The organism is Synechococcus sp. CB0205 (assembly GCF_000179255.1).
In the GTDB taxonomy this organism is placed as follows: Bacteria; Cyanobacteriota; Cyanobacteriia; order PCC-6307; family Cyanobiaceae; genus Vulcanococcus.
The window spans coordinates 55,937-97,590 of sequence record NZ_ADXM01000050.1; the positions used below are offsets into that span (position 1 = coordinate 55,937).

Annotated in this window: 44 protein-coding genes and 1 tRNA gene (1 of these 45 cut by a window edge); 13 read left to right on the forward strand and 32 right to left on the reverse strand. The window is 62.3% G+C overall.

All coding sequences use genetic code 11. The features are described 5' to 3' along the window. Window positions 1-179, forward strand: partial view of a cobalamin biosynthesis protein CobW gene (gene cobW, locus CB0205_RS0109935; protein WP_043705898.1) — the final stretch only. The gene continues 904 nt to the left of window position 1, outside the view; 179 of the gene's 1,083 nt are visible here — the last part of the coding sequence; its start codon lies off the left edge, out of view; the stop codon is at window positions 177-179. Here cobW and CB0205_RS0109940 read toward each other — a convergent pair. Then, complete coding sequence (locus CB0205_RS0109940; RefSeq protein ID WP_010316951.1) at window positions 176-508, reverse strand: hypothetical protein; 333 nt, start codon at window positions 506-508, stop codon at window positions 176-178. The two genes, cobW and CB0205_RS0109940, sit on opposite strands and share 4 nt — an antisense overlap. A 92-nt stretch (window positions 509-600) precedes the next feature. Between CB0205_RS0109940 and purS the strand changes: the two genes are divergently transcribed. The 3 genes from purS to CB0205_RS0109955 are packed head-to-tail and all read left to right on the forward strand — an operon-like array spanning window position 601 to window position 2,489. Continuing rightward, complete coding sequence (gene purS / locus CB0205_RS0109945; RefSeq protein ID WP_010316952.1) at window positions 601-870, forward strand: phosphoribosylformylglycinamidine synthase subunit PurS; 270 nt, start codon at window positions 601-603, stop codon at window positions 868-870. Window positions 871-873: 3 nt separating this feature from the next. Then, window positions 874-1,527: a phosphoribosylformylglycinamidine synthase subunit PurQ gene (purQ, locus tag CB0205_RS0109950; RefSeq protein WP_010316953.1), complete on the forward strand. Its 654-nt coding sequence runs from the start codon at window positions 874-876 to the stop codon at window positions 1,525-1,527. Next, window positions 1,524-2,489, forward strand: a complete 966-nt coding sequence (locus CB0205_RS0109955) for an LD-carboxypeptidase (protein ID WP_010316954.1) — start codon at window positions 1,524-1,526, stop codon at window positions 2,487-2,489. Before purQ ends, CB0205_RS0109955 begins: the two co-directional genes overlap by 4 nt. Before the next feature lie 50 nt (window positions 2,490-2,539). Here the strand turns inward: CB0205_RS0109955 and CB0205_RS0109960 are convergent, their stop codons facing one another. Beyond that, window positions 2,540-3,130, reverse strand: a complete 591-nt coding sequence (locus CB0205_RS0109960; RefSeq protein ID WP_010316955.1) for a peroxiredoxin — start codon at window positions 3,128-3,130, stop codon at window positions 2,540-2,542. Window positions 3,131-3,283: 153 nt separating this feature from the next. Between CB0205_RS0109960 and CB0205_RS14655 the strand changes: the two genes are divergently transcribed. Together CB0205_RS14655 and rpaB are read left to right on the forward strand one after the other, a co-directional pair. After that, a complete protein-coding gene (locus CB0205_RS14655) occupies window positions 3,284-3,616 on the forward strand; it encodes a hypothetical protein (RefSeq protein WP_010316957.1) in 333 nt (110 codons plus the stop codon). A 110-nt stretch (window positions 3,617-3,726) separates the two neighbouring features. Then, the gene (gene rpaB, locus CB0205_RS0109970) at window positions 3,727-4,488 is read left to right on the forward strand and encodes a response regulator transcription factor RpaB (protein WP_010316959.1); all 762 of its coding nucleotides are present in this window, start codon (window positions 3,727-3,729) and stop codon (window positions 4,486-4,488) included. Here rpaB and CB0205_RS14660 read toward each other — a convergent pair. The 11 genes from CB0205_RS14660 to CB0205_RS0110030 form a co-directional block, all read right to left on the reverse strand. Next, window positions 4,478-4,657, reverse strand: coding sequence for a hypothetical protein (locus CB0205_RS14660; protein ID WP_010316962.1), 180 nt, complete (start codon window positions 4,655-4,657; stop codon window positions 4,478-4,480). The genes rpaB and CB0205_RS14660 overlap by 11 nt on opposite strands. A gap of 65 nt (window positions 4,658-4,722) precedes the next feature. Continuing rightward, a complete protein-coding gene (locus tag CB0205_RS0109980) occupies window positions 4,723-5,373 on the reverse strand; it encodes an alpha/beta family hydrolase (protein ID WP_010316963.1) in 651 nt (216 codons plus the stop codon). Next, window positions 5,370-5,966, reverse strand: coding sequence for a uridine kinase (locus tag CB0205_RS14665; protein WP_071777985.1), 597 nt, complete (start codon window positions 5,964-5,966; stop codon window positions 5,370-5,372). Before CB0205_RS14665 ends, CB0205_RS0109980 begins: the two co-directional genes overlap by 4 nt. Then, entirely contained in the window at window positions 5,963-6,451 is a 489-nt protein-coding gene (locus tag CB0205_RS0109990) for a DUF3828 domain-containing protein (protein ID WP_010316967.1), read from the reverse strand. The genes CB0205_RS14665 and CB0205_RS0109990 overlap by 4 nt, the downstream gene beginning before the upstream one ends. A gap of 84 nt (window positions 6,452-6,535) precedes the next feature. Further along, window positions 6,536-6,609, reverse strand: a tRNA-Met gene (locus CB0205_RS0109995). 54 nt (window positions 6,610-6,663) lie between these two features. Beyond that, window positions 6,664-7,713: a peptidoglycan DD-metalloendopeptidase family protein gene (locus CB0205_RS0110000; protein WP_010316968.1), complete on the reverse strand. Its 1,050-nt coding sequence runs from the start codon at window positions 7,711-7,713 to the stop codon at window positions 6,664-6,666. 155 nt (window positions 7,714-7,868) lie between these two features. After that, a complete protein-coding gene (locus CB0205_RS0110010; protein ID WP_010316969.1) occupies window positions 7,869-8,342 on the reverse strand; it encodes a tRNA (cytidine(34)-2'-O)-methyltransferase in 474 nt (157 codons plus the stop codon). Between the two features lie 5 nt (window positions 8,343-8,347). After that, a complete protein-coding gene (gene cobU / locus CB0205_RS0110015; protein ID WP_156797922.1) occupies window positions 8,348-8,923 on the reverse strand; it encodes a bifunctional adenosylcobinamide kinase/adenosylcobinamide-phosphate guanylyltransferase in 576 nt (191 codons plus the stop codon). After that, on the reverse strand, window positions 8,916-10,061 hold the full coding sequence (gene pxcA, locus CB0205_RS0110020) for a proton extrusion protein PcxA (RefSeq protein WP_010316971.1): 1,146 nt from the start codon (window positions 10,059-10,061) through the stop codon (window positions 8,916-8,918). Before pxcA ends, cobU begins: the two co-directional genes overlap by 8 nt. A gap of 7 nt (window positions 10,062-10,068) precedes the next feature. Next, a complete protein-coding gene (gene psb32, locus CB0205_RS0110025) occupies window positions 10,069-10,716 on the reverse strand; it encodes a photosystem II repair protein Psb32 (protein ID WP_010316972.1) in 648 nt (215 codons plus the stop codon). Window positions 10,717-10,785: 69 nt separating this feature from the next. Then, window positions 10,786-11,211 (reverse strand): tellurite resistance TerB family protein, encoded by a 426-nt coding sequence (locus CB0205_RS0110030; RefSeq protein ID WP_010316973.1) that lies wholly within the window; start codon window positions 11,209-11,211, stop codon window positions 10,786-10,788. Window positions 11,212-11,307: 96 nt separating this feature from the next. On the opposite strand from CB0205_RS0110030, the gene CB0205_RS14670 reads away from it, so the two are divergent. Then, window positions 11,308-11,970 (forward strand): cofactor assembly of complex C subunit B, encoded by a 663-nt coding sequence (locus tag CB0205_RS14670; RefSeq protein ID WP_043705901.1) that lies wholly within the window; start codon window positions 11,308-11,310, stop codon window positions 11,968-11,970. On the opposite strand, the gene lptC is transcribed toward CB0205_RS14670, so the two are convergent. Together lptC and metG are read right to left on the reverse strand one after the other, a co-directional pair. Beyond that, entirely contained in the window at window positions 11,903-13,111 is a 1,209-nt protein-coding gene (gene lptC, locus CB0205_RS0110040) for an LPS export ABC transporter periplasmic protein LptC (protein ID WP_010316975.1), read from the reverse strand. The genes CB0205_RS14670 and lptC overlap by 68 nt on opposite strands. Next, on the reverse strand, window positions 13,111-14,679 hold the full coding sequence (metG, locus tag CB0205_RS0110045; protein ID WP_010316977.1) for a methionine--tRNA ligase: 1,569 nt from the start codon (window positions 14,677-14,679) through the stop codon (window positions 13,111-13,113). The genes lptC and metG overlap by 1 nt, the downstream gene beginning before the upstream one ends. Window positions 14,680-14,752: 73 nt before the next feature. Between metG and CB0205_RS0110050 the strand changes: the two genes are divergently transcribed. Beyond that, window positions 14,753-16,564, forward strand: a complete 1,812-nt coding sequence (locus tag CB0205_RS0110050; RefSeq protein ID WP_010316979.1) for an FAD-dependent oxidoreductase — start codon at window positions 14,753-14,755, stop codon at window positions 16,562-16,564. A gap of 3 nt (window positions 16,565-16,567) precedes the next feature. On the opposite strand, the gene CB0205_RS0110055 is transcribed toward CB0205_RS0110050, so the two are convergent. The 3 genes from CB0205_RS0110055 to rpmG all read right to left on the reverse strand — a co-directional run bounded on the left by CB0205_RS0110055 (window position 16,568) and on the right by rpmG (window position 19,062). Next, window positions 16,568-18,361: a ribonuclease catalytic domain-containing protein gene (locus CB0205_RS0110055; RefSeq protein WP_010316980.1), complete on the reverse strand. Its 1,794-nt coding sequence runs from the start codon at window positions 18,359-18,361 to the stop codon at window positions 16,568-16,570. Window positions 18,362-18,598: 237 nt separating this feature from the next. Further along, a complete protein-coding gene (rpsR, locus tag CB0205_RS15440) occupies window positions 18,599-18,820 on the reverse strand; it encodes a 30S ribosomal protein S18 (RefSeq protein WP_010316983.1) in 222 nt (73 codons plus the stop codon). A 47-nt stretch (window positions 18,821-18,867) separates the two neighbouring features. Continuing rightward, window positions 18,868-19,062 carry a 50S ribosomal protein L33 gene (gene rpmG / locus CB0205_RS0110065; protein WP_010316985.1) on the reverse strand — a complete coding sequence of 65 codons (195 nt, stop codon included), beginning with the start codon at window positions 19,060-19,062 and terminating at the stop codon, window positions 18,868-18,870. A 116-nt stretch (window positions 19,063-19,178) separates the two neighbouring features. Here rpmG and pheT point away from each other — a divergent pair, with 116 nt between their 5' ends. Beyond that, window positions 19,179-21,641, forward strand: a complete 2,463-nt coding sequence (gene pheT / locus CB0205_RS0110070) for a phenylalanine--tRNA ligase subunit beta (RefSeq protein ID WP_010316987.1) — start codon at window positions 19,179-19,181, stop codon at window positions 21,639-21,641. Here pheT and rlmD read toward each other — a convergent pair. Beyond that, window positions 21,630-23,006 (reverse strand): 23S rRNA (uracil(1939)-C(5))-methyltransferase RlmD, encoded by a 1,377-nt coding sequence (gene rlmD / locus CB0205_RS0110075; protein WP_010316990.1) that lies wholly within the window; start codon window positions 23,004-23,006, stop codon window positions 21,630-21,632. The two genes, pheT and rlmD, sit on opposite strands and share 12 nt — an antisense overlap. A gap of 108 nt (window positions 23,007-23,114) precedes the next feature. Between rlmD and CB0205_RS0110080 the strand changes: the two genes are divergently transcribed. Further along, window positions 23,115-23,609, forward strand: a complete 495-nt coding sequence (locus CB0205_RS0110080; protein ID WP_010316991.1) for an allophycocyanin subunit alpha-B — start codon at window positions 23,115-23,117, stop codon at window positions 23,607-23,609. 674 nt (window positions 23,610-24,283) lie between these two features. Here the strand turns inward: CB0205_RS0110080 and CB0205_RS0110090 are convergent. Together CB0205_RS0110090 and CB0205_RS0110095 are read right to left on the reverse strand one after the other, a co-directional pair. Next, on the reverse strand, window positions 24,284-25,348 hold the full coding sequence (locus CB0205_RS0110090; RefSeq protein WP_010316992.1) for a molecular chaperone DnaJ: 1,065 nt from the start codon (window positions 25,346-25,348) through the stop codon (window positions 24,284-24,286). A 25-nt stretch (window positions 25,349-25,373) separates the two neighbouring features. Further along, window positions 25,374-26,939 carry a DUF3370 family protein gene (locus tag CB0205_RS0110095; RefSeq protein ID WP_010316993.1) on the reverse strand — a complete coding sequence of 522 codons (1,566 nt, stop codon included), beginning with the start codon at window positions 26,937-26,939 and terminating at the stop codon, window positions 25,374-25,376. Between the two features lie 222 nt (window positions 26,940-27,161). Between CB0205_RS0110095 and CB0205_RS15445 the strand changes: the two genes are divergently transcribed. Continuing rightward, on the forward strand, window positions 27,162-27,296 hold the full coding sequence (locus CB0205_RS15445; protein ID WP_363155472.1) for a hypothetical protein: 135 nt from the start codon (window positions 27,162-27,164) through the stop codon (window positions 27,294-27,296). On the opposite strand, the gene CB0205_RS16745 is transcribed toward CB0205_RS15445, so the two are convergent. Genes CB0205_RS16745 through CB0205_RS0110125 form a run of 5 tightly spaced genes read right to left on the reverse strand, consistent with a single transcriptional unit; the run spans window position 27,241 to window position 31,061 of the window. Beyond that, window positions 27,241-27,924: a sigma-70 family RNA polymerase sigma factor gene (locus CB0205_RS16745; protein ID WP_010316996.1), complete on the reverse strand. Its 684-nt coding sequence runs from the start codon at window positions 27,922-27,924 to the stop codon at window positions 27,241-27,243. The two genes, CB0205_RS15445 and CB0205_RS16745, sit on opposite strands and share 56 nt — an antisense overlap. Window positions 27,925-27,984: 60 nt before the next feature. Then, window positions 27,985-28,824 carry an ATP adenylyltransferase gene (locus CB0205_RS0110110; RefSeq protein WP_043705918.1) on the reverse strand — a complete coding sequence of 280 codons (840 nt, stop codon included), beginning with the start codon at window positions 28,822-28,824 and terminating at the stop codon, window positions 27,985-27,987. A 36-nt stretch (window positions 28,825-28,860) separates the two neighbouring features. Further along, entirely contained in the window at window positions 28,861-29,757 is an 897-nt protein-coding gene (locus tag CB0205_RS0110115) for a PhzF family phenazine biosynthesis protein (RefSeq protein ID WP_010316998.1), read from the reverse strand. A 6-nt stretch (window positions 29,758-29,763) separates the two neighbouring features. Then, entirely contained in the window at window positions 29,764-30,684 is a 921-nt protein-coding gene (locus CB0205_RS0110120) for an NAD(P)H-dependent glycerol-3-phosphate dehydrogenase (protein WP_010317000.1), read from the reverse strand. Continuing rightward, entirely contained in the window at window positions 30,681-31,061 is a 381-nt protein-coding gene (locus tag CB0205_RS0110125) for a DUF2237 family protein (RefSeq protein ID WP_029626305.1), read from the reverse strand. The genes CB0205_RS0110120 and CB0205_RS0110125 overlap by 4 nt, the downstream gene beginning before the upstream one ends. 128 nt (window positions 31,062-31,189) lie before the next feature. Here CB0205_RS0110125 and CB0205_RS0110130 point away from each other — a divergent pair, with 128 nt between their 5' ends. Then, entirely contained in the window at window positions 31,190-31,417 is a 228-nt protein-coding gene (locus tag CB0205_RS0110130) for a hypothetical protein (RefSeq protein ID WP_010317004.1), read from the forward strand. 1 nt (window position 31,418) lies between these two features. Here the strand turns inward: CB0205_RS0110130 and CB0205_RS0110135 are convergent, their stop codons facing one another. Genes CB0205_RS0110135 through CB0205_RS0110145 form a run of 3 tightly spaced genes read right to left on the reverse strand, consistent with a single transcriptional unit; the run spans window position 31,419 to window position 36,253 of the window. Beyond that, window positions 31,419-31,691, reverse strand: coding sequence for a DUF4090 family protein (locus tag CB0205_RS0110135; RefSeq protein ID WP_010317006.1), 273 nt, complete (start codon window positions 31,689-31,691; stop codon window positions 31,419-31,421). A gap of 25 nt (window positions 31,692-31,716) precedes the next feature. Continuing rightward, a complete protein-coding gene (gene metH, locus CB0205_RS0110140) occupies window positions 31,717-35,328 on the reverse strand; it encodes a methionine synthase (RefSeq protein ID WP_010317008.1) in 3,612 nt (1,203 codons plus the stop codon). A 7-nt stretch (window positions 35,329-35,335) separates the two neighbouring features. Continuing rightward, window positions 35,336-36,253, reverse strand: coding sequence for a branched-chain amino acid transaminase (locus CB0205_RS0110145; RefSeq protein WP_010317010.1), 918 nt, complete (start codon window positions 36,251-36,253; stop codon window positions 35,336-35,338). 86 nt (window positions 36,254-36,339) lie between these two features. On the opposite strand from CB0205_RS0110145, the gene cobN reads away from it, so the two are divergent. Further along, window positions 36,340-40,029 (forward strand): cobaltochelatase subunit CobN, encoded by a 3,690-nt coding sequence (gene cobN, locus CB0205_RS0110150; RefSeq protein ID WP_010317012.1) that lies wholly within the window; start codon window positions 36,340-36,342, stop codon window positions 40,027-40,029. On the opposite strand, the gene CB0205_RS0110155 is transcribed toward cobN, so the two are convergent. From CB0205_RS0110155 to CB0205_RS0110165, 3 genes are all read right to left on the reverse strand, one after another. Then, window positions 40,026-40,559, reverse strand: a complete 534-nt coding sequence (locus CB0205_RS0110155; protein WP_010317014.1) for a hypothetical protein — start codon at window positions 40,557-40,559, stop codon at window positions 40,026-40,028. The genes cobN and CB0205_RS0110155 overlap by 4 nt on opposite strands. Before the next feature lie 27 nt (window positions 40,560-40,586). Then, window positions 40,587-41,234 carry a PHP domain-containing protein gene (locus CB0205_RS0110160; RefSeq protein ID WP_010317015.1) on the reverse strand — a complete coding sequence of 216 codons (648 nt, stop codon included), beginning with the start codon at window positions 41,232-41,234 and terminating at the stop codon, window positions 40,587-40,589. Further along, window positions 41,234-41,654 (reverse strand): CopD family protein (locus CB0205_RS0110165; protein ID WP_010317017.1); only part of this gene is annotated, 421 nt, incomplete at its 5' end. The genes CB0205_RS0110160 and CB0205_RS0110165, both read right to left, overlap by 1 nt.

The following is a 41,654-nucleotide window of genomic DNA, read 5'->3' on the forward strand; positions in this document are numbered from 1 at the left end:
GGCTTCCTGGTAAAACCCACCCGCTGCAGATCCAGGCGGTTGGCCCGCGTCTGGAGTGTTGGTTTGACAGCGGTTCGCGGCTGGAGCGCCCCAACGACGACGGTCTGGAGCTTGTCGCCCTGGGCCTGTCCCTCAAGGGTTCAGCCCTGAAGGATCAGTTGATCGCCGGTCTGGGCTAGTCCAGCGGCAAAGCTCCTTTGGCGCAGATGCCCCCCCAGCAGAGGGCCTGCTCAGTTCTCCAGTGGGGCTGAACAAGCCGGGGCTCTCTTGCCGCCTCCTGAAGTTCGATCTGTCCACGTCCGTCGTGGTGAAAGTCCAGTCGGCGCCCACCGACCTGGAGCCACCAGTGCTCCCCGAGCCGTTCAACGGTCAGCGTGCAGGGCTGCCAACGGGCCGATTCGAGCTGGCATTCGAGCGGAAGCGAAAAGGGTTCCTCCCCTTTGGCGACCTGGGTGGTGAGGAGTGCCCAGGCTGTCAGCAGCCCAGTCAGCAGCGGCAAGCGATCCACGGCGACCCCTTAGGACCCCCTCCAACCTGACCACAGCCGGGTCCAGCGTCAGCCGGCCTGCCAAGATTTAACAAACCCCACCTAGAGCTCAGGTGCCCGTCTTCTCTGCCCGTGTGTTGGTCTCCCTGAGGCCCTCCGTGCTCGATCCCGCTGGTGAAGCCACCCGAGCCGCTGCCTCACGCCTGGGTGTCGATGGCATCGGCAAATTGCGGATCGGTAAGGCCGTGGAGGTGGAGCTGGAGGCTCCTGACGCCCAGACCGCCCGTCAGCAGTTGGAGCTGTTGAGTGACCGGTTGTTGGCCAATCCCGTGATCGAGGACTGGACCCTCGAGCTCAAGGACGACTCCAGCGCTGGAGCCTGAGCCATGACCCTTGGTGTCGTTGTTTTTCCCGGCTCAAACTGTGACCGGGATGTCCAGTGGGCAGCCCAGGGCTGTTTGGGCATCGAAACCCGCTTCCTCTGGCATGAGGAGCGGGATCTGAGTGGTCTTGATGCCGTGGTGATTCCAGGCGGATTCAGCTACGGCGACTACCTGCGCTGCGGAGCGATTGCGCGCTTCGCCCCTGTGCTGGAGGAAGTCGCGGCCTTCGCGAAGCGCGGCGGTCGCGTGCTGGGAATCTGCAATGGCTTCCAGGTGCTGACCGAGATGGGCCTCTTGCCAGGCGCCCTGACCCGTAACCAGAAACTCCACTTCATCTGCGAGCCCACGGATCTTCGCGTTGAGCCGGGCCAGTGCAGCTGGCTGCAGGGCTACAGCAGCGGCGAGGTGGTGAATTTCCCTATCGCCCATGGAGAGGGGCGCTACCAGGCCGCTCCCGATGACCTCAAGGCCCTTGAGGACCAAGGCCAAGTGGTGTTGCGCTACTGCCGCAATCCCAACGGCTCCGTCGCCGACGTGGCTGGCCTGACCAATGCCCAGGGCAATGTGCTCGGCCTGATGCCCCACCCCGAACGGGCCTGTGACCCAGCGACCGGTGGGGTCGATGGACGCCGTCTGTTGGCCAGCCTGTTGGGATGAAACCCTGGCGCCGCCGTGAGCTGCTCCTTGGGGCACTAGCGGCAGCGGTTCCCCTGGCTGCCCGCTCCCGAGCAGCGACGCAGCGCGGCCCGGCACCGTTGAAGCCGGGAGCACGGATTGCAGCGCTCGCACCAGGCACCTGGCTTGAGCGAGAGGATCCGACGTTGGAGCTCCTGCGGCGGCGCTGCCGGCAGGAGGGTTGGAGGCTTCTCACTCCGCCTGAACTCTTGGGCCAGTGGCGTTGGTTCTCCGGGACGGATGAGCAGCGCGCCTCCTCCCTGCGGCACGCCTGGCTCGATCCCTCCATTGACGCACTGTTCTTGGTCGGGGCGGGCTGGGGTAGTGCACGCGTGCTCGAGCAGGGCTGGTCCATCCCGGCCACCCCACGCTGGTGTGTTGGGTTTTCAGATTGCTCAGCGGTGCTCCTCGCCCAACTCGCCGCAGGCAGTTGCGGTGGGGTGCATGGCTGGTTTGGCGGATCGGACGTTCAGTGGGAACGCCTGTCTTCTCTGCTCAAGGGGAGGCCTGTGGCATCCCTTCAGGGCCGGCGTCTACGGCCAGGCCTCGCTCGCGGAGCACTGGTGGTGAGCAACCTCACCATTGCCACGAGCTTGATCGGTACGCCTTGGCTTCCCGCCCTGCGGGACAAGATCTTGGTGCTGGAGGACACCGGTGAAGCTCCCTATCGCGTCGATCGGCAGCTCACGCAGTGGCGCAGCTCAGGGTTGCTCGATGGTGTGCGGGGGATTGGCCTAGGGCGCTTCAGCTGGGCTGAGGACGATGTCTTGCCAGGGGACTTCTCAATGGAGGAGATCCTCGAGGAGCGGCTCGGCAACTTGGGTATCCCGCTGGTGCATCAGCTACCAGTCGGCCACGGGCGGCCCAACATGGCACTTCCCCTCGGCGTTCCAGCGCAGTTGGACGGTGCGACAGGGGAACTGAGCCTGGCAGCCCCTGATTGAACATAAAAAAGGGGGCCTCTCGGCCCCCGTAGATCGATGGGAACTGGGGATCAGTTCACAGCAGCGAAGAACTCCTTGCTCTTCACGGGATCGGGGTTCATGGTCTTCTCGCCAGGGGTCCAGTTGGCGGGGCAGACCTCGTCGGGGTGGTTGCGGATGTGCTGGAAGGCCTGGAGCAGTCGCAGGGTCTCGTCAACACTGCGGCCGACGGGCAGGTTGTTGATGGTGCTCTGCATGATCACACCATCGGGATCGATGATGAACAGACCGCGCAGGGCCACACCGGCTTCCTCGTCCAGCACCTCGTAGGAACGGGCGATGTCCTTCTTCAGGTCAGCGACCAGGGGATAGGCGATGTCGCCGAGACCACCGTTCTTACGGTCGGTCTGCACCCAGGCGAGGTGAGAGAACTGGCTGTCCACGGAGACGCCCAGGACTTCACAGTTACGGCTGGAGAACTCGCTGTAGCGATCGGAGAAGGCCGTGATCTCCGTCGGGCAGACGAAGGTGAAATCCAGGGGGTAGAAAAACAGCACCACGTACTTGCCGCGGTATGAGGAGAGGGTCACCTCCTTGAATTCCTGATCGACCACTGCAGTGGCGGTGAAGTCAGGAGCCTGAAGACCGACGAGCCTCGACATAATCCGTGAAATGATTGGTGGAGACAGGGATTAGACCCAACGTTTCGGTTAACCCGAACCCGGATCGACTTCCAGTTGTCACCGCAACAATTTATCACGCTTCTCCTGCACCCGCGCCGCCCAATAGGCTGAGGGTCTTACAGACCAGCGCTAATGGCTTGGGATCCGTCGCTGCTGCAGAAATACAACACCACCGGCCATTTTCGGCTACTGAACCAGCTCCGCGGGGAGTTGAAGGACCAACCGATCCAGCGGCCACTGTCCACGACCCGTCCAGAGGCGACCCGGCGTAATCCAATCCGTCGCCGCTCCGAGGCGGACCAACCAAGCGCCTCCCCTCAGGCGAGCTCGCCGGCCCCCAGTCGGACCAGTTCGAATCGTTTCCGCCGTCAGGCCGATCCCACTCCGCAGCCTGCGATTACGAGCTTTGACCCGATCGTGACGGTGCCCGTTCTGCTGGACGCCTTCACAGAACAGGAGAACTAGGCAGTCTGGGACAGTCCCTCCGCGGCTTCGTTACAAAGCCTGTTGTTCCTTCATAAACGGGAACCCACTCGGCTATTCGTTGATTCAGAACAGCATCTGATCCCCTCTTGATGACTGAAGCGACGACGACCGCTCCCCTCAAGATCCTGGTCGCAGATGACGAAGAGAACATTCGTCGAATCCTTGAGACCCGCCTGGTGATGCTTGGTCACGAGGTGACCCTTGCCGAGAACGGAGCCCAGGCACTCGAGCATTTCCGCGCATCAGAACCGGATGTCGTGGTTCTCGACGTGATGATGCCGGAGCTCGACGGTTTTGCCGTGACCGAGCGCATTCGTGCCCAGTCGGAGGTCCCGATCATCCTGTTGACCGCCCTCGGCGATGTGGCAGACCGGATCACGGGTCTGCAGCTTGGCGCCGACGACTACATGGTGAAACCTTTCAGCCCGAAGGAGCTGGAGGCGCGAATTCGCTGCGTCATGCGGCGCGTCAGCTCTGTTCAGGCCAATGGGGTGGCCGGGCCCGGCCGCACGTCCCATGTGGTGGTCGTGGGTGACCTCAGCATCGACTTCAACAAGCGTCAGGCCCATCGGGGCGATGAGCGCATCCGACTGACCGGCATGGAGTTCAACCTGCTGGAGCTTCTGCTTAGCCGGTCTGGCGAACCGATCAGTCGCCTGGACATGCTGGAGAAGGTCTGGGGCTATAAGCCCGAGCGCTCCTCCGACAGCCGAGTGGTGGATGTGCACATCTCCCGGCTGCGGGCCAAGCTCGAGGATGATCCCGAAAACCCGGAACTGATTCTCACCGCTCGGGGCTTGGGCTACATGTTCCAGCGCATTCCCCAGGCGCTCGAGACCCTCAGCGCGTAAAGCGAACCCGATAGGCCCCATGGCTGGGGCCGAAGTGGTTCATCAAGGCATCCCGAGCTGCGTAGTGCAGTTCCTCAAGGTTGCTGGAGCGAATGCTCAGCTGCGGTTGCTCACTTTGGGCTTGCAGGTTTTCAGCTGAGCAGGAAACGCGAAAGACGACCTCGCGCATTGTTCGGTGGCCGTGTTGGCTCCACAAGTGTTGGTCACACTGCCCTTGTTCTTCCGTCGCCTGGGCTACCCGCGCTGGTGATGGGTCATGAAGTTCTGACAGTGGTCGATAGCGGCCTGCAAGTTGTCTGACTCAGTGAGTCCGGAGGCCTTGGTGGGCTTAAAGCTGTGATCTCCGCTCTGCAACCAGGTCAACTCCACCGACGCGGCCAGTGGATAGCGCTCCACTTCCTCACGGCGTCCAAAGCTGTCCCGTTCCCCCTGGAGAATGAGGCACGGGGAGTGCATGACCTCGAGATGGTCGGTGCGCAATGACTCTGGTTGTCCTGGGGGATGGAAGGGATAGCCAAGGCACAGGCAACCCTGGACGTCGCTCAGCGTGTCGATGAGCAGGCTGGCGATGCGCCCTCCGAGGGACTTCCCAGCGATGAACAGATTGGCGCCACCTTGCCGCTGTTGTTCGCTGATTACCTCCTCGCGGTAGGCATCAAGGAGTTTGGGGAGTCGATCTGGTCCACAACGTCGACCCAGCTCCCGACTTCGCTGCATGTAGGGGAACTCGAAGCGCACCACCCGAACACCGCAATTGCCGATGCCTTCGGCCACGGTGTTCATCCAGGGGCTATCCATCGGTGCGCCTGCACCGTGGGCAAGAAGGAGTGTGGTGTTGGCCGTCTCGGGTCCATTGATCAGCCTCGCTCCATCGTCACGGGTCATGGCACCAGGAGGGAGCGGGCATGTTCCGTCAGTGTCGCAAGGCCTGCCGTGCTGTTTTGGATGACCAGGTCGGCTTGCGGTTTCAAGGGAAGAATGAATTCCCTTTCCCCGGGCAGCGTCTCCAGCACGGTCTGCCGAATCACATACGCCAAGGAATGCCCGCGTTCACGGCGATCACGCAGTAGGCGTCGCCAGAGGCGCAGCGGCATCGTGAGCTCCAGATAGACCATCGATCGCAGCAGCGGCTCCTCCAGCAGGAGCTGGGGACCAAAGGAGCCCTCGAGAACAATCAGGTCATAGGCCTGCATCAAAGGCTCGTGCCGGGCCTGGTGGCTGACCATGTCGTAGCGGCGAAGGCTGGTGGCGTCCCCCCTGCAGAGCTGCTCCAGATCAGCAAGCAGAGCCTCGGCATCAATTCCGGCAGGGGTGTCGTAGCCGTAGACCGCATCCGGGGTCCATTCGTGCCAGTAGTAGTCATCACAGGACAGTGGCAACACCCTGATGCCGTCACTCTCCAGATGGTCCTGCAGGGCTCGCGTCATGCTGGTTTTCCCGGCAGCGGACGGGCCGCAGAGACAGAGAAGAGGGATCACTGCTTCAACAAGCCAGAGAGAAAACTGCTCAGCTGGAACCCACTGGGGTAGCTGACATCACCCACCACCCATGATCCATCGGCGGTCTGCTGCATCTGCAGAGAGAGCCGTTGTGGAGTCTCGGAGAGACGTCCTTTCAGACCCGTAAACACCGCGACATCGGCACTGTCGCCGCTGCAGCCCACCACGAGCACGTTGTGGGTGTAAACCTGCGTGCCACTGAAGGGATCGAAATCCAAATAGCCACGCCCCTCACCTGGGTTGAGCTGATAGGCAGCGCTCAAGTCCTGGTACAACGCTGGGCTGAGAAGGTTTTGGATGGACTTCAGCTCAGGGCGCCCCGGTGTGTCCTGCCGTCCGATTTGCCAGCGATACAGCTGAGTGATGGGCGTCTCGATGGCCGGTGAGCAGCTGCAGGCCAGTGCGCTGGGAGGCGCCAGCGCCGCGCAGGCCAAGAACGGCAAGACCTGTCGGAATGCCTGCATCACACCCCGGTTTAACTGGCCAGACTCTAGGCGTGGAGTGAACGCAGACAGCAAAAAGCCCCGCCGAAGCGAGGCAATAAGCGATGGCTCGGGGGAGACTTGAACTCCCGACCTTGGGGTTATGAATCCCACGCTCTAACCAGCTGAGCTACCGAGCCGCGGTGAGGTGATTGTAGAGGATCGCCGTGCCGAAACCCTGTTCGCAGCTGCGATCAGGCCCTAGGGGGCAGCATTTGAAGCGGATTCACCGCTCCACGGCCGGCGGGGATGATTTCGAAGTGCAGGTGGGGACCTGTACTCCGCCCGGTGCTGCCCATCAGGGAGATCACCTTGCCCTGGGGCACGAACTGACCAGCACGAACCAGGATCCTGCTGTTGTGGCCGTAGCGGGTCAAGGTTCCGTCGGCATGCCGCAGCTCAACGAGATAGCCGTAGCCACCGCCATGCCAGCCAGCGGAAACCACCTGACCCGATTTAGCCGCAACTATCGGCGTTCCGATGTTGTTGGCAATGTCGATGCCGCGGTGCATCCGACCCCAACGCCAGCCATAGCCGGAGGTAAAGATGCCCTTGGTGGGCCAGACCCAGGCACGGTCATTGAAGTTCTCCCCTTCCCCGAACCCAAAGTCGGGTTGGTCGGGCCAGCTCAGACCACCGGAGCCAACGGGCTTCAGACCAAGCACCATGCGGCTGCGCCCTGCATTGGCCTGGGCGATACGGATTGGGGTACCAACAACAAGCTGGGCTCCCCGAAGACCGGGGTTCAGCTTCAGGAGTTTCTGAATGCTGAGGTTGTAGCGCTGGGCAACCTTGGCCAAGGTGGTGTCACCGCGGCGGATGCGAGCGGTCTCACTGGGCTCTGGCGGTGCCTCAAGGGGTGGGGTGCGCCGCAGTTCAGACGTGTCAACGGCGGCAACCGTTTTGACCTGCTTGATGGCGGTGCTGGGGAGAACCATCCATTCACTGCGGCCAAAGACGTGATCAGCCTTGACGTCGTTCAGCTGGCTGATCAGCGTCTCGTCCTGCGCCAGCTGACTGGCGAGGTGCTTGAGGGTGATGGCTTGACGGGCTTTGACCCAGATCTTCTCGGTGCTGGGCCTGGTCTCAGCGGCAGCGATCAGGTCTGCGCTCAGGGCAGGTGGAGCTGAGATCGGCAGCGTTCCTGACTTGGAGTCAGCCAGGGAGGGGGCGACAACGGTGCCGGCAGCCCCAAGGGCTGCAGTGCTTGCTGCCGTCGTCAGTAGAAAGTGAACAGGCTTCATCCAGTTTGGCCAAAGGTCAAAGCCCGGTGGAGAAGCCAACATCCTCCGGACGGCGCGAGATTAACGACTGGCCGGTACCCGCGCAAGTCATAAGGGTCAACTTCTGGGTCGACCACAACCCAATCTCGATCTGAGACCCCTTGCCCTGCAAAGGGTTAGCCCACTTCGAGTTGCCTGAGTGCCTCGAAGAGAACAACACCCACGGATGTCGCGAGATTCAGACTTCGCACCCCGCCGCCCTGGTCCACCGAGCCCGGCATGGGGATCAACAGTCGCTGGTCCACGTGCTCTAGGAGCTCCCCGGGCAGGCCGCTGCTCTCACGGCCAAACAGCAGCCAGTCATCCGCTCGGTACTGAATGCGGTGGTACGGCTCGCTGGCGTGGCGACTCAGGGCGAGCAGGCGGCCGCCGCGCTGACGCCGCTTCTCTAGGAACTGCTCCCAGTTGGCGTGGCGCTCCAGTTGAACCCAGGGCCAATAGTCGAGACCGGCCCGCTTCAGGGTTCGGTCATCGATCTGAAAGCCCAAGGGCTCGATGAGATGCAGTTCGGTGCAGCTCGCTGCGCAACTGCGGGCCACGTTCCCCGTATTCGGTGGAATCTCCGGTTGAAACAGCACCACCCTGGGCATGGCATCTAGCGCGGGACGGGGATACCGAGCTCGTGGAGGTTCAGGGCTCGGCCGTTGACCACGAGCCAAGCCTCATGGCTGATCGCGGTCAACCGTTGTTGCAGGTCCCCCATCCTGTCGCGGAAGAGCCCGCCGATGGCCGTGGCAGGAACCACGCCCCAACCGACTTCCTCCATCACCAAGATCACAGGCTCATGCTGCTGTTGCAATTGGTTTAACAGGGCCGTGCTGCAGTCCTGCCACTGCTCAGCAGAGGCCTCCAGGTGTTGGGCGAGCCAGGTTCCCAGGGCGTCGATCAACAGGAGCCTGGGCTCCTGGCCATCAGCGGATGGAGTGAGACCCGAAAGCGCAGCGGTCAGGTCGGCGCCGACTTCCAGGGTCTGCCAACCAGAGGGTCTGCGGTCTTGATGGTCTCGGATGCGTTGTGCCCAGCGTTCGTCTTCGCCAGGAGGCTGTCCGGTGGCGAGGTAGAGAACTGGGCCCGGGTGGAGCGCAGCGAGATGTTCGGCCCAACGGCTTTTGCCACTGCGGCTGGGTCCAGTGACAACAACCAGACCCGCAGGCTCGGCGGGACTAGCCACCACCGTTCATGTTTTTGAGGGTTGCCACGGCCGATGGAGAAACGCGGTTGAGGTAGCGGAAGATCCAGTACTTGAAAATCGTCGCCAGCACCACCGGGAAGGTGGCAATGAACAGAAGGATGAAGTTCTCTTCGGCGGGAAGACCCAGGTGGTGGGCAATCCCATCGAGCAAGACGGTCCATCCTTCGGGGCTGTGGAAGCCAACAAAAATGTCCGTGAACAAGATGATGGCGAAGGCCTTGGCGCTGTCGCTCAAGCCGTAGACGGCCTCATCGAGAAAGCCCCGCAGCACCTGAAGGTCCCGGCGGCCAAACAGGCAGACCAAGACAAAGCCAACCAGCGCCGCCAGGTCGGCAAGGACATTCTTTGAAGCTTCGATGCTTTCTGCATCCGCTTCATCCTTGAGGGCATTGGCCCGGCGGGCCAGGGCGGATTGAATCTCCTCTGGGGAGGGAGGCTGTTTCCCTTCCAACAGAGCCTCAAACTCGAGCTCCTGTTGATACAGCCTCAACTTGGCGACGGCCTTCTCTTGAAGGTGGGGCTTGGTGTAATTGAGGAAGGGAATCTCCGGTGCATAGCGATTCATCAGCGGTGAAATCACCAGACTCCGGCTGGCCTGTTGAATCACCAGCGGCACGAGAATCAACAGAAGCAGCACCCGCAGGGACACAAGAGTCGAGTCCCGCCGGCGGCGGAAACCAGCCACCAAGGAGGCTTCGGCCTCAGGGTCGAGCTGGCGGCGGACCCCATCAAACACACCCAGCAGGCTGCGGGGCAGCATCTCCGGGGACCGGGACATGGCTGGAGCGCTGCTGCGTCCTCGGCCGTAGCGGGAGACAACGCTCTCCACAAGCTGCAACTGTCTGAGCTCTTGGCTATCGAGCTCGGAACGCTTCGGGGCGACATCCGCCAGGTTGTCCTGGGCGACCTGCAGGGCTGCGCGAAAGCGGCGCAGCATCAGGGCCTTGGCGGATTGAGGGATGCTCAGTTCAATCTCAGGGCGAACTGGGCGGTCGTTGTAGTACTCAAGCTCGAGGCTCTGAATTAGGAGCGCGGCTTCGTAGGCCCTCTCGAGGTTGTTGCTCAGATCGTGGGTACTGGCCCGATCAAAGCTTCCAATCCAATCGGTCAACCCCATGGCGATCTCAGCGGGAGAAGACCCACCAGGTGATCATTGGCACCAGGGTGCCAACCACCAGCAAAACGACAACCCAAAGGAAGGCGTTGCTGGACTCGGTTTCTTCCTTGGTTGGAATATTGGTCTCAACTGGCATGCGCTCCACAAGCTGTGGCGGACCGGGATCTTCGCCCCCGTTGAGCACGACTTCGAGTCGGCTTAGGGCGTCGAGGCTGGCTTGCCTGTAGCGGGAGCCCTCCCTCAGGGGAAGTCCCATGGTGCTGATGGCCGTGCTGGAGAGCAAGGTGGAGGGAAGTTGCTCAAGCAGAGCTGGACTGGCAACGACGGCTGCACTGTTGTTCTGCGCCTCGATCAGGAGCAACAGCAAGCCATCGCGGCTGGCCTCGTCCTGCCACTGCTGCAGAAGTTCCTCGCCAAGGGTCTCCAGGCTGACGCCGTAATCCAGGCGCCTCAGGGTCACCAAGCGGGCATCCACCCCCAATTCCGAGAATTGCTCGAGTCGCTGGTTGACATCACCGCTGGCGGCGCGACTCAGCACATCGGCACTATCAATCACGTGGCTGCTGGGACGCTGCACAGGAAAGTCGGCCAATCCAGTGGCGAGTGCTGCCGATGGCGCGATCAGGCTGGTGAGCACCAGGGCAGCGGCCATCATCAGAGACCAGAGCTTTCTGCGGAGGACGTGACGCACCAGCGAACGCTTAAACCTGGGCACAGTCTGCCCCTAGCTGGCCAAGCTGTCGCGATGCAGCAGGGAGATCACCTCAAGGATTGATGCACTTCGTGCTGGCTCAAGGCCAAAGGCGTCCCGCAATTGATCCAGGAAGGTCAGTTCGGCTTGGGTTTCGATGTGATCGGCGTGAATGAGGTGGGCCGCAACGGCCAGGGCCGTTTCCCGTTGTGCCATTGAAAGGAGGGGGGTTGCCTGCAGGATCAGCTCCGCACAACTGCTGGCCCTGAGTTGCAGCAACACCCGATCCAGCAGTGCACCCATGTCCTGATCGCTCAGCCTGCGGAAGGGTTGGCGATATTCCAGTTGTTGGCGCAGGGCCCTGGCCTCAACAGCACTCAGTTCCCCATCGGCTGCAATCGCAGCGAGGGCCACGGCAGCGAAGGCCTCTGGCGCTGACGTGAGCTCGGGCTGGCCCATGGTCCCTGCGGAAGTTGCCCCATTTGAGCGTCAACCCGCGCCATGTGGAGGCGGATGTGAGCCTGTGACAACGTGAGGGGGCAAAGCGCCGACACCGTGCCTCTTCCAGCTCGCGTCTGCTTGCTCATTGGCATTCTCGGTCTGCTCTTGTGTGTCGGCAATCAGCTCAGTGCGACTGAGTTGAGCCCTGCGTTGGAGAGGGCTGGGGTGTTGAGCAGCCTGCTCTCGGTTGGCTTGATGCTGGTCGCTGTCCTCTGGACTAGGGCCGCTCCGCTGGCCCCAGATCGGGTGGCGTTAGTCGGTGAGCAGGGCCTGGAGCTCGCAGCCGAGCTGCCCGATTCCCTCCGTCAAGAGTTGGGCTGGGGCAGTCAAATGCTGTTGACCGCGACCCCGGCGGCCTCACTGTTACTGCTCTGGCGCGGGCGGGTGCTCCTGCGACGGGGGGTGCTCGACTCCAGCCCCTTTGAGCCAGGCCCGATTTGCGAGCGGGCTTGGGCAACGCAGAAGGCGATCAACCTGGTGAACCTGGCGCTCTATCCCGGTCGTGATGAGTTCAAGGGACTCCCCGAGAACACTCCAGCGCTCATCATTCAACCGATTGCTGAGGATGGACTGCTGCTGGTGGCGGGATGGTCGCCGCGTTGCTTCAGCCGCAGCGATGAGAGCTGGATTGAGGGTTGGAGCTTGAAGCTCAGAACGCAATTGGAGCAGGAGCTCGCTTCTTTCCCCCTCCCCCTTGGCCCTTCGGCGGAAGGGTGAAACGGGAATTCACCCGTTCTCCGGGGGAACTGAAGACAGCGGTTCCGTCGTCACCGATCTTTCCTTCCAAGCGCTTGGCCCGCGTCACCTGCTTGTACGTGTCGCGTTTGAGCACCACCTGATCGGTGGCTACAAACCGCCCACTCGGCCAGTTCCAGAGACACCGCATGGCCGTCAGCCGCTCACCAGGCTGATCCAACTCGCAGCCACGGGAGACCTTCACATCACTCTTCTCGAGATCGACCGTGAAGCGATCTCCCTTGGCTTTCAGGGCATTGAACTGACCCGTGAAGGGTTGGTCGCTGCTGAGCAACTGATCATTGATGGCCCAGCGGGTTTGCTTGGCGTCGAGCCAACCCTTGCCATCGGCGCGGCGCACCTGCACCGGAGCGACCAGGTCCACATAGCCCTGGCGCAAATTGCCGCGCAGCCCCTGGGCGGTCAGGACAAGGCTGGGCGCTGGCTTTTCGTCTTTGGCTGGAGCCGGCTTGGATTGCTCGAACTGCTCGCCGCGCACCACCGCAGGTGCGGTGAGATCGCCCCGCTCCGGCTTCCAGTCGACCCACTGGGCTTTGACTTTCAGGGGGAGCGGAGCGGGTGTTTTGGCGTTGCCTGCTTTGCTGCGTCCGTCTTGCCAGTGCTCAAGCACGGGGGCACCGCGGAGCTCGACCAGGTCACGCTTGATGAAGTACTGAGCCGTTTCCGCACTGATGCGGGACCGGCGATCGAGGGCCACGGGCCTCTGGTCGATGACCATCAGCTCCTGGCGCGGTAACCAGCGGGCGGTGTCCCCGGTGATCTCAACCGGTTCCTCGCCCAGCAGGGTGATACGGACGGTTCCTTCCAGCTGGATGGCTTGGCCATCGCCGATCACGGTGCCCCTCTCGGCAGCAATCAAGATGCTTGGCTCACCGCGCCGAAAGACCGTGCCCCGGGGCCTCAGTGCCTGGGCCAATTTGCGCTGGATGTCGTAGCGAGCCTCTGGACTTTTGAGCTCCCACGCCGGGGCTCCCTTGGGGTCCTGCTGACGCAGGTCCAAGGCACGGAAGGAAAACGGTTGGCTGCCTTGCCGGGTCGCTGTTGAGCAGCCGACCAGCAGACAGACGGCACTGAGCCGCAGTGCTCGGTTGATCCGAACCATCAGAGCGGATCCTCCAGTTCCAGGCGTGCCATCACCGGGGAGGGCTCAGGCAGCGGTGCTCCGCTCTGGAGTCCACCCCAGCTGAGCTGCTCCAGCCAGGCCGAGCTCACCTGGGCCGTCGCATTGGAATCGGGAATCGGTTGCCCGAGTTGATGCAGCATTCGCCCGGAGAGATCGGGCAAGAGGGGTGCCATCAGCAGGGCCACGAGCCGAGCGGCTTCGAGCACGGCATAGAGGTCGTTGGCCACCTGCTCCCGTGTGCCCTCCTTCTTCATCAAGCTCCAGGGCGCCTGATCATTCAGATAGCCATTGGCGCTAATCGCCAGTTGCAGGGCTGCCTCGGCCGCCGAGCGGAACTCCAGGTTCTCTAGTGCTGCCAGGCTGGCGTCCTTGGCCTGTGCTGCCGCCTGGGCCAGGGGATGGGTGCTGGTCCTGGCCTGATCGGCTGGAGGTACGGCTTCATCGAACCAACGGCGAGCCATGGAGCTCGTGCGGTTCAGCAGGTTGCCGATGGTGTTCGCCAGGTCGTTATTGACCAGATCGCTGAAGCGTTGCTGCTGGAAATCCCCGTCCTCTCCGAAGGGGATGTCCCGCAACAGGTACCAGCGCACGGCATCCCGGCCGCAGCGCTCGAGCAGGTCGGCCGGGTCGAGCACGTTGCCGAGGGATTTCCCCATCTTTTGACCCTCGCGGGTCAGAAAACCATGGCCAAAGACCTTTGCCGGCAGGGAAAGTCCAGCCGAGAGCAGCATGGCCGGCCAATAGACGGCATGGAAGCGAAGGATGTCCTTGCCGATCACGTGCACCGAAGCGGGCCAGCCCCTGGAGATCGCTGTGTCGAGATCAGCTGCATCGCCCTCTTCGAGCAGGGCAGTGATGTAGCCCAAGAGGGCATCGAACCAGACATAGAAGGTGTGACCCTCATGGCCTGGCACGGGGATTCCCCAGGGCAGGTTGATTCGTGAAATCGAGAAATCCCGCAGCCCTTGCTTGACGAAGTTTTCGACTTCACGGCGGCGGCTCACCGGCTGAATAAAACCGGGTTGGCTGATCAGGGCCTCGATCTGCTCTTGGTAACGGGAGAGGCGGAAAAACAGGTTCAGCTCATCACGCCATTCCAGCGGCTTGCGGTGGATAGGGCACTCCGGATCCTGGGCCTCATGGGGGTCGTCCTTGAATTCCTCGCAGGCCACGCAGTACCAACCCTGCTGGCGGCCTTCGACGATGTCTCCGCTCGCCTCGACCCGCGCAAAAAACTGCTGGACGACCTGGCGGTGCCGTGGATCCGTCGTGCGAATCAAGCGGTTGTTGCTGATCTGCCAGCGATCCCAGAGCTCTCGGTACTGGGCACTCACACCGTCGCAATGGGCCTGCGGGGTCAGGCCTGCCGCCTCGGCCGTGCGCTGAATCTTCTGGCCGTGCTCATCACAGCCGGTGATGAACAGCACCTCCTCACCCTTCAGTCTCTGGAACCGGGCCAGGGCATCGCAGGCCAGGGTCGTGTACGCGCTCCCCAGGTGGGGCTTGTCGTTGACGTAGTAGAGGGGTGTGGTGAGGGTGTAAGTCATCGGCGGGATCCTACGCAGCCCTTCCCGATCGTGCCTTCAGCTGCGAGCCTGGGGCTGACTCCTCCATCCAGGCATGCCAGCCCGCATTGATTCCGCCCCGGTGGTGGTGTGGGGAGGTGGAACCGGTGGAGTGGCTGCGGCGATCCAAGCGGCCCGCGCCGGCGCTCCGACCGTTCTGCTCACGCCTGGTTCTTGGCTGGGGGGAATGGTCAGTGCTGCCGGGGTCTGTTGCCCTGATGGGAACGAGCTGAGTCCCTGGCAAACCGGCCTCTGGGGGGCCTTTCTACGGGGAATGGCGGAACGGGAGCCAGAGGGTCTTGACCAGAACTGGGTCAGCTGTTTTGGCTTTCGCCCGATCCAGGCCGAGGCCCTGCTGCAGCAGTGGGTGCAGGAGCTCCCCAACCTGACCTGGCTGTCGTGTTGCCGTTGTCTGGCGGTGAACCGTTCCGAGCGGCTGGTGCGCTCCATCGAGATTGAACGTGAAGGGCAGCGGCAACAGCTGGCCTGCAGCGTCCTGATTGATGGCAGTGACCGGGGCGACCTCCTGCCCTTCTTGGATCTCCCCTATCGCTTGGGCTGGGAACCCCAGGAGCTCTGGGGTGAACCCAGCGCCCCCAGTGCAGAACGACTCGCCACGGAGTCGTTCTTTGAACGACAGCCGGTGCAGTCCCCCACCTGGGTGGTGATGGGACAACTGCATGGGGAAAAGCCAGCCCAGGCCTTACCGGAGAAGCCGCTACTGCCCGCTCCGTTTGAGCAGGCCTGCCAAGCGTTTGGGCTGGAACGCACGCTCACCTATGGGCGGTTGCCTGGGGGCCTGGTGATGCTGAACTGGCCTTTGCAAGGCAATGACTGGCATCAGGGTTTGGACCGTGCCTTCAGCAACCAGGCGGACGCCGAAGCGGAGCTGGAGCGAGAGATGCAGGCCCATAGCCGCAGCTTTGCGGCGGAGTTGATGGAGCTCTGCTCCGGTTGGCTCAGCTTGGGCGATGCCTTTCCGCAGGATTCAGGCAGTCCTGACCCTGCCTTGGCGGCCATGCCGTACTGGCGAGAAGGGCGGCGAATGGTGGGCCGCAGCACCGTCATTGAGCAGGATCTCCTTCCCGAACGATCGGGCCGCTCGATTTCAACTCTGCCCCGCAATCAAGAGGGACAGATCAGTTCCATTGCCGTTGGCAATTACGCCAATGACCACCACTACCCAGGGGATGACTGGCCCCTGGCTGCCAAGAGCTGCCGCTGGGGTGGGCGCTGGAGCGGCACGCCGTTTTGTGTGCCCTACGAGGTCCTCCTGAGTGCCGATCTCGACAATCTTCTGGCCGCCGACAAGGCCTTCAGCAGCTCCCATATGGCAAACGGTGCCACGCGCCTGCAGCCAGTGATTTTCAACATTGGTCAGGCCGCGGGTGCGGCTGCCGCCCTGGCATTTGAACGCGGTGGCGTTCCCTCTGACCTCCCGGTGATTGACATTCAGGAGCGCCTGATTGCCGACCCCGTTGCGCCAGCCGGGGTCATTCCCCTCTGGGACACCCCCTTCAACCATCCCGATTGGGCTGCGCGTCAGCGCGCCGTTCTTCAAGAACCAGGACGGTTAAGTGGATCTGGCTCATGGCAGGGAGCCAGCTCTGGCGCCGCCCAACCGGCTCCATCGGCCATTGATCGAGCTCGTGTGCACGTCCAAGGAACGATTCGTCCCATGGGGGATGGTTCCTATACCGTTGATTTGGCAGAAGCAACGTGGGGCCGCAGTCGCTGGTCTGTGATCACGCTTGAACCCTGCGTCGATCAGTGGCTTGAACAACTCGATGGCCCCAGGCAGGTGGAACTGCTGGGCTGCTTCAACCCCTGGGGGCCTTGGCTCAGAGTCTCGGCTGTCTCGCCCTAGGTCTTAACTGGCCGACGCCACGAGTCTCAGCTGATCCTGAAGAGAGTCGACCGATTGGATGCGCAGCAGCAAGGCGTCCCCCGGGGTTGCGTGGCTTGGGCATTCCGCAGCCAGATCCATCGCCAGCTCATCGATGCGAACCCGGCCAAGATGGTCCTGTGGCCGTAGCCAGCGCAGAAACTGAGCTCGCCACTGCTGGCCCTTCTGTCCTTCAAACCAAACCTGCTGCCAATGCCGCTGGTCTTCTCGGGAAATAGCGATTCCCTCGCGGATGGCGGCATCGACCGCGTTCACCAGCTCCTGCAGGGCGTCTTCCGAGAGCGGCTCCTCCGCGGCCAACTGGCGCTGAACGAGCAGATCGCCATAGCGCCGGATCGGTGACGTGGCCTGCACATAGGCCGGAAGCCCGAGGCTGAAATGGGCCGCTGGCTTGGTGCCCATCAAGCCGCGACTCAAGCAGCGCTTGATCGCGGCGAATCGAACGGCTCCGTCTGGAAGGGCGTCCAATTCCGCTTGTCCTGGGAGTTCAGCGGGCAGCTGACTGCGATAAGGAAGGGCGATTCCCCTGTCCTGTCCGAGCTGAGCAGCGACGGCACCGGCAAGGATCATCGCTTCGGCCACCATCTGGCGCGAGTTGCTCGGTTCGGTGACCTCGAGCTGGGCCAGTCCCTCCCGGGCTCGAATCCGGCCTTCAGGCAGATCCATTTGCAGTGCCCCTTGTGAGAGTCGCCAGCGCCGCCTGGCATTCAGCAGGCCTTCCAGATCAGCAAGATCGCTGTCCTGCGGTGGGGCCAGTTCGATCAGCTCATCGGCATCGTCATAACTGAGTCGATAGATCGGCTTGACCCAGCTGCGCACCATGCCGTAGTCCGACAGCGATCCGTCCTCGTTCAGCTCGGCCCAGGTGCTCCAGGCCGCCGTGCGGCGTCCGGCCCGCAGGCTGAAGACCCCGGTGGAGAGCTTGTCCGGAAACATCGGCACATTGCCCTGGGCCAGGTACAGGCTGCTGGCCCGCTTGCGCGCCTCTAGGTCGAGGGGCGAGCCAGCTGGAATCAATCGCCCTGGATCGGCCACATGGATCCAGATCCTTGTCCGGCCAGCGGCAGTTTTCTCGATTGCCAGACCGTCATCGATGTCGTGGGTGTCGTCATCGTCGATCGTCACGCAGCGTTGCTGGCAGAGGTCGACCCGAGTCGGGTCGCTTGGCTGCGCCTGCTCAGCCTCTACCTCTAGTCGTTGCGCTTCCAGGACAAGCGACTCTGAAAACCCTTCACTCCAGACCGTCCCGGCCAGGGAGAGGAGCTGGTGGGGGTCCCATTGACCCAAGTCCACCAATAGATGACGCAGTTGGGAGCGCTCTTGCGTCAGATGCAGCAGCGACAGGCTCTGACGCAACCCATCCGGGAGCTCAGACAACTCACGGCGTCCACTGGCCGTCTCCTTCAGCAGCTCGAGCCACTGCAGATGCAGGGCGCTGCACTGATCTGCTGTTGTTGGTTGGCGCCTCTTCAGCAGTTGAAGCCAGCGCCGTTCTTCCTCTTCTGCAATCGCCTTGAGACGTCGTTCGCGACGCAGTGGCTTCAGCTCCTCCAGGGTGCGGGCCTGAACATGGCCTTGTTTCCAACGGAACCAATGCTGACCATCCACTAGGGCCAGCCAACAGGCACTCAACTGGAGCGGATCAGTGTTGCCATAGAGCAGATCGCAAAACTCCAGCAAGCTCACGGCTTCGCCGGAGTCCTTCAGCAGGAGCCATGCGGCCCCCCAAGCGGAGGGGCGTGGTTTGGCCGCTGCCACTCGGTCGTGGTTGAGGGCCCATGGAGAAGCCCCCAGCCGCTGCGGCGCTGACGCACCACTGGGCAGGGGGCAGATGAGCTCAAGGTGTCGTTGCGGGACAACCTGTTGCTTGGAGTCAAATCCAACCTTGAGCCGCGCTTTGCTGCCCTGGATGGATTCAACGATGGCAAGTTGAGGCGAGCGGGACTCCTGCAGACCGACGAGATCGCCGCTGTGGAAGACCGCAACGCTCAGGGATCAGCCCTCGGGATTCACGAAGGGCAGGAGAGCCACAATCCGAGCGCGCTTGACCGCGTTGGTCAGATCGCGCTGCTGCTTGGCGGTGAGGCCAGTCAGACGACGGGGCAGGATTTTGCCGCGCTCGGTGATGAACTTCTTGAGCAGATCGACATCCTTGTAGTCGATCGGTTCACCGGGCTTAATCGGTGAAAGGCGTTTCTTGAAGAAGGAACTAGGCATGACTGAACGGAGGAGAAATGCAGAACGCGGAGATCACGCCGCCGAGATCACTTGATCTCTTTGTGGACCGTCGACTTGTTGCAGTGCGGGCAGAACTTCTTGAGTTCAATCCGTTCAGTGGTGTTGCGGCGGTTCTTCTGGCTGGTGTAACGAGACACGCCAGGGGACCGCTTGGCGGGGTTGGACCGGCATTCCGTGCACTCGAGAGTGATCACGATCCGGACGCCCTTGTTCTTAGCCATAAAGGACGTTGCGCCGCTTGTGCGATGCGATTGGACAGTGGTCAACCATACCTTGTCGCCTGACCTGGCCTGGTGTCTTGCCTCTTTAAAGTCGACGCTCTGTTTGCCCGTGTCAGATGCAGGTCTCGCTCCAATGGCTCCGGGAGCTGGTGGCCTGCGATCTGGCACCGGACGTTCTCGCTGAGAAGCTCTCGATTGCCGGCTTCGAGGTTGAGGAGATTACCGATCTGGCCGCCCGTGCAGCAGGGGTGGTGGTTGGTTTTGTTGAGCAGCGGGAACCCCACCCGGACGCCAACAAGCTGAGCGTCTGCACGGTCTCAGTCGGCGCTGAAGCTCCGCTACAGATCGTCTGTGGAGCCAAAAATGTGCGCGCCGGCATTCACGTCGCCGTCGCCACCGTGGGGGCCTACCTGCCGGCCGTCGATTTAAAGATCAAGTCCGCAGAGCTGCGCGGGGTCGCCAGCAGCGGAATGATCTGCTCGCTCTCAGAGCTCGGGTTGGCCGATAGCTCGGACGGAATTGTTGTTCTCGAGGAGGCCCTTGGGTCCGTTCCGGCCATCGGCAGCCCGGTTGGCCCCCTCTTTGGTCTCGACGATCAGGTCCTGGAGTTGGCGATTACCGCCAACCGCCCCGATGGTCTCTCGATGCTCGGCATCGCCCGCGAGGTGGCTGCACTGACTGGGGCAACCCTCAACCTGCCCTCCGCAACACCGGTGGTCAGCTCCGAGGCACTGCCTGTGGGCGCCGATGTTCAAGACCGCATCGAAGACGGCGGCCTGTTCAGTCTGACCGCCCTCTCGGGCCTGAAGGTCGGCCCCTCGCCCCGTTGGCTCCAGAGCCGACTCGAGCGTGCTGGTCTCCGGCCGATCAACAACGTCGTGGACATCACCAACCTGGTCATGCTGGAGCAGGGACAGCCCCTGCATGCCTTTGATGCAGATCGCCTGGCCCAATTGAGCGAGGGCCAGCTCGACCCGGCGGCGATCGATCTCCGCGCTGGCCGTCCTGGCGAAGCCTTCACGACCCTCGATGGCAGCGACCACAGTCTCAGTGAAGACGCCTGGGTCGTGAGCTACGCGGACCACGCGATTGCGCTGGCCGGTGTCATGGGCGGTGACGCGTCGGCTGTTCAGGAGAAGACCACATCGATCTGGCTCGAGGCGGCGATGTTTGCTCCCCAGACCGTCCGCAAGAGCGCCCGCAGCGTGGGGCTGCGGACCGACGCCAGCAGTCGCTTTGAAAAGGGCCTGCCGCTCGAAGTCACCCTGTCTGCCGCCGACCGCGCAGTGGCCTTGCTGCAGGAGATCTGCGGGGCCCAACTGGACGGTCGTTGGCTGCATCAACGTGTCGAGGGAGCCAGGCCGCCACTCGAGCTACGCCGCGACGCATTGCATAACCTCCTCGGTCCTGTGGTCACGGCCGATGGCGAGGAGATCGATCTAGAGGACGCGGAGATCGAGCGGATCCTCGAGGCCCTGGGCTGCAGCCTTCAGGCCGGCGAGGAGGGTTGGTTGGTGCAGGTTCCGCCTGCCCGGGCCATGGACCTGCAACGGGAGGTGGATCTGATTGAGGAGGTTGCCCGCTTGGTGGGCTACGACCGTTTCGCCAGTCACCTGCCGGACCCCATTGCCCCGGGGGGGCTGACCCCGCTGCAGGAGGCCGAGCGCCGGCTGCGCCGACTCTTGGCTAGCGCTGGTCTCCAGGAGGTCTGCAGCCTGTCCCTCGGCCCTGCAGAGGTCGACCGTCCGGGTGCTGATCCCAGCCGCCGCGTCGCCCTCGCCAATCCGTTGTTGGCCGACTACAGCCACCTGCGCGACAGCCTGGTCGATGACCTGCTTTCGGCGGCGCAGCGCAACCTGAAGGCTGGTCGTGGCGGTATTTGGGCCTTCGAGATTGGCAATGTGTTCGATGCCAAGGCCCAGGGTTCACCGCAAAGCCAACACCTCGCTGGTGTGATCTGTGGTTCCCGTCAGGCCGAGCTCTGGAGTCAAAGCGGCAAGCCCCAAGCGCCTGATTACTTCAGTGCCCGTGGTGTTCTCCAATCAGCACTCGCCGCCCTGAAGCTGCCCTTGGAGGACAGGCGGTTGAGTGATCATCCGCTGCTCCATCCCGGTCGTGCAGCCCAGATCGTGGTTGAAGGGCGGCCACTGGGGTATTTCGGTCAGATCCATCCGGCCCTTGCGGAGCAGTTCGATTTACCGGCCACCACTTATCTCTTCCAATTGGAGGTTGTCGCGCTGTTGAGTGCGGCGACCCGGCGCAATCGCTGGCAACCCAGCTTTGCCCCCTTTGCCACGGTGCCCGCCTCCGAGCGCGATCTCGCCCTGGTGGTCCCAACGGACACCGCCAGCGCTCAGCTGTTGAATGCGATCCGCAAGGCGGGCAAGCCCCTTCTGGAGCAGGCTGAACTGGTGGACCGCTACGACGGAGAGCAGGTCGCGCAAGGCTCCTGCAGCCAGGCGTTCCGCTTGCGCTATCGGGATCCCAAGCGCACGCTCAAGGACACCGAGGTCGACGAGGCGCACGAGAAAATCCGTGCGGCCCTCGAAAAGCAGTTCGGTGCCCAGCTACGCGGCTGAACCGCTGTGGGTCAGTAGGGCCAGGGTCTCGACATGGCTCGTCTGAGGGAAGAAATCAACCGGTTGAACCGTCTCGAGGCGGTAGCCGCCTTCTTCACCGCAGAGTTGCTGCAAGTCCCTCGCCAGGGTCGAGGGATTGCAGCTGATGTAAGCCAACCGATCTGGAGTGCCATCAAGGATGGCGCCGAGCGCCTCGCCCCTCAGTCCCTTGCGGGGCGGATCCACCAGGAGGGATCCGGTCATCTTCAAACGCTCGGCCAGCACCGCGGCCACGTCAGCCTGTTCAAAAAAGGCGGTCGTGATCCCGTTGCGTTCGGCATTGGCCGTGGCTTGGCTGACCGATAACGGATGCACCTCAAGGCCCAGAACCTTCAGGCCAGAGCGTGCCAAGGGCAGGCTGTAGGTGCCGATTCCGCTGTAGGCGTCGATCACCGTTGCGCTCTTCCCTGCAGCAAAGAATTGCCGCAGTGGTTCAACCAGCCGCTGCGCTTGGGCTGTGTTGACTTGAAAGAAGGTGTCAGCTGCGATGCGCAGTTCAATGCCATCGAAAATTTCAAGTAGCCAGGCACGTCCGGCGATCAGGTCAGTCTCTGGGCCCATCACGACGTTGGAGGCCTTCGGCTGAACGTTGAGCCCGACCCCGACGACCTCCGGCCATCGCTCCATCCAGCGTTGGGCCAGGGACTCAAGTCCCTTGAGTTGCCGGTGGCTGCTCACCAGCGTGATCAGGATTTCCCCCGTTGCTGATCCCACGCGCAGGGCCAGATGACGCAGCCCGCCCTTGGCGCTGAGGTTCACATCAACGGGCCAGCCGGTCTTCTCCAAATCCTTCTTGATGGGCTCAATCAAGGCATCGATCCTTGGATCAAGGACCGGGCAGTGATTGAGATTGACGATCTTGTGGCTGCCGCGTCTGTAGTAGCCCGCCCTCAAGCGGCCGTCCTCCGCTCGCTCCAGTGGGATGAGGGCGCGATTTCGGTATCCAAAGCCCTGCTCACAGCCCCAAACCGCCTCAACGCTGGTCTCCAATTTGGCCAGCCGGCTCAGGCTCTGTTGCACCAGGTCCCTTTTCAACTCCAGCTGCATCGCACTTGAGCAGTGCTGCAGGCTGCAGCCACCACAGCGCTCCGCAAGGATGCAGGGCGGCTTTTGCCGTTCGGGACTCGCCTGGCTGACCTCCAGCAGCTCAGCCTCCAGATGCCGCTTGGCACAACGGCGCACACGGGCTTGAACCGTTTCGCCAGGCAGTGCCCCGGGGATAAACACAGCGGTTTCCATCCAGCGGCCCACGCCCTGGCCCTCATGGCCCAGCCCCGTGACCAGGACCTCGATGGTTGAGCCCAACTGCACCTTGCTTGCTGCCATCACCCGCTTGCCGTCCTTCTTTGACCCTATCGGTGCGTAAACACCTGCTCTGAGCGGGGCTTTTCAGCGCTTGTCCTGGATACAGTGTCTGGGTCAATGGTGGTTTCGATGAGCGTCGTACGCGATCTGATCCTTCAGGCAGACGATCAGCTCCGCTATCCCACCGGCGGTGAGCTGCGCTCCATGGTGGAGTTCCTCTCCACCGGCTCCAATCGCCTTTCCGTTGTCCGGATCCTGACCGACAACGAAAAGAAGATCGTTGACGAAGCCTCGAAGCAGCTCTTCAGCCGTAAGCCCGAATACGTCGCACCTGGCGGCAACGCCTACGGCTCTAAGCAACGGGCCCAGTGCCTGCGCGACTTCGGCTGGTACCTGCGTCTGGTCACCTACGGCGTCCTGGCTGGGAGCACCGAGCTGATTCAGAAGATTGGCCTCGAGGGTGCTCGTGAGATGTACAACAGCCTCGGTGTTCCGATGCCCGGCATGGTCGAATCCATGCGTTGCATGAAGGAAGCTGCTCTGGTGCTGCTCAGCCAAGAGGATGCCGCCGTCGCAGCTCCTTATTTCGACTTCTTGATTCAAGGAATGCAGACCCCCTGCTGAGCTTCATCCCTCTTGACTCATCGGCCGGCACACGCCGGCTTTTTTCATGCTCACTCACAGGATTAGACATGTTGCTCTTGTCCTGAATGAGACGCATGCATAGTCTCAGCACGCCGGCCTAATGGGTTGCCTGAGACTCGTTCTCTGCGCGACCGAAAGGGCGAGAAACAGCGCGACATTGTTAGTCCCATCATCTCCTCATTACAAGACCTGAACTGCGTCTCAGGCGTACCGACTGAAAAACTCCTCGAATGCCTCTGGCTGGACTTGCGCAGACTTTTACCGAAGCTCTTCTTGTGGGTCGCAGTGGCCTTCCAGGCCTAGACCCTCAGTAGGACCAATAGGAGACGATCGAGTTGGTTTTGCCGGAAAACACCGGAAATGAGCCGATACCCAGAGGGAATCAGGCGCGTACCTGTGTCTACAGCAGGTACGCGTCTTTGAGAAAGCATGCCTGAACTGACTTCTTGAGCGTTGTCCAGAGTGTTGGACAGTGCTGGTGAGATGCAAGGACATCGCCTGAATGCTCGGTCTTGTGCAGGCTGTCAATGCATTGCCTTGTGCAGCCAAAACAACGACAAATGCCTATCTATAAAGAACTAATCCACACTGCTTTAGCGTCTGAGAATCGTCGTATCTCAGGACCGGCGACGAGTCTCGTCTGCGACCTGTGATTAGGCAACGTCGCGATAGCGCTCCTTGAGGAACTGGTAGGCCTCGTTGAGGCGACGCATCGCATCAGCTGATCCGCCGGCATCAGGGTGATGGCTGACGGCTTGGGTGCGGTAGGCCTCCCTGATCTCCCGCAGGCTGTAGGGGCGATCGGCGACCGTGGCGAGCTGGAGCATCTTCAGGGCGCTGTGCACCGTCATGCTGTTGTCGATGGCATCAAAGGAGGTGCTTCGCTTGCTGCGGCTTCGGTGACGCTGAACGAAGCGTGTGATCAAGCTCGGAACACGTGCGGCCAGCGTTGATCCACCAAAGGGGTCCTCAAGGATTCCCGCAGCAACGATTACGCGCTCAAGGGTCGGGGTCCCCTCCTCCCACTCGGGCGCATAGGAGAACATCACCTGTTGAACCAGGTTCCAGCCGAAGGGACGTCCGTCGCTGTCCCCCGATTGCGGCCAGATATCCCGGCCGAGCCAGACCATGGCCGCTTCCAGCGCAGCCTCCGTTGGCGCTTGGCCGTAGACCTCGCTCCAGTGCGAGGCGACCTGTTGCATGGCTTGTTCCAGTTCAAGCCGGTGGATCAGGGCCAACGTGGCGTCAGGCGTTGCCGCGCGGGGAGGCGCGTCGAGGGTTTGCTTGACGCGCTTGGCTTGCTTGCGCACGAAGCCGGGAAGCTGAATGCCGCCTGTGGCGGCAGGAGGCTCCGGGGGACCCTCCCGCAAAACCTCACTGCTCTCGGATGGGACACGGCTCTGGTCTCGCTGTGCGACTAAGCCTGAGTGCACGAGAACAATTGAAAGGTCTTCGTCGAGGGGAATGGGTCTCTGCTCTTCTTCGACCTCGAGTGAGTCCCGTTCCTCCCCCTCCGGAGTCTTGTGAGGCTGCGATTGCGAGGAGTCGTCCTGGTCTGCGTCCTCGTCCTGGGATCCCCTGACTTCCTGAAGTAGGCGTTCAACCGTGGCGCCGCGGCTGCGCAAGCCGAGCTGACCTTTCAGACCGTCGATCCAGTCCAAAAGCTCCTCGCTGAGTTCCAGCGAGATCCGCCGTTTGTCGGTCTCTCGCTGGCTCACTCAGGTTCGGGAACTGTTGTTGAGGTTATCGACCCAACAGGGAGTTCATCATCTTTTGTTGGGCCTCGACAGCCTGCTGATAGCGGAGCATCAAGCTCTCACTCATGCGTGTCGGGTTGATCACTGCGGCAGAAACGCCCTCCAGATTGGGAAGTGCCGGTGGGGGCTCAACCCATTGCGGGGGAGCGACGACCGGTGGCGCGACCGGCCTGATCGTCACAGGCTCAAAGACTGGTGACTTGATCGCCGCTACGGGAACCTCGGGTGGGCTTTGTTTTGTGGCGGCAGCAGCGACCGCAGTCATCGTCTCCCGTTGTTTGAGATTGGCCAATTGCTGGTCCGAAACCACGCTCAGCAGGTGCCCAGGGGTTGCATCCGCTGGATAGACCAGGCTGACCTTGACGGGATTGCTCTGACCCGGCCGTAGATAAAGGTCGGCAATGGGGAGGCTTTCGCCGGACTTCATCCCGACGTGGACCTCTTGGTATCCATCGGCTGTTTCGATGCGGATTGAGCCGCGGAAGGCGGTGAATTTGCCTCGGCCATTGATCGTGGGATGGCTGAGCACCAACTTGTGGGGGCCTGTGCCCGTGAGATTCATGGTGACGCCAAAGCGCACCCCGTAGGTCCCGACGTTGTTTAACGAGGAATCAACCATTCGGGTGACCAGGGGATTGATCTGAACTTCCCCGGTGCCGAAATGGTGGCGGTTGGTGCTGGTGAGGGGCACGTGCAGTGCACCTTGCTGGAGGTCATGGGACACGCTTGCGGTGTATTCGTCGCCAATGGCGACGCCCGCCACCCGTGAGAAGACCGTGCCGTTTTCAATTTGGCGAATCCGGCTGAGGTAAACCCGACCTGGTGCCAAACGCCGTTGATCCAGGACAGCGATCAGATCTGCATCGGACTGGGGATCCTCGGCGGCCACCACAGCCATCTGGAACGGTCCATCGCTTCGTCCCTTCAGCAGTCCATTGGCAATGCCCTTGGCTGGGAGTTGAGTGCTGAAGAGAACAATCCTGCTGCGGGCGGGGATGGTGATCTCATCGGCCAGTCTCCGGTCCAGCTTGCCGCGCAGCATTTGCACGGCTGTCGCGTCCCCTGGCCCGGTGTTCCATGGGCGATGGCCGAGAGGCTTCACGCCCATCAGATTGTCGGACTGGTAGGGCGCTTCAAAGCTGTTGCGGACAGCCCCTTTCTCAAAGCGAATGTGAACGGGCTGACTGCTGGGGTTGATCAGCAGGGTGGCCAGGGTGAGTTCACCGCGGCGTCCACCACCGCTACCCATGCGGCTCTTGTCATTCGGGTAGTACTTGTGGTGAACGTGAAGGCCGAACTCACCGTTAAAGGTGTAGGTGGCGTTGGCAAGGGGTTGTCCCGTCTCCGCCGCAATGGTCTGTCCGGGTGTTGTCGTCACCAGGATGCCTGGTCCATGCACCTCCTCCGGTTGGTTGGAGTGCAGGACCGGAACGGTGTTGAACGCACCCTGCAGCGGCCGGGCCTGCTGGCCGGCCATCAAGGCCACATCGGCTTGAGCCGGGATAGGGGCGATCAACACGCCGCCAACGAGAGCAATTGCGAGGGGTCTCATCAGACCTATGGGACCAACTACTCTCAACGTGCGAATGATTGGCGGTGGGGTGCGTTGCTGCTCCGAATTCTTTTATCTCCGGCTGATCGAAATCAACACAGAGGCTGATGCTCCTGCCGCCTGTCGCGGCAAACCACTGCTGCTGGCTAGAACGATTGAACTCAAACATTCTCCATGATTCCTCCGTTCTTTGCTTGCGCTGATGCGTGTTCTCCGGCCCAGATGCGTCGCCGTCACCAAGAGCGCAAGCATCAGATGTTGACCTTCTGGCGCGACGGTCTGGAGCGTCAGCTGGCGGCGATCAATGCGGCCCTGAGCACCCTCGAGCGCCAAATGCAGGATTCCAGCGAGTCCTGAGCTCCTCCAGTCCAGCGTGAAGCCTGCGCCGGACCGTTGCGGAGCTGATCCCCAGCAGACCAGCGGTCCGGCGCAGGCTGTAGCCCTCCAAGACCACAAGCTCCACAACCTGACTGTGGCGTTGCTGGATCGACGCCAACCAGGACTGCGCCATTGCCCGTGGCAGCAACGGGTCTGTCTCGTCGTCCATGGCTGCGATCCCCTCACAGCGCTCAGGGTCAAGCCAATCGAGCCTCTCTAGCTGTTCGGCCTGCTGCAGGACACGCAAGGCTGTCTCACTCCAGCCCAGTCGGCGGCCTAAGCCCACTGTTGCTTGGTTGCCAGTAGCGGCCTCAATCTTGTTCAACTGCGCTAACCGATCCTGAACAGATCGGGGCAAGCGCACCAGCCGGCTGTTGTCCCTGAGGTGCCGAAGGATTGCGCCGCGGACAAAGGGCTTGGCATAGGCACCAAGGCTGCGGTCAGGTCCTGGCTGAAACCGCGCTGAGGCCCTGAGGAAACCGACCCAGCCAGCCTGGATCAAATCGTCGATTGGTTCCCTGCAGCGCTGGGCGTAGTGCCGTGCTGTTCCGAGGACAAGACCGCGATGCCGCTTAACTTCTGCGGCCTGCTCCCGCGTGGTGGGCATGGAAACAAGGTGTGCTTGCTTCAGCAAAACCTTGACCCGTCCCCCGCGTCGTCGGTGAATTCACCGAGGTTGAGCCACCGTTCGCAGCAGCTCCAAAGGACCATGGCGCTCGAGCCAATCCCGATCGGAGCCGTTCGTGAGCAGTAGGTAGCCAGCAAAACCAAGGGCATTCACGCTGAACCCCGCCGCGTGCTCCCTGGTGCGGGCCACGGTCATGAACCAGTCGGGGCTGATCAGCACGTTGTAGGGAGCTCCTGGCTGCTCGGACATCGACGGTTGCCCAAGACCCAAGCTCTCCGTTTGCTCGAGGTAGAGGCGCTCGAGTTCCACCGCCGCTTCAGCCCCAGCCGGTGCGGTCCGGTGACTCACGCGATAGCGCCAGGGCCAGGGATCCTCCAATCCAGCCAGTTGGGCCCGGATAGCGCTGTCGAGGGGACAACAGACCTCAGACGGCTCCCGCGGCAGCAGCTGCAGGTGGCGATGGGGCTGGCTCGCCCCGGCTTCGGGGCAACTATTGAAAAACCAAAGACCACTGGTGCAGGCGTCAACAGCAGCCAGTTGCCTCCAGTCGGCCTGCTCGAGCCAGCCGGCCTGCGGCCTCCACTGCTGCGTGATCAAGAGCAGGTGGCCCCGTTGAACGGGAAACTTGTTCAGCAGCAACAGGTGGCTGCTTCCGAGTCGTTCCACCTCCAGGCGCTGATCCCAGGGAAGAAAGGGATTTGGCTTGGGCCCCTCCCGGCGCAGATGTTTCGGTGTGGCCGATTCCAGTCGGCGAATGACGAATGGCTCGCAGCGCGCAAGGCCTTCCAAAGCGGTATCCAGCGGGATCAGCGCACCGTTGGCTTCAGCCACGTCGCTGCAGCGCAGCGCTGCTGTGCCGTAGCGCCCCAGAACGCCCATCTCCTTGACCAAGGCCAGATCTGATTAAAGCGCCACTCAGTCCTGACTGCAGACGCTCCAGTCGCCTGGAACATGCCCTGGAGGGCCGGCTGCGACTGAGCCTGACCAGAGGACATGGCCCAGACCACTAAGGCGCACGCGGTAACCCTCCTGGAGCTCACAGCGCATCCCGCCGCAGCGGGCCGAGGGCTGCCAGCCGTGAAGGGTGGACTTGCCGAGCTCATCGGCCCACCAGGGGGCGACGAGGGCATGGGCTGAACCTGTTACCGGATCCTCCTCAATGCCGAGGCCTGGGGCAAAGAAGCGCAGCTGGTAGTCGCAGGTCTGGCCAAAGAGCTCAGCGGAGCTCCCGGCCTGCATCACCACCAGACCTTGACGATCAGCCCCTTCGAGGCGCTCACTCACCCCCCGGAGCTCCCGCAGGATCAGCGCGCTGTCCACGAGTACGACGCGATAGCCCAAGTTCGAGCGCCAGTAGCCCAAGACGTCGCTGTCCAGAACCTGCCTCAGATAGCTCGGTGCCTGCTCATGGATGAGGGGTTCGCTGGGCAGCACCAGGGAGGCAGCTCCCCTCACCTGCGGATCAACGCGAACCGCTAAGCCACCGCTTCGGCTCGCCAGGCGGAGCTCGTCTCCTACTGGAACCAGGTTCCAGTGCTGCAGGGCGAGGGTTGCGGCCAACGTTGCATGCCCACAGAGGGGCACCTCACAGGTTGGTGTGAACCAGCGAATGCACCACTGCTGCCTGGGGTTCAGCCAAAGAAAGGCCGTCTCAGATTGCTTCAAACTGCCCGCCAGGGCCTGCATCCACTCTGGGCTGGCCGCCTCCTGCAGTTCCACCACCGCTGCGCCGTTGCCGCACAGGGGACCATCAGCAAATGCCTCGATCAGCAGAGCCCGCCGCGCCGTTGGATCGGAAGGAAGCTCAGGCATCCAGCGCTAGGCCTGCTCATCACGAAGGGACCGCTGCATTAAGGCATGAACCGCCTCTTGGGGGCTACTTCGGCCGTCTGCCGTACGCACCACCTGCTGGCAGATCGGTAGGGACCAGCCGTGGCGCTCGCCCAGTGCCGCAACAGCCTGGGCAGTCTTGAATCCCTCGACAGTGGCGCCAACGCTGGCTTGGGCTTCGCTGGCACTGGCCCCGCCCGCCAGGGCCAAACCAAAGCGGTAGTTCCGGCTGAGGGGGCTGTTCGCTGTTGCCAAGAGATCACCCAGACCCGCCAACCCGTAGAGGCTGCCCTGCTCTCCCCCCAGGTTCTGAATCACCAGTCCCATCTCCGCCATCCCCCGGCAGAGCAACGAGGCCTTGGCGTTAGCTCCGAGCTGCAAGCCATCGCAGATACCAGCCGCGATCGCCATCACGTTTTTAAGCGCACCCGCGAGTTCCACTCCAAGCGGATCTGCACTGGCATAAAGCCGCAGCTGATCGGAGCTGAGCTGCCGCTGCAGCTGCTGAACCCGATCGAGCTCCACCCCGGCCAAAACACTCGCCGCCGGGCAGCCCTGGGCCAATTCAGTCGCAAGGTTGGGACCACTCAGCACAAGAGGGTTGAGCTCGGGATTAGCGGCCTGCCAGATTTGACTTGCGGTGAGCTGGGTCTCGGGGTCGAGCCCCTTGCTACAGCTCAGCAGCGGCACTCGCAGGTCCCAGTCCCCAGCTAGGTCTGTGGCCAGCTGCTTGCTCCCTGCAAGGGAGACGGCCACCAGCACCAAATCGACAGCACGTATGGCTTCGAGAGGGGACCCTCCGCTGCGGCGGCTCCAAACCTTGATCTGGTGCCCCTGGCGGCTGAACAAATCAGAAAGGGTCTGCCCCCAAGCCCCAAGGCCCAGGACACCGATGCTGAGGGCGGTCACTGGTCCGCCGCGTGGGCCTGAAGCAGCTCGAGGGGAATCACGTCCAGGCTGGAGTCCTCACAAGCTGCGAGGCGGACGGGTGGGGCCATGCCGTCTTGGTAGGCCTCGAGCCAACGGGCTGCACAGACGCACCAGTGGTCACCGGGTTTGAGCCCGGGGAAGCCATAGGCGGGCATCGGGGTCGTCAAATCATTCCCCTGAGCCTTCGAGTAGCTGAGGAATTGTTCATTGACGACGCAACAGACGCTGTGACGCCCCAAATCCGCTGCGTTGGTGCGGCAGCTGCCGTCGCGAAACCAGCCAGTCATCGGGTCACATCCACACTCCTGCAACGGTTCTCCAAGAACGTTGAGGGACGTGGTCTCAGCTGCGTTCATCGTTGGGTTGTGCCCGGTTTCAGCCGGTGAATGACGTCAATTCTGACGAAGGAGTGGAACAAAACCGCCGGGGAGGTTGACGGGATCGGGGGGTAAGGCGTTAAAGGTCATTCAGCCAACCCCCCTACATGAGCTGGGACTTCACCGAAGACGGCGCCTTCCTGGCCCTTTGCGATGCCTTCAAGGAGAGCGGCGAGAGCTCTGCCATTGAGTTCTTGGCCAACGGCGAGGGCGCATTCCACTTCCAGGAGTTAGCTCAGAACGCGGCTGGAGAAGGTGTCGATCTATCGGACTCCTCTGACCTCGAGGAGTTCCAACAGGAAGTGATCGACACCATGGAAAATCTCTGCGGCTGATTCAGCCGTAGAAGAAGGCGACCTCTTTGTCCTTCAGGCCCTTCCAGCCAGCCGCCTTGAGGCGTGCATCGAGGGTCTGTTGGTCAAAGTGCTTCGAGCCGGTTTTAACCACACGGTTCCGCATTGATTTTTTGACGCCGCTGCGGGCCCGTTGACTCTCCAGATCCATCACCTCGTTGTAGAGGGCCAGCATCTCCTGAGGGATCGGGCTTCCATCGAGATCAATGCCTGAGGCGATTGCAGCATCGACGCCGCCAGGTCCGGCAATGGCCATCGGTCAAGGGTGAGGGGCCCTGACCCTAAGCGGAGAAATAGCGAGCCTGGCTGTGCAGGGCAACCAGAGCTGTGGTGCTCTGCTCGGGCTCCAGTTGGTCGCTCTCGTCCATGCTCAACCCAATGCGATCCGTACCCAGCCAGGTGAGCTGTTGACGGGAATCCGGGACGTTGGGGCAGGCGGGATAACCAAAGGAGTAGCGACTGCCGCGATAGCGCTGAGCTAAGACATCGCGCAGGGGCATGTCTGCGGAGTCCGGATAGCCCAGCTCGCTGCGAATGCGGGCATGGACCCATTCGGCCAAGGCCTCTGCCATTTGAACGCCAAGTCCATGGAAGTACAGGTAGTCGCTGTACTGATCGCCCTTGAAGAGCTCCTGGGCGAATTCGGTGGCCCGCTCACCCATGGTCACCGCCTGCATCGGCAGCACGTCTGTGGCCCCGGGGGCGAGGTCGCGATAGAAATCAGCGATGCAGTAGCGGTTGCCTGATCGCTGGCGCGGCAGCTCAAAGCGTCCGAGCTCCTGGTCGTGTTGCTCAGGGTTAAACACCACAAGGGCATTTCCATCACGGCCACAGGGGTAGTAGCCGTAGGCCACCCGAGGGCTCAGCAGGGCCTCATCGATGCAGCGCTGCTTCCAGTGGGCAAGGACCGGCTCAGCCTTCTCAGCGAGCATGGCCTCATAGTCCTCGCGGGACTGTCCTTGGGCCTTGCGCAGTTGCCATTGCCCGGCGAAGAGGGCATTGCGATCCAGGTAGGCGAAGACAGATTCGATGTCGATCGCGTCTTCCCGCAGGACCTGACTTCCCCAGAACGGAGGGGTGAGGGCTGGCTCTTCAGGGACGGCTTCGGAGCGTTCCGTTGAGACGGGAGTTAGCGCAGCGGGAGTCGATTCAGCCGCTGCCTTGCCGCCAGAGCCCTCTGGCTGACCGTCAGATTCGCCAGCATTGTCCAGACCAAGGCCCTCGGGAATCGCACCCAGGAACCCCTTGGCGTTGTCCCACTGCTCATCCGCTTTGGCGGTCACGAGGGCATCCATGAACCGCAGGTCAGCAAACGCATCGCGGCCGTAAATCACCTGACCGGCATAAACCTCACGGCAGTCCTTATTGACAAAGCGAGGGGTCAACGCAGCACCACCAAGGATCACAGGGACATTGATCCCTGCCTCATTGAACGCAGCCAAGTTGTCCTTCATGAAGGCCGTTGACTTGACCAACAACCCACTCATGGCAATGCAATCAGCGTTGTGCTTCTGCTGCGCCTCAATGATGGCCTCGACGGGCTGCTTAATGCCCAGGTTGATCACCTCGTAGCCGTTATTCGTAAGGATGATGTCAACGAGATTCTTGCCGATGTCATGGACATCGCCTTTGACAGTGGCAATCAAGAACTTCGCTTTCGCTGAACTCTCACCCTCCACCTTGTCCATTAATGGCTCCAGGAAAGCCACCGCAGACTTCATCGTCTCGGCACTCTGAAGCACAAAAGGCAACTGCATTTGGCCGGAGCCGAAGAGTTCACCTACCACCTTCATCCCATCAAGCAGGAAGGTGTTGATGATGTGCAGCGGTTTGTAGGTCTCAAGCGCAAGACGCAGGGCATCCTCAAGGCCAATGCGCTCGCCATCGATGATGTGCTGCTTGAGCCGCTCCTCAACCGGAAGGTCTGCCAAGGAGGGACCGGAGGCGCGGGCTTCCTTGGTGGACACGCCCTCGAACAGCGTGGTGAGCTCCGTCAGCGGGTCATAGACGCAGACGCCGTTCTCAAAGCGCCTGCGGTCATTGATCAGATCGCGGCAGACCTGCTGGTGCTCCTCACTGATCTTGATCAGGGGGAGGATTTTCGCAGGGCTCACGATGGCCGCATCCATGCCCGCCTCACAGCAGTCGTGCAGGAAGACGGAGTTCAGAACGATGCGAGCCGCAGGTGACAGGCCGAAACTGACGTTGCTGACACCGAGAACCACATGGACGCCCGGGAGGTTTTCGCGAATCATGCGAATCGCCTGGACGGTGGCGAGGCCGTTCTCACGGTCCTCTTCGATGCCCGTTGAGATGGGCAGCGCTAGAGGGTCGTAGAAGATTTCATGGGCTGGAATGCCGTATTCCAGGGCGTCCCGGTAAGCGCGTTGTGCGATGGCGAATTTGCGCTCTGCGCTGCGGGCCATCCCCTCCTCATCAATGGTGCCGACCACCACACCAGCGCCATAGTCACGCGCCAGTTCCAGCACTTTGAAAAAGCGCTCGTCACCGTCTTCGTAGTTGGTGGAGTTGAGGATGCACTTGCCACCGGCCACCTTCAGGCCAGCTTCCATCTTTTGCCACTCCGTGGAGTCGAGCATCAAGGGAAGGTTGACGTTGGTGACCAGACGGCTCACCAAGGCATGCATATCGGCCTCGCCATCGCGGCCGACGTAATCGACGTTGACATCGAGAACGTGGGCGTTCTCCTTGACCTGCCCCCGGGCGACGGAAACCAGACCATCCCAGTCCTCTTCAGCCAGCAACTCCCGGACCTTCTTGGAGCCACTGGCATTCAGCCGTTCACCAATGATCAGGAAGGAGTTGTCCTGCAGATAGGGGGTAACGCCGTAGATCGAACTGGCTGAGGGTTCGTACTGCAGGGCTGGCCGTGGAGCATCAGCATCCGGCTCAGTGCTTCCACGCACGCTGCGTTCTGCAGGTTGCAGTTCAGAAGCGAGCTCCGCCAGGGCCGCAATGTGGGCCGGAGTCGTGCCGCAGCAGCCACCGATCACCTGGACACCCAGGTCCTCGACGAAGTGCATCAGCTGCATCTTCATCTCTGTGGGCGTGAGACGGTAGTGCGCCACACCGCCAATGTTCTCGGGTAATCCCGCGTTGGGGATACAGCTGACGACGAAGGGGCTATGGGCCGAGAGGTAGCGGACGTGCTCCTTCATCTGCTCGGGGCCGGTCGCGCAGTTCAGGCCGAGAACATCGATCGGAAAGGGCTCAAGGATTGCCACGACAGCGGCAATATCCGAGCCCACCAGCATCGTGCCGGTGGTCTCCATGGTCACGCTGACCATCAGGGGACGCCGTTCACCTGTTTTGGCAAAGGCCTGTTCAATGCCCTGGAGGGCCGCCTTGATTTGCAGGACGTCCTGACAGGTTTCAACGATGAACAGGTCGACATCTCCTGCGATCAGGCCCTCGGCCTGCTCCGCAAAGGAGTCGCGCATCTCATCGAAGCCAATGTGCCCAAGGGTTGGCAGCTTCGTCGTCGGACCCATCGATCCGGCCACAAACCTGGGCTTCTCAGGCGTTGAGTAGGCCGCCGCCATTTCACGGGCAAGCTCCGCGGCCCGCTTGTTGAGCTCAAAGGCCTTGTCTTGGATGTCGTACTCGGCCAAGACCGTTGAGGTCGCCCCGAAGGTGTCGGTCTCGATCACATCGCAGCCGGCTTCGAGAAACTGACGATGCACCGCCTGGACGGCATCCGGGCGCGTGAACACCAGGTTTTCGTTGCAACCCTCGAGGGCCAGGCCGCCGAAGTCATCAGCAGTCAGATCCATCTGCTGCAACGACGTTCCCGTTGCGCCGTCAAACACCAGCACTGGCCGCGCAGGGCTGTGCAGGCGTTCAAGGAAACCGATGCGTTGTGTGGCGAGCATCAACCGATCAACCGTCCAGGCGAATGCGCGTAACCCAATGGTCAAAGGCGGGATCACGCCCTTCGGTGATGGCGCTCAGGCGCTCGCGAATGGCGGTCATCACCGGACGCTCAGCACTGAGTTCAGTGGTTTCCACACGACGAATCGGCGTGACCTTGGCGGCTGTACCGCTGAGGAAGACTTCATCGGCAATGAATAACTCGCTCTTGTCGACGGGACGCTCCAAGGTGGGGATCCCCATCGCCTTAGCCAGCTCCAGAACACTGGATCGTGTGATGCCCTCAAGAATGTCCTGATCGACACCTGGTGTGATCAGGACACCATCGCGAACGAGGAACAGATTCATGCCGCTGGCCTCGCTGACCTTGCCGCGGCTGTTGAGCAGCAGAGCCTCATCAAAACCGCTCTTGACGGCCTCTGTTTTGGCGAGTGAACTGGTGATGTAGGCGCCGCTGATCTTGCCGCGAAGGGGCAGGGAGCGATCTTCTTGGCGGGTCCAGGAGCTAATCCGGCAGCTCACCCCCTCAGGGGAGAGATAGTCACCGAGCTCAAGGCCGTAGATCAGGAAATCGGTCTCAATGTTGTGCAGCCTCGGGGCAATCCCCAGGTCACTTGTGTAGACGAAAGGACGCAGATAGACCGGGCAGGTGGGGCGATTGGCGCACAGGAACTGATGGATCGCGCTGTGGATCGTGTCTTCGCTGAGCTCTGTCAGTAGGAGACGCGCGCTCTGACTTAATCGGCGGGCGTGGCGGTCGGCCCGGAACAGAAGAATCTCGTTGGCATCGGCCGGATTGGGGATCGCCCGCATTCCGCCAAACGCACCGGTCCCGTAGTGCAGGGCATGGGTCGCCACCGACAGCGTGGCCTCCGCAAAGGGCACACACTTGCCACCGAACCAGGCGAAGGGCAGGAACTGATGCATGGGGTCGGTGGGGGCGGCCACAGCTGCAGACGATCCTCTCACTGCTGGGTGCCCAAGCGCGAGTGCTGAACCAGCAAGATGGAGCAATGCACCGTCTTGCGGCTGTCCCTGGTAGCCACAGCCCTGATGACGGGGTGACCTACGTGGAGCAACCCGGGGCGGAGCTGGTGTTCCTCTCCAGCGCCGACACCGACTTGGCTGCCCTGTCGGCCTGCCTGGATCAGCACAGTTGTCCGGCAGGAGCGGCTCGCCAGATCCAAGGTCTCAACCTGGCCAGCCTGCAGCACCCAGCGGTTCTCGATCACTACATCCGCACCAGCCTTGGCGGCACGCAGCTGGTGTTGATCCGACTGCTTGGCGGACGCGGGCACTGGAGTTATGGCCTCGAGCAGTTCCGGCAGTGGGCCTCTGCAGACTCCAAACGAGCGCTGGTCGTTCTGGCCGGGACCGCCGATGAGGACGAGGCCCTTGCCAGCCTCAGCAGCGTTCCCGCTGCACTCGCCACAGCAAGCAGCCGCTGCCTCCGGGAAGGGGGTACATCCAATCTTCTGGAGGTCCTGGGCTCCCTTGGCCACTGGCTCGATCACGGCCAGCTGCAGCTCCCCCAAGTCCACGCCGTTGAGGACCCGAAAGCCCACGACTGGCGTGACGATCTCGGACCGCGTGTCGGTGTCATCCTCTACCGGGCGCTCCTGCAGTCCGGTGATTTGGCCTTGCCCGAGGCCCTGCTCGACTCCCTCAGAACACAGGGGCTCGCCCCGCGGGCTCTCTGGGTCAGCAGCCTCAGGGACCCAGGGGTCCAGCGAGGAACCCTGGATCTGCTCCAGCGCGAACAGGTGGCGGCTGTGGTCTGCACCACCTCCTTCGCCTCGGTGCAGTTCGCTGAAGCAGGGCTCGGTGCCCCGCTGTGGGACGCGCTCGGTGTTCCTGTCTTCCAGCTGCTCTGCAGCACCCAAACGCAGGAGGCTTGCAGCGCCAGTCCAGTTGGTCTGTCCTCCCTGGATCTGACCCTGCAGGTGGCGATGCCGGAGCTCGACGGGCGCATCAGCACACGCGTTGGCGCCTTTAAGGAGCTGACCAGAGCTGATTCGCGCTTGGCCACAGCTCTGCATCGCTACTTACCGGAGCGGGAGCGGCTCGATTGGGTTGCGCAATTGGTGCAGCGCTGGTGCAGCCTGCGCGAGACCCCGGCGTCCGATCGCCGTCTGGCCTTGGTGCTGGCGAACTATCCAACCCGCAATGCGCGATTAGCCAACGGCGTCGGGCTCGACACCCCAGCCAGCGCTGCGGCGATGCTGCATTGGCTGAAGCAAGCGGGCTATGGACTACCGGAGCAGCTTCCAAGCGACGGAGACGGCCTGATTCAGGCGTTGCTCGCCGGACGGACGAATGACCCTGAAAGCACCCACCTGAAGGCCCTGGATCACCTTCCCCTTGCCGATTACCTGGCTTGGTTTGACGGAATCCCCGCAGCAGCTCGCAGCCGCCTGGAAGCCCAGTGGGGTGCACCAGAACAGGATCCGTCGCTGGAGAAGGAGGGCTACCCCATCCATGGCCTGCAATACGGCCATGTGGTGGTGATGATCCAGCCGTCCCGGGGTTACGAGAGGGACCCAAGCCTCAGCTACCACTCCCCGGATCTGGTGCCGACCCACCACTACCTGGCCCACTACCTCTGGCTGAACCAATCCGCAGCGGTCCAGCTGATCTGCCATGTGGGCAAGCATGGCAACCTCGAGTGGCTTCCTGGAAAGGGACTTGGACTCTCGCCGGGCTGCTTCCCGGAACTGGCCTTTGGCCCGATCCCCCACCTCTATCCGTTCATCGTCAATGACCCGGGTGAGGGCTCCCAGGCCAAGCGCCGTGCCCAGGCGGTCATCCTCGATCACCTCACCCCACCTCTTGGTCGTGCAGGACTCCATGGCGACTTGCGGGAACTCGAGGCTCTGATTGATGAGTATTGGGAATCCGTACAGCTAGGCAGTGCTCGGAGTGAGACGCTCCGCAGCGCGATCCTGACGCAACTGAGCCGCAGCGAACTCAGCGACGTCTTGGCCGCGGGCGACGCTGCGGATCCCCTCGATGCCGCCGACGGCTACCTCTGTGAACTCAAGGAAGCCCAGATCCGAACCGGTCTGCATCGCTTCGGCTCCCTTCCTGAGACGGAGGCCCTCGCTGAACTGCTGGCCTGTCTGGCCCGTCCCCCCCAGGAGGGTGGTCTCGGTCTAACCCAGGCCCTTGCCCTCGATGCGGCCTTGCAGCTGGACCCCTGGAGTGACCCAGAAGAATCCCCCCTCGAGCCCGTCGATCAGCAGCGGCTACTCGCCCTCGGCCTCAGACACCCCAGGGTCTGCGGGGATGCCATCGCCTGGCTTGAAGATCAGGCGCTTGATCTCTGCCGCTCACTTCTGGGCGAAGTGCACAGCCACGAGGCCGTCGGGCAACACACCGAGCAGGTGCTGGAGCGTCTTGGCCAACGGCTCGTGCCGAATCTGCTTGGCTGCGGTGAGGCCGAGCGCACGGCCTTTCTGCGTGGTGTAGCAGGTGATCGGATCGCGGCGGGGCCCTCCGGTGCCCCCACCCGTGGACGGCCGGATCTTTTACCGACGGGCCGCAATTTCTACAGCGTTGATTTGCGCGGGCTGCCGACGGAAGCAGCCTGGGACCTGGGTCGACGTAGCGCAGAACTCCTGCTCGATCAGCATTTGATGGAGGAGGGGGAGCCCCTTCGCCATCTCGCCCTGTCGGTCTGGGGCACCAGCACGATGCGCAATGGCGGTGAGGACATTGGCCAGGCCCTGGCCTTGCTGGGCGTCCGCCCGCTCTGGGATGGACCCAGTCGCCGGCTGGTGGACCTGGAGTTGATTCCCCTGTCGGCCTTAGGTCGGCCCCGGGTGGATGTGACCCTGCGGATCTCAGGACTCTTCCGAGACGCCTTTCCCCAGCTTGTGGCGTGGGTCAACCGCGCCACGGCTCTGGTGGCTGCAGCCGATGAATCGGCTGAGGAGAACCCACTCGCGCAAGCCGCGCAAAGGGATGGTCATGCCTGGCGGGTCTATGGCTCAGCCCCTGGGGCCTATGGAGCGGGCCTTCAAGGTCTGATCGACAGTGGTGACTGGGAGGGGCGTGGTGATCTGGCCGAGGCCTACCTGAATTGGGGCAGCTGGCGCTACGAGGGTGATGGCACTGGTGCCCTGCGCATTGCCTCCGACCGGGATGGTTTTCAGCAGCGCCTCTCGTCAGTCCAGGTCGTGCTGCAAAACCAGGACAACCGTGAGCATGACCTTCTGGATTCCGATGACTATTACCAGTTCCAGGGCGGGCTGAGTGCTGCGGTCGAGTCCGTTCGTGGTGTCGCACCAGCGGTTTGGTTCGGGGACCATTCACGCCATCAGCGTCCTCGCATTCATCGCCTGGAGAAGGAGTTCGACAAGGTGCTGCGCTCCCGCGTTCTCAATCCGCGCTGGATTGAAGGCATGCAACAGCACGGCTACAAGGGTGGCTTCGAGATGGCCGCCAGCCTCGATTACCTCTTCGCCTACGACGCGAGCACCGGTCGGGTTCCCGACTGGAGCTACGGCTCAATCTGCCAGCAGTGGCTTGAATCTCCCGAGGTTTTGGAGTTCCTGAAAACCAACAACCCTTGGGCCCTACGGGACATGGGCGAACGCCTGCTTGAGGCCCATCACCGCGGGCTCTGGAGCGGGGCACAAAAAAACCAGCTCGCGCATCTGCGTGAGCTGGTCTTGAATGCGGAGGCGCTGATCGAGGGTTAGAGGTCCTTGACCCAGCCCTTGAAGGCACCAATGTCCCCGGGCTTCGACGTGGATGCAGGGGTGCTGGGCTGGGCTTGATCCTGCTGAGCTTTCTCTTGCTGCTTCTGGGCGTTGATGGCGGCAGGGCCACCGGGGACGTTCACGCCGACGGAGGAACCACGCTTGCGCTCGTCCAGCTCGGCCTGGCTCATCGGCTCGCAGAACGTCTTCTTGACTTCCTTCGGGATGCCACCCGTCAGATCGGTCTGCACCTCAGGTTTTTTCGGGTCACCAAGCCCATCAGATTTGATGACACGACGGGCCGTCATCGAGGCGACCTCGTCAACGATTTCCTTGCTCCCAGGGCTGGCAGCGGTGCCGGGGAAGGTGCGACGGATCGTGTTCGACTGACGCATGAAGTCGACATTCCCCATGCTGCTGGAGGAATCGGCGTCGAGGAAGAACGCTTCCTCCTTCTTCTTCGCTGGCTCCCGCTTGGTCAGGGGAGACTGCGACTGGTTATTGCCGAGCAGGCGATCAAACAGGCCCATCGCAAGGGTTCAGGATCTCCGGAAACCCTAGCGGCCACAAAGCTCGAACCCATGGGTATCGGTACCGCAACTTCGCAGAAGTGCGTGTTTGGTCAGAAGTTCTGAGACCGAGTCGCACACCAACGGCGTCGGACGCCATTGCGGCTGCATGTCGTAGTCGTAGTAGGCCTCGGCCCCATCGAACCCCAGATCTGCGGCCGCGGGGATCAATCGCTGAAACGGCAGTCGATACCGGCCGGGGTGGGCCAGCAACGCCAATCCCCCAGCGGAATGGAGCCGGCGCCTGACCTCGCTGGCCTTCAGCGCTTCCCCGATCGGAGCTTGGCCCTGGCGATAGGGCTCCAGCGCAGGGTGTTCGGGATCAAAACCAAGACCGAGGACATGAACAAGGCAGCCCTCCAGCAGGCAGCTGATCTCGATGCCACTCCAGAGTTGGGGCGGGCTCATCCCGCTCTCCAGCTGCTGCTCAAACCAGCGCTGGATTGCCAAAAAAGCAGCTGTGCTGTGGTGATCGGTGACCGCCAAATGCTCCAGGCCGATGGAGAGGGCCTGCTGGGCCAAGGCCTCAGGCGCGAGGCTGCCATCGCTGTTTGTGGTGTGGCAGTGGAAATTCAGCCGCGTTGGGCAGCATTCAGCCGTGACGGATTGCAGGACCGGAACCAGGGGATGGCGCACTAGCTAGCTGCGGCGGCTTCCTTCTCGGCCCGGAGGCGGCGCCAGCGGGCATAGAACTGAATGGAGGCGGCCATGAAGACCACCAGGGCCACGATGAACCAGGTGGCGGCTCCGGTTGGGAACTGGTTCTTGAAGACCACCAGCATCACAACGATCACCAACAGCAAGGTCGGCAGCTCATTGAGGGCCCGCAGTTGTTTGGGACTCCAGCCGCAGCTTCCCTGTTGCAGCTGCCCCATCAGGCGATAACAAAAGAAGTGATAGGCCAGCAGGGCCGCGACAAAGGCCAACTTGGCGTGCATCCATCCCTGCTGAAGCCAGGCAGGGTTTGCCACCAACAGGCCAATCGCCATCGAGACAGCCACCACCATTCCCGGTGTGGTGATGATGTTGGCCAGACGCTTTTCCATCAGCCCGTAC

Bases quoted from the DNA above. Each gene is read 5' to 3' on its own strand.
- CB0205_RS0109960 (WP_010316955.1), bottom strand. From the start codon at position 3,130: ATGTCGAGGCTCGTCGGTCTTCAGGCTCCTGACTTCACCGCCACTGCA.
- CB0205_RS15445 (WP_363155472.1), top strand. From the start codon at position 27,162: ATGCGTCGCCGTCACCAAGAGCGCAAGCATCAGATGTTGACCTTCTGG.
- CB0205_RS0110145 (WP_010317010.1), bottom strand. From the start codon at position 36,253: ATGCATCAGTTCCTGCCCTTCGCCTGGTTCGGTGGCAAGTGTGTGCCC.
- rpsR (WP_010316983.1), bottom strand. From the start codon at position 18,820: ATGCCTAGTTCCTTCTTCAAGAAACGCCTTTCACCGATTAAGCCCGGT.
- CB0205_RS0110000 (WP_010316968.1), bottom strand. From the start codon at position 7,713: ATGAAGCCTGTTCACTTTCTACTGACGACGGCAGCAAGCACTGCAGCC.
- CB0205_RS0110050 (WP_010316979.1), top strand. From the start codon at position 14,753: ATGCCAGCCCGCATTGATTCCGCCCCGGTGGTGGTGTGGGGAGGTGGA.
- CB0205_RS16745 (WP_010316996.1), bottom strand. From the start codon at position 27,924: ATGCCCACCACGCGGGAGCAGGCCGCAGAAGTTAAGCGGCATCGCGGT.
- CB0205_RS0110130 (WP_010317004.1), top strand. From the start codon at position 31,190: ATGAGCTGGGACTTCACCGAAGACGGCGCCTTCCTGGCCCTTTGCGAT.
- CB0205_RS0110095 (WP_010316993.1), bottom strand. From the start codon at position 26,939: ATGAGACCCCTCGCAATTGCTCTCGTTGGCGGCGTGTTGATCGCCCCT.
- psb32 (WP_010316972.1), bottom strand. From the start codon at position 10,716: ATGATGGCCGCTGCCCTGGTGCTCACCAGCCTGATCGCGCCATCGGCA.
- rpaB (WP_010316959.1), top strand. From the start codon at position 3,727: ATGACTGAAGCGACGACGACCGCTCCCCTCAAGATCCTGGTCGCAGAT.
- CB0205_RS0110135 (WP_010317006.1), bottom strand. From the start codon at position 31,691: ATGGCCATTGCCGGACCTGGCGGCGTCGATGCTGCAATCGCCTCAGGC.
- cobN (WP_010317012.1), top strand. From the start codon at position 36,340: ATGCACCGTCTTGCGGCTGTCCCTGGTAGCCACAGCCCTGATGACGGG.
- rlmD (WP_010316990.1), bottom strand. From the start codon at position 23,006: ATGGCAGCAAGCAAGGTGCAGTTGGGCTCAACCATCGAGGTCCTGGTC.
- CB0205_RS0110010 (WP_010316969.1), bottom strand. From the start codon at position 8,342: ATGCCCAGGGTGGTGCTGTTTCAACCGGAGATTCCACCGAATACGGGG.
- CB0205_RS0110030 (WP_010316973.1), bottom strand. From the start codon at position 11,211: ATGGGCCAGCCCGAGCTCACGTCAGCGCCAGAGGCCTTCGCTGCCGTG.
- metG (WP_010316977.1), bottom strand. From the start codon at position 14,679: ATGACTTACACCCTCACCACACCCCTCTACTACGTCAACGACAAGCCC.
- lptC (WP_010316975.1), bottom strand. From the start codon at position 13,111: ATGGTTCGGATCAACCGAGCACTGCGGCTCAGTGCCGTCTGTCTGCTG.
- CB0205_RS0110110 (WP_043705918.1), bottom strand. From the start codon at position 28,824: ATGGGCGTTCTGGGGCGCTACGGCACAGCAGCGCTGCGCTGCAGCGAC.
- metH (WP_010317008.1), bottom strand. From the start codon at position 35,328: ATGCTCGCCACACAACGCATCGGTTTCCTTGAACGCCTGCACAGCCCT.
- pxcA (WP_010316971.1), bottom strand. From the start codon at position 10,061: ATGGGGTTGACCGATTGGATTGGAAGCTTTGATCGGGCCAGTACCCAC.
- CB0205_RS14660 (WP_010316962.1), bottom strand. From the start codon at position 4,657: ATGCGCGAGGTCGTCTTTCGCGTTTCCTGCTCAGCTGAAAACCTGCAA.
- CB0205_RS0109955 (WP_010316954.1), top strand. From the start codon at position 1,524: ATGAAACCCTGGCGCCGCCGTGAGCTGCTCCTTGGGGCACTAGCGGCA.
- rpmG (WP_010316985.1), bottom strand. From the start codon at position 19,062: ATGGCTAAGAACAAGGGCGTCCGGATCGTGATCACTCTCGAGTGCACG.
- CB0205_RS0109990 (WP_010316967.1), bottom strand. From the start codon at position 6,451: ATGCAGGCATTCCGACAGGTCTTGCCGTTCTTGGCCTGCGCGGCGCTG.
- purQ (WP_010316953.1), top strand. From the start codon at position 874: ATGACCCTTGGTGTCGTTGTTTTTCCCGGCTCAAACTGTGACCGGGAT.
- pheT (WP_010316987.1), top strand. From the start codon at position 19,179: ATGCAGGTCTCGCTCCAATGGCTCCGGGAGCTGGTGGCCTGCGATCTG.
- CB0205_RS0110115 (WP_010316998.1), bottom strand. From the start codon at position 29,757: ATGCCTGAGCTTCCTTCCGATCCAACGGCGCGGCGGGCTCTGCTGATC.
- CB0205_RS14655 (WP_010316957.1), top strand. From the start codon at position 3,284: ATGGCTTGGGATCCGTCGCTGCTGCAGAAATACAACACCACCGGCCAT.
- CB0205_RS0109980 (WP_010316963.1), bottom strand. From the start codon at position 5,373: ATGACCCGTGACGATGGAGCGAGGCTGATCAATGGACCCGAGACGGCC.
- CB0205_RS0110080 (WP_010316991.1), top strand. From the start codon at position 23,115: ATGAGCGTCGTACGCGATCTGATCCTTCAGGCAGACGATCAGCTCCGC.
- CB0205_RS0110155 (WP_010317014.1), bottom strand. From the start codon at position 40,559: ATGGGCCTGTTTGATCGCCTGCTCGGCAATAACCAGTCGCAGTCTCCC.
- CB0205_RS0110125 (WP_029626305.1), bottom strand. From the start codon at position 31,061: ATGAACGCAGCTGAGACCACGTCCCTCAACGTTCTTGGAGAACCGTTG.